This is a genomic window from Parahoeflea alexandrii, from assembly GCF_027214025.1.
Taxonomy (GTDB): Bacteria; Pseudomonadota; Alphaproteobacteria; order Rhizobiales; family Rhizobiaceae; genus Hoeflea; species Hoeflea alexandrii_A.
This window is the reverse complement of sequence record NZ_JAPWHB010000010.1, coordinates 1-56,068: the sequence shown is the minus strand read 5'-3', so window position 1 is coordinate 56,068 and position 56,068 is coordinate 1. Positions and strand designations below refer to the sequence as shown.

The 56,068-nt window shown below is 58.6% G+C and carries 60 protein-coding genes and 1 pseudogene (1 of these 61 cut by a window edge); 34 read left to right on the top strand and 27 right to left on the bottom strand.

Annotated features, from left to right (window positions below; all coding sequences use genetic code 11):
- Positions 1-421 carry the 5' portion of a multiubiquitin domain-containing protein gene (locus tag O4H62_RS24565; RefSeq protein WP_269391514.1) on the bottom strand. 434 nt of this gene lie to the left of the window's left edge, so 421 of the gene's 855 nt are visible here — the first part of the coding sequence; the start codon lies at positions 419-421; its stop codon lies beyond the left edge, outside the window.
- Between the two features lie 176 nt (positions 422-597).
- On the opposite strand from O4H62_RS24565, the gene O4H62_RS24560 reads away from it, so the two are divergent.
- From O4H62_RS24560 to O4H62_RS24545, 4 genes are read left to right on the top strand one after another with little or no spacing between them, the layout of a single operon-like run.
- Positions 598-792, top strand: coding sequence for a ribbon-helix-helix protein, CopG family (locus tag O4H62_RS24560; protein ID WP_269391559.1), 195 nt, complete (start codon positions 598-600; stop codon positions 790-792).
- Positions 793-795: 3 nt separating this feature from the next.
- Entirely contained in the window at positions 796-1,410 is a 615-nt protein-coding gene (locus O4H62_RS24555) for a GNAT family N-acetyltransferase (RefSeq protein WP_269391513.1), read from the top strand.
- Between the two features lie 8 nt (positions 1,411-1,418).
- Positions 1,419-1,910, top strand: coding sequence for a helix-turn-helix domain-containing protein (locus tag O4H62_RS24550; RefSeq protein ID WP_269391512.1), 492 nt, complete (start codon positions 1,419-1,421; stop codon positions 1,908-1,910).
- Positions 1,855-2,826, top strand: coding sequence for an ImmA/IrrE family metallo-endopeptidase (locus O4H62_RS24545; RefSeq protein ID WP_269391511.1), 972 nt, complete (start codon positions 1,855-1,857; stop codon positions 2,824-2,826). The genes O4H62_RS24550 and O4H62_RS24545 overlap by 56 nt, the downstream gene beginning before the upstream one ends.
- A 47-nt stretch (positions 2,827-2,873) precedes the next feature.
- On the opposite strand, the gene O4H62_RS24540 is transcribed toward O4H62_RS24545, so the two are convergent.
- On the bottom strand, positions 2,874-3,086 hold the full coding sequence (locus O4H62_RS24540) for a hypothetical protein (protein ID WP_269391510.1): 213 nt from the start codon (positions 3,084-3,086) through the stop codon (positions 2,874-2,876).
- Between the two features lie 30 nt (positions 3,087-3,116).
- Entirely contained in the window at positions 3,117-4,097 is a 981-nt protein-coding gene (locus O4H62_RS24535; protein ID WP_269391509.1) for a restriction endonuclease, read from the bottom strand.
- Positions 4,098-4,176: 79 nt separating this feature from the next.
- On the opposite strand from O4H62_RS24535, the gene O4H62_RS24530 reads away from it, so the two are divergent.
- A complete protein-coding gene (locus O4H62_RS24530; protein ID WP_269391508.1) occupies positions 4,177-4,527 on the top strand; it encodes a hypothetical protein in 351 nt (116 codons plus the stop codon).
- A gap of 248 nt (positions 4,528-4,775) precedes the next feature.
- On the opposite strand, the gene scpB is transcribed toward O4H62_RS24530, so the two are convergent.
- Both scpB and O4H62_RS24520 read right to left on the bottom strand, forming a co-directional pair.
- Positions 4,776-5,462, bottom strand: a complete 687-nt coding sequence (gene scpB, locus O4H62_RS24525; protein ID WP_269391507.1) for an SMC-Scp complex subunit ScpB — start codon at positions 5,460-5,462, stop codon at positions 4,776-4,778.
- 2 nt (positions 5,463-5,464) lie between these two features.
- Positions 5,465-6,418 carry a DUF1403 family protein gene (locus O4H62_RS24520; protein WP_269391506.1) on the bottom strand — a complete coding sequence of 318 codons (954 nt, stop codon included), beginning with the start codon at positions 6,416-6,418 and terminating at the stop codon, positions 5,465-5,467.
- Between the two features lie 125 nt (positions 6,419-6,543).
- Between O4H62_RS24520 and O4H62_RS24515 the strand changes: the two genes are divergently transcribed.
- On the top strand, positions 6,544-7,674 hold the full coding sequence (locus O4H62_RS24515) for a site-specific integrase (RefSeq protein ID WP_269391558.1): 1,131 nt from the start codon (positions 6,544-6,546) through the stop codon (positions 7,672-7,674).
- Between the two features lie 256 nt (positions 7,675-7,930).
- Entirely contained in the window at positions 7,931-9,034 is a 1,104-nt protein-coding gene (gene fic, locus O4H62_RS24510; RefSeq protein ID WP_269391557.1) for a protein adenylyltransferase Fic, read from the top strand.
- 240 nt (positions 9,035-9,274) lie between these two features.
- On the opposite strand, the gene repC is transcribed toward fic, so the two are convergent.
- From repC to repA, 3 genes are all read right to left on the bottom strand, one after another.
- Entirely contained in the window at positions 9,275-10,591 is a 1,317-nt protein-coding gene (gene repC / locus O4H62_RS24505) for a plasmid replication protein RepC (protein ID WP_269391505.1), read from the bottom strand.
- Positions 10,592-10,783: 192 nt separating this feature from the next.
- Positions 10,784-11,779: a plasmid partitioning protein RepB gene (gene repB / locus O4H62_RS24500; RefSeq protein ID WP_269391504.1), complete on the bottom strand. Its 996-nt coding sequence runs from the start codon at positions 11,777-11,779 to the stop codon at positions 10,784-10,786.
- Between the two features lie 78 nt (positions 11,780-11,857).
- A complete protein-coding gene (repA, locus tag O4H62_RS24495) occupies positions 11,858-13,066 on the bottom strand; it encodes a plasmid partitioning protein RepA (protein WP_035522563.1) in 1,209 nt (402 codons plus the stop codon).
- 512 nt (positions 13,067-13,578) lie between these two features.
- On the opposite strand from repA, the gene trbB reads away from it, so the two are divergent.
- The 11 genes from trbB (at position 13,579) to O4H62_RS24440 (ending at position 23,867) form a co-directional block, all read left to right on the top strand.
- A complete protein-coding gene (trbB, locus tag O4H62_RS24490) occupies positions 13,579-14,550 on the top strand; it encodes a P-type conjugative transfer ATPase TrbB (RefSeq protein WP_269391503.1) in 972 nt (323 codons plus the stop codon).
- On the top strand, positions 14,540-14,914 hold the full coding sequence (locus tag O4H62_RS24485; RefSeq protein WP_269391502.1) for a TrbC/VirB2 family protein: 375 nt from the start codon (positions 14,540-14,542) through the stop codon (positions 14,912-14,914). Before trbB ends, O4H62_RS24485 begins: the two co-directional genes overlap by 11 nt.
- Positions 14,907-15,206 carry a conjugal transfer protein TrbD gene (locus tag O4H62_RS24480; protein ID WP_269391501.1) on the top strand — a complete coding sequence of 100 codons (300 nt, stop codon included), beginning with the start codon at positions 14,907-14,909 and terminating at the stop codon, positions 15,204-15,206. Before O4H62_RS24485 ends, O4H62_RS24480 begins: the two co-directional genes overlap by 8 nt.
- Before the next feature lie 6 nt (positions 15,207-15,212).
- A complete protein-coding gene (locus tag O4H62_RS24475) occupies positions 15,213-17,657 on the top strand; it encodes a conjugal transfer protein TrbE (protein ID WP_269391500.1) in 2,445 nt (814 codons plus the stop codon).
- The gene (trbJ, locus tag O4H62_RS24470; protein ID WP_269391556.1) at positions 17,629-18,429 is read left to right on the top strand and encodes a P-type conjugative transfer protein TrbJ; all 801 of its coding nucleotides are present in this window, start codon (positions 17,629-17,631) and stop codon (positions 18,427-18,429) included. Before O4H62_RS24475 ends, trbJ begins: the two co-directional genes overlap by 29 nt.
- A 183-nt stretch (positions 18,430-18,612) precedes the next feature.
- Positions 18,613-19,776 (top strand): P-type conjugative transfer protein TrbL, encoded by a 1,164-nt coding sequence (gene trbL / locus O4H62_RS24465; RefSeq protein WP_269391499.1) that lies wholly within the window; start codon positions 18,613-18,615, stop codon positions 19,774-19,776.
- A gap of 8 nt (positions 19,777-19,784) precedes the next feature.
- Positions 19,785-20,447, top strand: coding sequence for a conjugal transfer protein TrbF (locus O4H62_RS24460; RefSeq protein WP_269391498.1), 663 nt, complete (start codon positions 19,785-19,787; stop codon positions 20,445-20,447).
- Positions 20,448-20,467: 20 nt separating this feature from the next.
- Positions 20,468-21,292 carry a P-type conjugative transfer protein TrbG gene (gene trbG, locus O4H62_RS24455; protein ID WP_269391497.1) on the top strand — a complete coding sequence of 275 codons (825 nt, stop codon included), beginning with the start codon at positions 20,468-20,470 and terminating at the stop codon, positions 21,290-21,292.
- 3 nt (positions 21,293-21,295) lie between these two features.
- Positions 21,296-21,781: a conjugal transfer protein TrbH gene (locus O4H62_RS24450; RefSeq protein WP_269391496.1), complete on the top strand. Its 486-nt coding sequence runs from the start codon at positions 21,296-21,298 to the stop codon at positions 21,779-21,781.
- Positions 21,778-23,082, top strand: a complete 1,305-nt coding sequence (gene trbI / locus O4H62_RS24445; protein ID WP_269391495.1) for an IncP-type conjugal transfer protein TrbI — start codon at positions 21,778-21,780, stop codon at positions 23,080-23,082. The genes O4H62_RS24450 and trbI overlap by 4 nt, the downstream gene beginning before the upstream one ends.
- An 80-nt stretch (positions 23,083-23,162) precedes the next feature.
- Positions 23,163-23,867, top strand: a complete 705-nt coding sequence (locus O4H62_RS24440) for an autoinducer binding domain-containing protein (protein ID WP_269391494.1) — start codon at positions 23,163-23,165, stop codon at positions 23,865-23,867.
- A 277-nt stretch (positions 23,868-24,144) separates the two neighbouring features.
- Here the strand turns inward: O4H62_RS24440 and O4H62_RS24435 are convergent, their stop codons facing one another.
- Complete coding sequence (locus O4H62_RS24435) at positions 24,145-24,621, bottom strand: DUF305 domain-containing protein (protein ID WP_269391493.1); 477 nt, start codon at positions 24,619-24,621, stop codon at positions 24,145-24,147.
- A gap of 146 nt (positions 24,622-24,767) precedes the next feature.
- On the opposite strand from O4H62_RS24435, the gene O4H62_RS24430 reads away from it, so the two are divergent.
- From O4H62_RS24430 to O4H62_RS24385, 10 genes are all read left to right on the top strand, one after another.
- On the top strand, positions 24,768-27,170 hold the full coding sequence (locus O4H62_RS24430; RefSeq protein ID WP_269391492.1) for a heavy metal translocating P-type ATPase: 2,403 nt from the start codon (positions 24,768-24,770) through the stop codon (positions 27,168-27,170).
- 68 nt (positions 27,171-27,238) lie between these two features.
- Positions 27,239-27,634, top strand: coding sequence for a Cu(I)-responsive transcriptional regulator (gene cueR, locus O4H62_RS24425; protein ID WP_269391491.1), 396 nt, complete (start codon positions 27,239-27,241; stop codon positions 27,632-27,634).
- Positions 27,631-28,044, top strand: a complete 414-nt coding sequence (locus O4H62_RS24420; RefSeq protein ID WP_269391490.1) for a c-type cytochrome — start codon at positions 27,631-27,633, stop codon at positions 28,042-28,044. Before cueR ends, O4H62_RS24420 begins: the two co-directional genes overlap by 4 nt.
- A gap of 102 nt (positions 28,045-28,146) precedes the next feature.
- Positions 28,147-28,551, top strand: a complete 405-nt coding sequence (locus tag O4H62_RS24415) for a hypothetical protein (protein ID WP_269391489.1) — start codon at positions 28,147-28,149, stop codon at positions 28,549-28,551.
- Between the two features lie 307 nt (positions 28,552-28,858).
- Positions 28,859-30,373, top strand: a complete 1,515-nt coding sequence (locus O4H62_RS24410; protein ID WP_269391488.1) for a TolC family protein — start codon at positions 28,859-28,861, stop codon at positions 30,371-30,373.
- A 21-nt stretch (positions 30,374-30,394) separates the two neighbouring features.
- Entirely contained in the window at positions 30,395-31,762 is a 1,368-nt protein-coding gene (locus O4H62_RS24405) for a multicopper oxidase family protein (protein WP_269391487.1), read from the top strand.
- Between the two features lie 39 nt (positions 31,763-31,801).
- Positions 31,802-32,284: a cupredoxin domain-containing protein gene (locus O4H62_RS24400; RefSeq protein ID WP_269391486.1), complete on the top strand. Its 483-nt coding sequence runs from the start codon at positions 31,802-31,804 to the stop codon at positions 32,282-32,284.
- A gap of 39 nt (positions 32,285-32,323) precedes the next feature.
- Positions 32,324-32,608, top strand: coding sequence for a copper-binding protein (locus O4H62_RS24395; RefSeq protein ID WP_269391485.1), 285 nt, complete (start codon positions 32,324-32,326; stop codon positions 32,606-32,608).
- A gap of 100 nt (positions 32,609-32,708) precedes the next feature.
- Positions 32,709-34,109, top strand: a complete 1,401-nt coding sequence (locus O4H62_RS24390) for a multicopper oxidase family protein (RefSeq protein WP_269391484.1) — start codon at positions 32,709-32,711, stop codon at positions 34,107-34,109.
- 58 nt (positions 34,110-34,167) lie between these two features.
- Positions 34,168-35,676 (top strand): multicopper oxidase family protein, encoded by a 1,509-nt coding sequence (locus O4H62_RS24385; protein ID WP_269391483.1) that lies wholly within the window; start codon positions 34,168-34,170, stop codon positions 35,674-35,676.
- Between the two features lie 354 nt (positions 35,677-36,030).
- Here the strand turns inward: O4H62_RS24385 and O4H62_RS24380 are convergent, their stop codons facing one another.
- The 9 genes and pseudogenes from O4H62_RS24380 to traA form a co-directional block, all read right to left on the bottom strand.
- A complete protein-coding gene (locus tag O4H62_RS24380; RefSeq protein WP_269391482.1) occupies positions 36,031-36,486 on the bottom strand; it encodes a hypothetical protein in 456 nt (151 codons plus the stop codon).
- An 823-nt stretch (positions 36,487-37,309) separates the two neighbouring features.
- Positions 37,310-37,717, bottom strand: a complete 408-nt coding sequence (locus O4H62_RS24375; protein WP_269391481.1) for a nucleotidyltransferase domain-containing protein — start codon at positions 37,715-37,717, stop codon at positions 37,310-37,312.
- Positions 37,718-37,929: 212 nt separating this feature from the next.
- Positions 37,930-38,140 (bottom strand): annotated as a pseudogene (locus tag O4H62_RS24370) (helix-turn-helix domain-containing protein); the annotation flags it as partial.
- Between the two features lie 111 nt (positions 38,141-38,251).
- Entirely contained in the window at positions 38,252-38,581 is a 330-nt protein-coding gene (locus O4H62_RS24365) for a transcriptional repressor TraM (protein ID WP_269391480.1), read from the bottom strand.
- Positions 38,582-38,882: 301 nt separating this feature from the next.
- Positions 38,883-39,554: an acyl-homoserine-lactone synthase gene (locus O4H62_RS24360; protein WP_269391479.1), complete on the bottom strand. Its 672-nt coding sequence runs from the start codon at positions 39,552-39,554 to the stop codon at positions 38,883-38,885.
- 86 nt (positions 39,555-39,640) lie between these two features.
- Complete coding sequence (locus O4H62_RS24355; RefSeq protein ID WP_269391478.1) at positions 39,641-40,378, bottom strand: LuxR family transcriptional regulator; 738 nt, start codon at positions 40,376-40,378, stop codon at positions 39,641-39,643.
- A gap of 132 nt (positions 40,379-40,510) precedes the next feature.
- On the bottom strand, positions 40,511-41,650 hold the full coding sequence (locus O4H62_RS24350; protein ID WP_269391477.1) for a conjugal transfer protein TraB: 1,140 nt from the start codon (positions 41,648-41,650) through the stop codon (positions 40,511-40,513).
- 4 nt (positions 41,651-41,654) lie between these two features.
- Positions 41,655-42,158, bottom strand: a complete 504-nt coding sequence (gene traF, locus O4H62_RS24345; RefSeq protein ID WP_331284486.1) for a conjugative transfer signal peptidase TraF — start codon at positions 42,156-42,158, stop codon at positions 41,655-41,657.
- Between the two features lie 23 nt (positions 42,159-42,181).
- Entirely contained in the window at positions 42,182-45,550 is a 3,369-nt protein-coding gene (gene traA / locus O4H62_RS24340; protein ID WP_269391475.1) for a Ti-type conjugative transfer relaxase TraA, read from the bottom strand.
- A gap of 256 nt (positions 45,551-45,806) precedes the next feature.
- Here traA and O4H62_RS24335 point away from each other — a divergent pair, with 256 nt between their 5' ends.
- The 4 genes from O4H62_RS24335 to O4H62_RS24320 all read left to right on the top strand — a co-directional run bounded on the left by O4H62_RS24335 (position 45,807) and on the right by O4H62_RS24320 (position 48,544).
- A complete protein-coding gene (locus O4H62_RS24335) occupies positions 45,807-46,070 on the top strand; it encodes a TraC family protein (protein WP_269391474.1) in 264 nt (87 codons plus the stop codon).
- A 4-nt stretch (positions 46,071-46,074) separates the two neighbouring features.
- Complete coding sequence (gene traD / locus O4H62_RS24330) at positions 46,075-46,290, top strand: type IV conjugative transfer system coupling protein TraD (RefSeq protein ID WP_269391473.1); 216 nt, start codon at positions 46,075-46,077, stop codon at positions 46,288-46,290.
- Positions 46,277-48,187: a Ti-type conjugative transfer system protein TraG gene (gene traG, locus O4H62_RS24325; protein WP_269391472.1), complete on the top strand. Its 1,911-nt coding sequence runs from the start codon at positions 46,277-46,279 to the stop codon at positions 48,185-48,187. Before traD ends, traG begins: the two co-directional genes overlap by 14 nt.
- A 96-nt stretch (positions 48,188-48,283) precedes the next feature.
- A complete protein-coding gene (locus O4H62_RS24320) occupies positions 48,284-48,544 on the top strand; it encodes a WGR domain-containing protein (protein ID WP_267656501.1) in 261 nt (86 codons plus the stop codon).
- Positions 48,545-48,576: 32 nt separating this feature from the next.
- Here O4H62_RS24320 and O4H62_RS24315 read toward each other — a convergent pair whose 3' ends face one another.
- The 5 genes from O4H62_RS24315 to O4H62_RS24295 all read right to left on the bottom strand — a co-directional run bounded on the left by O4H62_RS24315 (position 48,577) and on the right by O4H62_RS24295 (position 51,682).
- On the bottom strand, positions 48,577-48,963 hold the full coding sequence (locus O4H62_RS24315; RefSeq protein ID WP_269391471.1) for a type II toxin-antitoxin system VapC family toxin: 387 nt from the start codon (positions 48,961-48,963) through the stop codon (positions 48,577-48,579).
- Positions 48,960-49,205 carry a type II toxin-antitoxin system Phd/YefM family antitoxin gene (locus tag O4H62_RS24310; RefSeq protein ID WP_269391470.1) on the bottom strand — a complete coding sequence of 82 codons (246 nt, stop codon included), beginning with the start codon at positions 49,203-49,205 and terminating at the stop codon, positions 48,960-48,962. Before O4H62_RS24310 ends, O4H62_RS24315 begins: the two co-directional genes overlap by 4 nt.
- Before the next feature lie 107 nt (positions 49,206-49,312).
- Positions 49,313-49,630 (bottom strand): DUF736 domain-containing protein, encoded by a 318-nt coding sequence (locus O4H62_RS24305; protein WP_269391469.1) that lies wholly within the window; start codon positions 49,628-49,630, stop codon positions 49,313-49,315.
- Positions 49,631-50,278: 648 nt separating this feature from the next.
- Positions 50,279-51,220, bottom strand: coding sequence for an ArdC family protein (locus O4H62_RS24300; RefSeq protein ID WP_269391468.1), 942 nt, complete (start codon positions 51,218-51,220; stop codon positions 50,279-50,281).
- Between the two features lie 276 nt (positions 51,221-51,496).
- Positions 51,497-51,682: a hypothetical protein gene (locus tag O4H62_RS24295; protein ID WP_269391467.1), complete on the bottom strand. Its 186-nt coding sequence runs from the start codon at positions 51,680-51,682 to the stop codon at positions 51,497-51,499.
- Positions 51,683-52,042: 360 nt separating this feature from the next.
- On the opposite strand from O4H62_RS24295, the gene O4H62_RS24290 reads away from it, so the two are divergent.
- Both O4H62_RS24290 and O4H62_RS24285 read left to right on the top strand, forming a co-directional pair.
- Positions 52,043-52,297 carry a type II toxin-antitoxin system Phd/YefM family antitoxin gene (locus O4H62_RS24290; RefSeq protein ID WP_269391466.1) on the top strand — a complete coding sequence of 85 codons (255 nt, stop codon included), beginning with the start codon at positions 52,043-52,045 and terminating at the stop codon, positions 52,295-52,297.
- Positions 52,294-52,716 carry a type II toxin-antitoxin system VapC family toxin gene (locus O4H62_RS24285; protein ID WP_269391465.1) on the top strand — a complete coding sequence of 141 codons (423 nt, stop codon included), beginning with the start codon at positions 52,294-52,296 and terminating at the stop codon, positions 52,714-52,716. Before O4H62_RS24290 ends, O4H62_RS24285 begins: the two co-directional genes overlap by 4 nt.
- Before the next feature lie 45 nt (positions 52,717-52,761).
- Here the strand turns inward: O4H62_RS24285 and O4H62_RS24280 are convergent, their stop codons facing one another.
- The 4 genes from O4H62_RS24280 to O4H62_RS24265 all read right to left on the bottom strand — a co-directional run.
- On the bottom strand, positions 52,762-53,349 hold the full coding sequence (locus tag O4H62_RS24280; RefSeq protein ID WP_269391464.1) for a hypothetical protein: 588 nt from the start codon (positions 53,347-53,349) through the stop codon (positions 52,762-52,764).
- A 359-nt stretch (positions 53,350-53,708) separates the two neighbouring features.
- Positions 53,709-54,056, bottom strand: a complete 348-nt coding sequence (locus O4H62_RS24275; RefSeq protein ID WP_269391463.1) for a hypothetical protein — start codon at positions 54,054-54,056, stop codon at positions 53,709-53,711.
- Positions 54,057-54,324: 268 nt separating this feature from the next.
- Entirely contained in the window at positions 54,325-54,798 is a 474-nt protein-coding gene (locus O4H62_RS24270) for a hypothetical protein (RefSeq protein ID WP_269391462.1), read from the bottom strand.
- 88 nt (positions 54,799-54,886) lie between these two features.
- Positions 54,887-56,068: plasmid partitioning protein (locus O4H62_RS24265; protein ID WP_269391461.1), on the bottom strand; the 1,182-nt coding region annotated here is incomplete at its 5' end.

The window sequence follows — 56,068 nt, the reverse complement described above, 5'->3', positions numbered from 1 at the left end:
CACCCTGAAGATCAACCTTCTCCTTGTTGCTGATTAGCTTGTCGTCACCGACGCGCTGGGAGAGCCAAACGCCGTAAGAGTTCGGATCGACACCGGCGAGCCGCTTCAGCTGCAGCCCGGTGATGAAGGGAAGTCCCCATTCGAACTTGCGGCCGTCCAGCACGAAGCGGAAGGAACGATCGCTCTTGAAGGTGATGAACTGCTCGCGGCCTTCACGATGCAGATCGACGCTTTCGTCCGGCCGGATTTCTTCGAGCTGACCGTCCTCAAGTTCCTGGAACAGGAGGTGCTCGTCAGTGGGGAAGAGCTTTGCCTTCTGAAGAACCTGGGCGCCGGTGACGATCGGATCTTCGAAGGTGAAGGGGTTACCGTCGATCTTGATGTCGAAGGTGCGACGGCGCTCTGCGATATTGTCAGTCATTTTGGATTTCTCCGCTTGCCGACAGAGCGCCTGTCGCTCCATCTGTATCCACATATAATAGCTATTTTTTAGCTAATCAATAGCCAATTTGTAAATTCTTTTACGTTGACTATTTAGCTAAAAAATGTATGTTCGCTGAGTCCCATTGCATAGGAGGCCGCCCATTGAAAAAAACTATGACCCTCAATCTCACTGACGCTGAAATGCAGGCCCTGCAGAATCTCTGCGACAAAAAGGACCTGTCTAAGACGGCAGTGCTTCGCCAGGCGCTCAGGCTTTATCAGCTTGTTGACGTGCGCCTAGAACAAGGTGGAAAGCTCTTCTTCGAGGATGATACCAAGAAGGAGAAGGCTGAACTTATGGTGCTGTAAATCGTGACCTCCTATCCAGTTTTTCTGACCGATAAACGTACCGGAGACCCGGTAGCCGCGGAACTCATTGAAACTATTAGCGAAGCTGACCTTCGCTCGGTGGAAGCCGAGTGGAAGCCAGTAACCAACGCGAAAATCAGAGAGCTCATGGCGCAGGGCCGGAGGCCCGCCGATTGGCCAGAAGGCTGGCATTGGAAATGGAGAGAGAAGGTAGGCGCAATCACCGGCTTACTCGCTTTTCAAACGTTTGCACTTCGCTGCGAAGGCAAGCTCCAGGGGTTGATGCAGCTCAACACCGCACGCGGTCGCTGCCGGGTACCACAACAGGCAGGTAAGGATCTGGTCTATATCGATTATGTCGAGACAGCGCCTTGGAACCGTAAAGCGATAGTTGCCACGCCCCGTTTCAGTGGCGTCGGCACCATCATGATCCGAGCTGCAATTGAAATCAGTCGAGACCACGAGTTGCGCGGTCGCATCGGCCTCCACTCTCTGCCGAGTGCGGAGGCCTTCTATGCGACTGCGTGCGGTATGACCGATCTTGGCCTCGACGGAACCTATGAAGGATTAAGATACTTTGAGATGACATCAGCCCAGGCTGATGCATTCTCAGGATAGGAACCGCCATGAAACTCGAAATCACGAGGGAATGGTTCGAACGCAGAGCCAAGTTGGAGGGCGATCTTGAGATTTCCGCCGGACGGCTCGCCAGGGACCCAACCCCAGAACAATTAAATGTAGAACCCGCAATCGATGAAACCGCTGATCCGATGCGCATGGCGTTTGGCTCGCTCGTAGAAACGATGCGCCGGCGTCGAGGCCTGTCGATCGAGAAACTCGCTGAAAGCACTGATCTCGAGGTGAGCGATATCATGCGAATTGAGCGTGACGCTCATTTTCGGCCGGAGCCGCGGGCAGTTTATCGATTGGCGGAAACCTTCGATCTGCCCGGCAAAGTGCTCCAGCAGCTCTCTGGCAATACTGTCGCGCGCCCGGGTTTGCACGAACAGGCGCTCAGGTTTGCCGCGCGTTCGGGTGAAGCACCGCAGAAATTATCGCGTGATGAACAGCGTGTTCTTGAGGAGTTCATTGCATATCTGGAAAAACAACAAGGCTGACTTAGTGCGCAATATCATCCTCAGCCGTGGCACGGCTTCCGACATTGAAAACCAGGTCAACAAAGTTCTTCGGGGACTTGGCAACCCGGAGCCCCCGTTGCAACTCGGGGACGTTCGCGAACTCTTGAAGCTCGATCGCCGGTACTATTCGACCACGGATGATGATTTTCTTCGAGAGACCATTAGCAAGCTTACAGTGGCCGGGGCGCAAATAATGAAGCGCCCTGGCCTCATACTGGATGCAGTTCGGAAGTTCGATCTGCGAGCTCTGTATCTTCCGGATCGAAAGAGAATTCTTCTCGACAGCGCGCAACCTGACGCAAAGCAGCGTTGGAATGAGGCCCATGAGGTTGGCCATAGCATTTTGCCTTGGCACGAAGATCTGATGCTCGGTGATCAAGAGCAAACCTTGACCCCTGGGTGTCATCACCAGATCGAGGCCGAGGCAAATTACGCGGCTGGCCAACTACTCTTTCTCCAATCTCGGTTTCGAGCGGCTGCCAACGATTCAGCTCCCGGATTGGGCGCCGTCTGCGCCCTCAAAGGGGCCTTTGGCAACACATACACGACGACGTTTTGGAGATTCATCGAGGACTCACATCGAGACGTGCCGATGATCGGTGTGATCGGCATTCATCCGCACTATCCGAAACGAGGCCAATCAAACTTCCGTCACATCATAGAATCCCCAGCATACCGCGCGATGTTTGAGAGCCTCCCTGTCGAACATCTGATGAAAGCTATGCGGACGTATTGCAAATTTCAGAAACGTGGCCCTCTCGGCGCAGGCGAAGTCAACCTTGTTGACAAGCGCGGCGAGACGCATGTTTTTCTCTTCGAAACATTCAGCAATACGTACGATTGCCTCACTTTGGCGACTTACCAACGGCCCTACGCGAGGGTTGTCGGAATCTAAGTTGTGGGCTTGTAGTAATCGATTTCTCCTAACATTGCTTGAGCTGCTTATCCAGAAAAGAACATGGCGCCGTCCGAGGCCTGGCCTTCAGGCTCCTCAATAGCGCCCTGAAGACGGAAGAGTGTTTGGATCGGAAGTAGATCGACTTCAATTTTCAGGCGGAAATCGGCCACAACCGAGACATGAAAATCGACGGCAAACGACTCTTCGCCCCTCGCAATCTTTCCATCAAGTATTTTTCTCTCGAGAGTCATATCCACCCTACGCCATCCCGACAGCCGCTGTCCTTATCACGCGAAAAGTATCTCGGTCAGGTTCTCCGGCGGCGACCAGAGCCCAGCTTTGGCTTTGACGTAGGTTTGGCAAAAGGTAACGATTTTCTCCTGATCTCCAAATATCAGCTTCTGCTTGTCGATGGTCGTGAGCTGCTCGAACGCGTTCGACGTGAAGCCGTATGTCGACAGGAAGAGGCCGCCATCTTTCTTTTCCTCCACGATAACCTTCAAGAGCTTTTCGACGGCCGCCGATCCGACCTTCGTGGATGAACGCCAATGCTTGATTTCCACGTAGTACTCGGCGAGCTTGCCCTTCACCGTGCACGTCAGAATGACGTCTTTTCCGCCATCCTTTGAGCCCGGCGTCAGCGTCACGACGAACCCCAACCCTTCGAAAACCTCTGCGACGACCTGCTCGACCATGCGCCATTCGAGATGATCCAAGGCGTCCGGGCTCTTCCCGATCAACCGCGCGAGCCCACTGCTGAGATCGCGCAGCATGATCCGGACCTCAGCCTCCACATCGAGCTTCTCTCCGCGAAGGCGACTGATCCAGCGGCGCAGCCCACCAAGGTCGAGCAACTCGATTTGAAGCGGCAAGCTTTTCTCGACGGCGGCATGCGCCTCCCCCGAAAATTCGCCGTTGCTAACCAGCACGACGCGGCTGAGACCCTGCAACAACGCAGCGCCGATCAACTTATGCACGTCCGCCATCGCCACGAGCCGGACGGCCTTTCTGTAAAACTTGGCCTGAACTCCGATGGTTTCGACGGCGGCAGAACCGGTCTCATCCGCCCCACGCGAGGCGCGGAAATCAATTCCTTGGTCGTTCATCCCACCGGTGTGCTCAACATCGTAGCCTTCGATTCCGAACAGCGGCTTCAATACGCGGCCCAAAACCAGCTCCAATTCCCTCGGATCGAGGCTCTCATCCGCCCGAAGCTTGGTGAGCTCAAGATCGAGCGCGTCGCATTCCTCTGCACTTAGTTTACTCAAGAACGCGCCATCCTTCTAATTCTTCCTATGCTCCTGTACCTATCATGGAACATAATTGGAAATACACGGGGAGCAAAACTTGAGGATTGAGAAGGCAGATCTCGAAAATTATGGTGTCTATCTCAAAGATAAATCGCGTCCACCGAGCCGGGGCGGCAATAAGCGCGCTTGGTACCAGCACGTCATGGTGATCTCCGGGGAGAAGTATTCGTTTCTCGCGGCATGGTCAGGCAAATTTGTATTCAAGGGCGAGACGGTAAGTTTCGATTGGGAGTGGGATGAAACACATAAATATCGCAATGCCGACGCCGCCAGTGTTCTTGCCTGGACCGCTGACGGAAAACAAAGACGACGCGGCGAACGTGGTAGCAAGATCTGGCGAACCGCTGACACACGCCCACCTGGGCGCCGGAGCGAGTGGGGTGACTAACGCCGTCGTCAGTCAGTCCCTTTCTGAACAGTTACTTCCGGCAGGGTTCCGGTCTCTCGCATAGTTGCTGTCTATCCTACCTTCTGAGTGTAGGCTGTTGGCCTTCGCCACGGATACGGCGTGAGCAGCCGGGCCGCAAGGTGTTTCGGCTCATTCGGGTGGCGATCACGCGTCCTTGGCGCTGAAGTCGAGAAGGTCGCGATGTAGTTGGGTGAAGTGGTTTTCCGCGACAAGGCATCTCCCTAGTTTCAATCAATCTCATGGAGCTCTGAATCAGGATCCGTGACAGGGCTCTCTTCAATCCGCCGGCTGAGCAACCCAGCATCCTCGAGCGCCTCCATATCCGGCAGGTCACGCAGCGTCTCCATCCCGAAGGCCGACAGGAAATGCCTGGTCGTCACATAGGTATACGGCGCGCCCGGCGTTGGGCTGCGCGGTCCAGAGGAAATGAACCCCGCCGCCCGCAGCGATCCGATCAGATCGCGACTGACCTCCTTGCCAAAGATCTTCGACAGCTCGCTCCTCGTCACCGGCTGGAAATACGCAATCGCCATCAGCACCATCGACTCGAGCTCGGACAGCACTGCGGCTGCCGAGCGCGTCGGCGCCGCCGAGGCCCGAATAGCTGGCGCGTAAGCGGACCGGCTTCGGTGCTGCCAGCCACCGGCGACCGACACCAGCTCGTAGGGCCGGGACCGTAGTTCCTCGTGCAGATCATCAATCAGCAGGTCGACGCTGCAATCCTTACCGACGACGCGCGCCAAAATCTCGCGGGTGACAGGTTCGGCTGAAGCAAAAATCACCGCCTCAACCCGCATCATCCATTCCCGCCAACGCAATTCCGCCGGCAGATCTCCCAGCTCCCGATCCAGGAGAACGTCTTCACCGGCGTTCGCCTTTTTTCGGGATGGTCTTGCTGCGGTCGATCCGGTCATCGTCACAATCCATAGATCCGGAAGGAAGGTCGGCCGGACAGTTCGCGCACGGCGCCAAATCTCTCCAGCCGCTCGAACAGGCGGGTTGCAGCCCAACGGGACAGGTCCGAGCCGGGCGCGGAAGCCGCAATCGCATCCTCATTGAGCAATGCCTGAATCACCGGCTCGGCCCCTTTGGTGCGCAGCTTCGGCGCAACAGCAACAAGCTGATCGGCTCGACGGGCGATCTCGCCGGCTGACCGCAGGGCGCCCACTGTGCCGTCAACCAGAGCCAAACAAAGCGCCCCCGCGAATGCGGGTTCGCCCGGGCGGACGCGCCCTCTCCCTCCAAGGGTGCGGAAGGCCGGCCCAAACCGTTCGGCCATCAGCAGCGGCAGCGGAAACGGCCATTTGAGTTTTTCGGCCATCAAAACGTCGGCAAGCGCCCAGGCGAGCGGCTCGGCATCCGGACGCGAGGCACAGATCGCTGTCACCAGCTCCGCCGCGGCAAAAGGTGCCGGCCGGCTGGATTGAAGCGCCTCGTCAACATGATCCACGGCAGCTGCGAGCGGCTCATCCCAGGCAAGGCCCAAATGATCGGCCAGTTCGGCCACCGCTTTTGAGGAAAACCCGGGTTTTCGTGCCGAAACCCTTTTGAAGGCCAAAAGCACCTTTCCGGCCGGCCCAGAATCATCACCTGCGGCAGTGAGCAAAAGCGCGTCACGCAACGCGTGTTCGTCCTCGGTACGGCCCATCAACCGGACGGCGGCCGCGGCGCATTTCAGCGCCTGACGAGAGCGCCAGCAGCCGGCCCAGGCGGGTTCGGAGCGAACAAGATCATCAAGCGTTTTCAAAGCGATGCCGGCTGCAAAGGCTGCTTCAACGTCGCCCGTCTCGCGACCACGCGCCAGAGCCCATCCGGGAATCTGCGGCAGGGGCGAGGGATATTCCAAAGAGGAGATGATGCGCGAATCCATGCGGAAGAAGCTACATCATGTGTGCAGTTTGTGATAGATCTAATGCATCAAACCGCACGTCCTGTCATTGATTATTTATGAATGATAAGATTGCATTATCGTTCATAATGCTCTTTATAGAGGGAATGGCCCATATCGTCGAGCAAAACACCAAAAATGACGCCCAGGAGTGCTCAGCACCGTCTGACAGCACGGCGGTTTCCGGTGATGTTTCGGCGGGTTCCGAACAAGCACGGGGTTCTTCCCTTGTTAGGACCGATGCCGGCGTGCCAGCTCATCTCCAGGACCTGACTGATCGCGCGCGTGGCTATGTCGAGGCCGCGAGTTCCGCAAATACACGGCGTGCATACGCTTCGGACTGGAAGCATTTTGCTGCCTGGTGTCGCCGCCAGAACCTCTCTCCCCTCCCCCCAGACCCGCAGGTCGTCGGCCTTTATATCACCGCTTGCGCATCAGGTGGCGCAACCAGCAACAAAAAGCCGAGTTCCGTCTCGACAATCGAGCGGCGGCTTTCCTCGCTGTCCTGGAACTATGCCCAGCGCGGTCAGCCGCTTGATCGCAAGGATCGGGCGATTTCAACGGTAATGGCTGGAATCCGCAACACCCATGCCGCGCCACCCCGACAGAAGGAAGCGCTGCTGCCAGAAGATCTGATTGCTATGCTTGAAACGCTTGATCGTGGTTCACTGCGTGGCTTGCGCGACCGGGCGATGCTGTTGATCGGGTTTGCCGGCGGTTTGCGACGATCAGAGATCACAGGCCTTGACCTTGGTCGGGATCAAACGGAGGACGGGCGCGGCTGGATAGAGATGCTCGACAAAGGCCTGTTGGTAACGCTGCGCGGAAAGACCGGTTGGCGCGAGGTGGAGATCGGCTGCGGCTCCTCCGACGCTACGTGCCCGGTCTCTGCCACAGAGACCTGGATCAAATTTGCGAAACTAGCCAAAGGCCCCCTATTCCGCCGTGTGAAGGGGAAGGGCAAAGATGTCGGGCCGGAGCGCCTGAACGATCAAGAGGTAGCACGCCTCGTTAAAAAGTCAGCGCTGGCAGCCGGCGTGCGTGGTGACCTCAGCGAAGACGGGCGCGCCGGAAAATTCTCAGGCCATTCCCTGCGCGCGGGACTTGCGTCTTCCGCCGAAGTCGATGAGCGTTACGTCCAAAAGCAACTCGGCCACACATCGGCCGAAATGACCCGTCGGTATCAGAGACGGCGCGATCGGTTCCGCATCAACCTGACTAAGGCTGCGGGGCTGTAGAAGCCTCCTCCCAGGTTAATCCCCCCGAGGGAAGCGAGAGAACGGAGCTCTGTCCATCCTGAACGGAAAATCCGACATTTTTGATTGGATGTCCGCTCTGGCGTCCAGCGTATGCTGATTACCTCGGCATCTGGACAACCGGCTTGTCGCCCTTAGCTTATGTCGATAGATTAGAATTCCATCGACACGAATTTGCCATATGTCGACACCGACGACATATCCCCCCGACATGTCGATCGAAGAAGGATTGATCGACATGTCGTTTCGCCCGGATCGCCCCTACAATGACCTCCCTCCCCTGCCCCCGCGCGAGGATGTTGAGACGAAGGCCGTCCTGAAGGCCTGCATCGAGGCTCGTGCAGCACTGGCCGAGCTTCGTATATCCGGCCAGCTCATTCCGAACCAAGCAGTTTTGATCAACTCGATTCCACTGCTTGAGGCGCAGGCGAGCTCGGAGATCGAAAACATCGTCACTACCACCGACAGGCTATTCCGCTTCGCCAACGAAGCCGGCAATCACGCCGATCCTGCGACGAAGGAAGCATTACGCTATCGCACAGCCCTCAGCGAAGGTTTTCAGACGCTCAAGCAGCGACCTGTGTCGACGTCGACGGCGATCACTGTCTGTCAAACCATCAAGGGCTTTGAACTGGATATCCGGGCGACACCGGGAACGGCATTAATGAACGAGGCAACGGGCTCAGTAATTTACACGCCGCCCGAGGGCCAGGCACTTTTGCGCGACAAGCTCGCTAATTGGGAGCGCTATATTCACGAAGCCGAGGACATCGACCCGCTGATCCGACTCGCCGTGATGCACTACCAGTTTGAGGCGATCCACCCGTTTACCGACGGCAATGGCCGGACAGGCCGAGTGCTGAATCTGCTCTTCCTCGTCGACAAAGGCCTGCTGGACATCCCAATACTCTATCTCAGCCGCTACATCATCGGGAACAAACGCGCCTACTATGATCGGCTCCTGGCCGTCACGACCGACGAGGCATGGGAGGACTGGATCCTCTACATGCTGGAGGCTGTGCGCGAAACGGCAAACTGGTCGACAGCGCGAATTCGCGCCATCCGCGACCTGCTGGATCAAACCGCGGAGCATATCCGACGCGATCTGCCCAAAATCTATTCGCGCGAGTTGGCAGAGGTAATCTTCGTGAACCCTTATTGCCGAATCGGCGACCTTGTGACGGCCGGCATCGCAAAGCGACAGGCAGCGTCGGTCTATCTCAAGGCCCTCACCGAACTGGGCCTGCTGCAGGAAATGAAGGCGGGCCGGGAAAATCTCTATATCAATCCGGCGCTACTTGCGCTCCTGAGCGAGCAACGCCCGGCTCGGCACAACCAATGAAACGCCCAAACGCCAGGCAGCACCTGAGATGACACTGGACGCGGGGAATTTCATGCGTCCAATCCAGATCTCACCTATCGCGAAATCTCCGGTCAGCTTGGGTGGTTTCGTGAGTTGACACAGCGGGTAGCTCGGAATAGTCGCCCTCTTTTGTCAAGAACCTTATCGACCGAGCGCGCCGTTCCCGCCTGATCGATGCTGAAACCACAGCCAATGCAGCAATAGCCAAAGCGCTCATCATCACGATCTGGGCTTGTTTAGGGATTTCAGAAGCGCTTCTGAGACCTCATACTGTCCTTCCCCGCCCTTGTTGCCGTTTGGCGGCTCCCTATCGGTCGTGGCTGCCGCCTTGTCTGCATCCAGCTTGGACCGAAGTAGGGCCATCACCATCGGCCAGGTCGAGAAATGGCCCTCTCTCGCCTTGTCGGTGAGGCTGCGCAGATATCCCCCAGCGCTGTTGATCTGATCAGACCGCTGCAGGATTGCGGCCAGCGTGATCGCCGCCTGAACCTCGCCCATGGCTTCGCAAGCTTCTCGCCACGCACTCGGACTGACCCCCAGCATCGGCCGGGCCACCTCCACGGCCGCCAAAAAATCGCTCCAGTGGCGTATTCGACCACCCTGAGCCAAGTCCATCAGGTTCGGGCAAGCGTCAAGCACGATCCCCAAGGGCAGCTCCCGCTTCGGTAAACTCCGCAGGTTGTCGTTTTCATCAGCGCTGCCGCCCGCTTCATTCCCTTTTCGAGAGCCGTGTTCAGATTCAAATATGGAGTCTGGTTTTGAATTCTGTATGTGGCATCCAGATTGGGACTCATTGGCGTCCATATTCTGTGTTTTCGTGAATAATTCCAGCATGTCATGCACCTCCGTCCACAACTCCTGGAGCTCATCGCAAAGGCTTTCGACGACTTGGCGCGGTGCCGTGCGAGGAAGCCGTGCAATAATCTCCTGGTAGATCTGACCAATACGGCCCCAGTTGCCTGGAACGCCCTCCTCGATGCCGGCATCGATCATCTTAACAACATCCCGACGAAGCAGTGTCAGGCGTTCCTTGGAGACCTTGAAGGCTTTCTTCTCTGCCTGAACCGCTTCCGCGAGTTGCTCGAACTCCTCGGCGCGGGCCACTATCGGCGAGAGGTCGAAGCCATAGGCCTGTTCGACCTCTCCTCCCCGGCCCTTGCGCGCGAAACGCTTTCCATTCGGGCTGTCTCTGCGAATGATCAGTCCGCAATCGACGAGGACGGCCAGGTGCCGGCGCAGCGTCGTGGGCGGCATGCCATTCGCGCGTGCCATGAGTTGTTCATTCGACGGCCAAACGATCAGCGTCCCGTCGCCCGACAGCTCGCTGTCCCGATGGAATGACAGGAGCGCGTTGAGAATGGCCAGGGACCGGTCTGTGGCGCCCAGAAGATCGCGAGCTTCACGGATCGAGCGGAAGGCCTTCCACTTCTCGACCGTTGCCCCTTGGGGTATGGATTTCGCGGCGACTTGGCTCGCCATTTGGCCAAGCGTCATCGGCCGCCGCCCAAAGGGCGTCGTGGAGATATGCGTCTGCATTTTCTTTCACCTATTGCTAGGCAATAGAAAACTGCTCGCCGAAACGGCGCTCACGACTCAAAAGAGCCTTGACTGTGATTCCGGGAAGTGCGATTCTCTAGCTACCACACTAAGAGAGGGCTTCCGGAAGCGATTTCGGTGGCCTTTTTCTTTGCCAATTTCTGCCATGGCCGCCCGTTTACGGCCGTTGATTCACTCACCGCCCTCCTCTTTGTTTTGCTGAAATTCTTCGTAAAGGCGCTTTAATTGTCCCGAGAGGAACGCGCCAAACTGAGATGCATCCTTGGATTTCAAGGCAAGAGTGAAGGTCCGGCCGCTATCCTTTGTCGTCACTTTGACGGCAGCTTCGGACAGACTCCACACCTTTTCCGCCGCCTGCTTCGGCTTGGCCTTCTTTGTTCGAGAAGACTTGAGGCCATCGATAAGGACCGTGAATTGTTGACTCCCCTCTGCCTCAACGAAAGCCTCACTCTGAACCAGCTCCAGCGCCGTTTCAGCATTTGCCGGCATTTGAACGAGTTTCTTCAGTTCTTCCCAACGGTCCCGGCCAACACCCTTCGCGGCGCCGAGCGCCTCGAGGACGGCTTCTGGCACGACATCAGCGACGGAGAGCATTCGAGAAAGCAAAGTGTCGTCAATCGTCAAAGCTATCTTGATGGTAGCCTTGTCGATTCCGGACTCGAGCAAGCGCCGTGCATAAAGCGCCTTCTCGATGAAGCTCAGATCGTCCCTGGCTGAGTTCTCCTGACCCTGAGCGATGACGTGGGCAATATCTTCAAGGGGCTTGATGACGGCTCGAACTTCCTGCCCAAGCTTTCGGGCCACCCTAACTCGCCGGTGGCCGAATACTACAATGTAGCGGCCGCTTGTCTGGGGATGTGGCCGAACCAGAACAGGAGAAAGCTGTCCGGCATTTTTGATGGCCTGTAGGAGTTCACCGTCCTTTTCTTCGTCCTCGCCAATTCTATCCGCATAAGGGGAGGGGTCGAGTTTATCTGGATCCAGCGATACCACAATGTCGCCTTCCAGAACGCGCATCGAGCTTTCAGCAAGATCGTCAAGGGACTGCATCATAGATCGTGAAGCACCGCGGCGCGCATATTCCACACGCGATTCCGCCACTCCGTCATGCTCGACGGGCTTTGTGGGACGATCTCCGATATTCGCAAGCAGGTGCTTTCTAGCCATGATATTCACCTAAAATGGGAGATATCGTATTGTTCTCTAACCGCTTTTTCGCAATCTGCACGGCTGTCAAAATGGCCTTCATTTGCGCCTCCATGCCGAGTGGATGAGAGAAGTTATTTCTCCGTTCACTGCATTAAGGGACTCAATGGCCCGGTCATAGGTCGAGCGAACGAACAGCGCTCGCTCGACCTCATAGACCGTCTGCTTGGTTATGCCCGCATCGGAGATTGCGGTTGACTTGACCATCTGGTTGTTCAGCATTCTCTTACCAAACATTGCCTGCATGAAGCCCACCATCTGAGCTTGGGGCCCGTCTGTCGCCTCGTAGCGAGTCACGAGGTATCTAAACCAATCAAGTCGAACCTTGGCACCAACTCCTTTAATCGATTGCAGAATGCCCCCGAGCATAAGCAGGAATTGGCTCATGCTCATGATGTCGAGCATTTGCGGATGCACAGTGATGAGAACGCCCGTCGAAGCCGTAAGTGCCGTCAGTGTGAGATATCCCAATTGAGGCGGACAATCGATAACGACGATATCATAGCGGTCATCAACCTCTTTTAGCGCATTGGAGATGCGCGTGAAAAAAAGCCGACCCTCAGGTGAGCTCCGATCAGATGCGGCAAGTGGCGTTTCGTATTCGTACTCTTGGAGCTCCAAGTTCGCCGGGACGATATCCAATCCGGGAAAATTGGTAGTACGAATGACTTCTTTAATCGAACAGCGTTCGTTGTCGTATCGCAAAGCGTCGAAAAGGGAAGGATTCTTATCGAGCTCGGGTTGAACGCCATGAAGAGCAGTGAGCGATGCTTGCGGATCGAGATCAATAGCAAGAACACGGTGCCCCGTAAGAGCCAGGTACTGTGCCAGATGGGCTGTGGTGGTAGTCTTACCAGATCCACCCTTGAAATTGACCACAGAGATGACCTGCAAATGGTCACCCTCACGTCGACGTGGGACATAGTCCTTCACGCCGCTACGTCCGTGCTTATCGAGATACTCGCGCAACTCCAGCATTTGTTCTGCAGTATAGGAGCGCCTCCCCGACGATGAGACCGTTGGAACAGGACCTTTCCCATCCAAATGCAATTTTTTCACGTGGTTCTGGGTAACGCCAATGAAGTCTGCAACCTCGGCCAACGAGAACAAACGCAGACCCTTTTGCGCGTCAGGCGGGTACTGCTCGAGACGGAGCATATTCAGACGATCGGAGATCAATTCACCCTGCTGGATGATCTCCTCGTCGAAATCCATCGCATTTTGCTCATCGACTGTTGACACCAACATCTCACTTCCATCGAAATAACGCTTTTTCCCAAGCAACATGCGGGAAAGCGTTATTACTATGGGCGATTCCGGTTCCGGCGCAAGCGGTTTTTGGTTAACGGTCTCTTAACACGAGCCAAACCATCGGCCTCCAGATTCTCTGGAAAAGCAGAATTTTTCCAGTGTTTTCCAATACTTATTTGACGCCACCAATGCCTTTTTGGATATTTGCTGTCCCGGCACATCTGCCGGGGCGACTTCGCATGCCGTCGTTCGAAAACTATGTAGAGCGCAAGTTCCAGCCCAATTCCGCCGATTATCACCCCGACTCAGTGATCTGAGTCGAACTCAAGCCCCGCTCAGCGGATACCGCGCGAACACTCATCTAACCACCCCGGCAGATCTGCCGGGGTGACCGGTTCCTCTCATTCGATCAAAACCGCAACTCACCCGCAAGTAGCAACGGTGGATGCGATGCAAACAAAATCTGACCGCGCCGAGCGGCACCTAAGATCGTCAATTGGAGAGGATCGATGAGCAGGAGTGCCTCCCATTCCCGGTTGGTCCGCAAACTACGTGAAGCGTTGGGTGATGTGATCTGCGCGGCACTTGAGGACGACGATGTCGTTGAAATCATGCTCAACCCGAACGGACGGCTGTTTGTCGAGCGGCTCGGAGAGGGGATGGCAAGGATTGGCGAGCTGCAGGTGGGCGCGGCCGAGATCATCATCGGCAGCGTTGCACACGCCCTGCAGACAGAGGCGGATGACGAACGGCCTATTATTTCAGGTGAACTGCCGATCGGCGGGCATCGGTTCGAGGGACTACTTCCCCCGGTAGTGAACGCGCCCAGCTTCACCATCCGCCGGCGCGCATCCCGTCTGATCCCGCTTGCGGACTATGTCAGCAGCGGCGTGATGACCGGGCTTCAGGCCAGCCTCATTCGACGCGCCATTCGGGAACGGCTGAACGTTGTCGTCTCCGGCGGAACGGGATCGGGCAAGACGACATTGGCCAACGCAGTCATCGCCGAAATCGTCCAGTCTGCTCCATCGCATCGGTTGCTCATTCTGGAAGACACGGCCGAGATCCAATGCGCGGCCGAGAACGCAGTTTGCCTGCACACAACCGACAGTACCGACATGGCGCGGCTTCTAAAAAGCACGATGCGTTTGCGCCCCGACCGCATCATAGTCGGCGAAGTCCGGGACGGCGCCGCGTTGACCCTTCTCAAGGCATGGAACACAGGCCACCCGGGCGGGATCACCACCATACACGCCAACACCGCGCATTCCGCGCTGCGGCGCCTCGAGCAGCTGACCGCCGAGGTTAGCCAGCAGCCGATGAGGGAAGTGATCGGCGAAGCTGTTGATCTCGTCGTCTCCATCGAACGAACGGCGACCGGCCGGCGTGTGCGCGACGTGATGCGCGTCAACGGTTTCGACGGGGCGACTTACGAAACAGATCACAATTCCCAGATCGACGAGGACAGCCATGCCGCATAATTTCCGCCGAAACGCCTCTATGGGAGCCATAGTTGCCGTGCTTTGCATTGCAGTCGCTTCTCCAGCTCTCGCAAGTTCTGGCGGCGGTCTGCCATGGGAGGGGCCGCTCCAGCAGATCCAGGAATCGATTACCGGCCCGGTTGCCGGCTTCATCGCGCTCGCCGCTGTCGCAGTCGCCGGCGGCATGCTGATCTTCGGCGGCGAACTCAACGATTTCGCGCGGCGGCTGATGTATGTCGTCCTTGTCGCCGGTATCCTGCTTGGCGCGACCCAGATCGTCGGACTGTTCGGCGCATCGGGTGCATCGATCGGCCTCCCAGATCAGGCAGCCCCGGGCGGGCGAGGGGAGGGAACTGATGGCTGAAGCCGGCGCACCCCTTTTCCGCTCGCCCATCCATCGCGCATTGTCGCGGCCGAACCATCTGATGGGCGCCGACCGCGAACTCGTGCTTCTGACCGGGCTTGCCACGGTCATTCTCATCTTCGTGGTGCTGACCTGGTTCTCTGTGTTGCTCGGCATTGCTATCTGGATCGCCGTGGTCGGTGTCCTTCGTATCATGTCCAAGGCCGATCCGATGATGCGGCAGGTCTATCTGCGCCACATCGGCTATCGACCGACTTATCGGCCTACGTCATCGCCATGGCGGAGGTACTGACCTCCCATGGTGGCGCTCAATCAATTCCGAAACTCAAAACCGTCGTTTTCCGACCTGTTGCCCTATGCAGGCCTGGTCGCCGACGGGATCATTCTGTTGAAGGACGGCTCGCTGATGGCTGGCTGGTATTTCGCGGGACCGGATTCGGAGAGCTCGACCAATGTGGAGCGCAACGAGGTGTCGCGCCAGATCAATGCCATCCTTTCGCGGCTCGGGACCGGCTGGATGATTCAGGTCGAGGCGGTCCGCGTTCCGACGACGGCCTATCCGGCGCGAGAAGCCGGCCACTTCCCAGATCCAGTCACACGGGCGATCGACGAAGAGCGTCGCGCACATTTCGAGGCAGAGCGCGGCCACTACGAGAGCCAGCACGCCCTTGTTCTGACCTATAGACCACCGGAACCGCGCCGGTCGGCCATGGCCCGATACGTCTATTCCGACGAGGCAAGCCGATCGGAGACCTATGCGAACCGCGTCCTCAATTCGTTCCAGACCTCGATCCGCGAGGTCGAACAGTATCTCGGCAACGTGCTTTCGATCCGACGCATGGTGACACGCACGGTTGCCAATCCAGAGACAGGAAGCGAGGCGCGCTATGACGAGCTCTTTCAGTTCATCCGCTTCTGCGTCATCGGGGAGAACTACCCCGTCCGTCTGCCGGCGATCCCAATGTATCTTGACTGGCTGGTCACAGCTGAGTTCCACCACGGACTTTCGCCGATGGTCGATGGCACCTATCTGGCAGTCGTTGGCATTGACGGCTTCCCGGCCGAGAGCTGGCCGGGGATCCTCAATTCGCTCGACCTGATGCCGCTCACCTATCGCTGGTCGAGCCGGTTCATGTTTCTCGACGATCAGGAAGCGAAGCAAAAACTGGAGCGCACGCGCAAGAAATGGCAGCAGAAAGTCCGACCATTCTTCGACCAGCTTTTCCAGACCCAGAGCCGATCGGTCGACCAGGACGCCATGACGATGGTGGCCGAAACCGAGGATGCAATTGCAGCTGCCTCGTCGCAGCTTGTCGCCTATGGCTATTACACGCCGGTCATCGTCATGTTCGACACCGACGAAGCTCGTCTGCGCGATCAGGCGGAGGCTGTCCGACGGCTGATCCAGGCAGAAGGCTTCGGCGCCCGTATCGAGACGCTCAATGCCACCGAGGCCTATCTCGGCAGCCTGCCCGGCAATACCTATGCCAATGTCCGCGAGCCGCTCATCAATACAAGCAATCTCGCCGACCTCATTCCGATCAATTCCGTATGGGCAGGCAGTGCGACCGCCCCATGCCCGTTCTATCCTCCCAATGCCCCGCCGCTGATGCAAGTCGCCAGCGGCTCTTCTCCCTTCCGGTTGAACCTGCATGTCGAAGATGTCGGCCATACGCTGATCTTCGGGCCGACGGGTTCGGGAAAGTCGACCTTGCTGGCGCTGATCGCGGCACAGTTCCGCCGGTACGAAGCGGCGCAAATCTTCGCCTTTGATAAAGGCAAGTCGCTCTACCCGCTGACCAAGGCCGCCGGCGGCGATCACTATCAGATCGGGGCAGGGGAGGGTGCGCTCGCATTCTGTCCGCTGGCCGAGCTTTCAACCGACGGGGACCGGGCATGGGCGGCCGAATGGGTCGAAACGCTTGTTTCCATGCAGGGAGTGAGCATCACACCCGACCACCGCAACGCGATCGCCCGTCAGATCGCCCTGATGGCCGAGGCGCGCGGCAGATCGCTCTCGGACTTCGTGAGTGGCGTTCAAATGCGCGAGATCAAGACCGCGCTTCACCATTACACGGTCGACGGTCCGATGGGACAGCTCCTCGATGCCGAGCAAGACGGGTTGACGCTTGGGATGTTCCAGACCTTCGAGGTCGAGGAACTCATGAATATGGGCGAGCGCAATCTCGTCCCCGTCCTTCTCTATCTCTTCCGCAGGATCGAGAAGCGCCTGACCGGAAACCCAAGCCTGATAATCCTCGACGAGGCCTGGCTGATGCTCGGTCACGCAACGTTCCGTGACAAGATCAGGGAATGGCTCAAGGTCCTGCGAAAGGCCAACTGCGCCGTTGTTCTCGCCACACAGTCGATCTCGGATGCCGAGCAGTCCGGTATTATCGACGTGCTCAAGGAAAGTTGCCCGACCAAGATATGCCTGCCGAATGGCGCCGCGCGTGAATCCGGAACCCGCGAATTCTACGAACGGATCGGTTTCAACGAGCGGCAGATCGAGATCGTCGCAACCGCCATTCCGAAGCGGGAATACTACGTCGCGTCTCCAGAAGGGCGGCGTCTGTTCGACATGACACTTGGACCCGTCGCGCTCGCCTTTGTCGGCGCGTCGGGCAGGCAAGATCTCAAGCACATCAATGAACTCAGCCAACAGCATGGACCGGACTGGCCCATGCACTGGTTGCGGACAAGGGGAGTGGACAATGCGAAACACGTTCTCTCGATCAACTAGAATTGCAGTCGCTGCGCTGACGGCGGCCGCGTGGTTGCCGGTCGTTCATGCCGATGCCGGCACCGTGACGGGCGGGGCGACCGAATGGACGCAGATCCTGAACAATACCGAGCTTGTCAGTCTCGTCGGGCAGTCGACCGAGCAGATCGGCAATCAGATGACGCAGATCACGCAGTTGGCGGAGCAGATCCAGAACCAGCTGAAGATCTACGAAAACATGCTCCAGAACACGCTGACCCTTCCGAACCAGGTCTGGGGTCAGGTGGAAAGCGATCTCAACAGGCTTCGCAACCTCGTCAATCAGGGGCAGGGAATCGCTTTTTCAATGGGCAATGCTGACGATATGCTTCGGCAGCGTTTCCAAAGTTTTGCTGATTTCAAGTCGGGTCTCGCCAGCGGCGAGACGTTTTCCGCAAATTATCAGGCCTGGTCGGACACCAATCGCGACACGATTGCCGCAACGCTCAAGGCTGCCGGACTGACCGCGGACCAGTTCAGCTCCGAGGAATCAACGATGAGCCAGTTGCGGTCGATGTCGCAAAGCGCGGTCGGTCAGATGCAAGCGCTTCAACTTGGCCATCAGATTGCGGCCCAGCAGGTCGCCCAGGCCCAGAAGCTGCGGGGCCTCGTCTCCCAGCAAGTGACGATGATGGGCACCTGGTATCAGTCCGAACAAGCGGCCAAAGATCTCGCCCAGAACCGTCGCGAGGAATTCTTCAAGTCGACCACGCCCTCCACCTCGGACGGGCAGGAAATGGAGCCGCGCTGGTGAACAGGTCCATCATTTTCATTGCCATCGTCCTCAGCGTCATCGGAATCAGCGGAATCCTCGTTTGGCAGATCGTTCTGCCCTCAGACCCCACTTCGCACGTCAGCACATCAGCGCCGGCGCCACAGAAATTCGACACGACGGGCGGGCAGGAGATGCGTCCGCGCTGGAAGACAGGTGAGGGCGATGAGGCGGAAAACTAAGGTCTTCTTTACCGCTGCGCTCGCGCTCGCCCTGTTTGCAGGGCCCGCGTTTGCTCAGGAAGGCGCGTTGCTGACCGATCTTGAGAACGAAATCGCAAGTGCTGCCCAGGGATGGCAGAGCACAATCCTGAACGCGGCGCGGTCGCTGTTCTGGATTCTCGCCGGAATCGAGGTCGGGATTGCCGCCGTCTGGTTGGCGATCGCCGCCGCCTCGCTCGACACATGGTTCGCAGAGCTTGTCCGCCGCATCATGTTCATCGGGCTCTTTGTTTTCATTCTGGAGCAAGGTCCGGACTTCGCAAAGGCCGGGGTCGACAGCCTGTATCAGATCGGCGCCGGCGGCGGCTCGGCATCGCCCGCCAATGTCTTCAATGCCGGTCTGCAGGTGGCAAGCGCCATGTCAGCCAAGGCCCAGTTCGGCCTGTTCGAGGATAATGCGCTGGCGATCGCCGCTGTCTTCGCAATGGTGGTCGTGGTGATCGCATTCAGCCTGGTCGCGGCGATCTTCGTCGCCGTCATGGCGGAAATGTATGTCGGGTTACTCGCCGGCATGATCATGCTCGGGCTCGGCGGCTCGAGCTACACGAAAGATTTTTCGGTCCGCTATCTCGTCTATGCTTTCTCCGTTGGCATGAAACTGATGGCGCTGGTGATGATCGCGAGGATCGGCTCGGAAGTTCTGATCGGCCTCGCCAATACGCCGTCAAACAGCGACGAGTTCCTCTCCACACTGGCGATCGCCGGCATCTCCGTCGTGGTGTTTGTCATCGCCATGTACGTGCCGAACATTGTGCAGGGGATGGTGCAGGGCGTTTCCGTAACGGGCGGCATGGAAGCCATACGCCATGGCGGGCAGGCCGCTAGCTTTGCTGCCGGAGGTGCTGCCCTCGCCACGGGCGGGGCGAGGGCAGGGGCCGCGGCCTATTCCAATGCCCGCGCCGGAGGCAGCTCGTTCGGTGCGGCCGCACTCAAGGGCATGGCAAGCGGTGTCGGCGCGGCCGGAGGTGCCGTTGCATCTGCTTCGCGTGACAAGGCGATCGGGGTGCCCGGCACATGGGGCGCTTCTACGCTTGGTCTTGCCAACGCCAAGCTCGATCAAGGTCAGGGTCGTCCTGGCCCACGCCCAAACCGTGACGAGAAAGCGTGACAGAGACCATGGCCAAAACACATCCCCCCGAAAACCCCTATCTCGCCGCGCGTCAGGAATGGAACGAGCGTTACGGCTCCTATGTGAAGGCGGCGGCTGCGTGGCGGATCGTCGGTATCACCGGCATGCTCATGGCGGTGATCGGGTTCTCCTACGCGCTTTACCAGAGCACTCAGGTCAAGCTCGTTCCCTACATCGTGGAAGTCGACAAGCTCGGGACCGCCGCGACCATCGGGTTTCCGCAGCAGATCGAATATGCCGACGCCAGGGTGGTGCGTGCGACGCTTGGAAGTTTCGTATCGAACTTTCGCTCCGTCACACCCGACGCGATAGTGCAGAAGCAATACATCGACCGAACCTATGCGCTGCTGAGATCATCGGACCCGGCGACCGAGAAGGTGAATGCCTGGTTCCGCAACAACTCGCCCTTTGACAGGGCAAGATCGAAGACGGTTGCCATCGAGGTCACCAACATCGTGCCGCTTTCCAACCAGAGCTACCAGATCGATTGGACGGAATATGAGCGGGACCGCAAGGGCAAGGAGATCACTACCAGGCGGTTCCGTGGCGTCGCCACCGTGGCATTGACCCCGCCACAGGACGAGGCGGTCATTCGGCTGAACCCTATTGGCCTTTACCTCAAGGATTTTGACTGGACAGCGCAGTTGTGAGCGCGCGTGAGGATAGAAACATGAAGAAAAGCATGCCCCCCGCCATCGCGCTTTGCGCCGGCGTCATCGTCTCGGCTACAAGCCTGCCGCTCTCCGCTGAGCAGTTGAGCAGCAATGAAACCCGCGGGACACAGCTTTCCGAGCAATGGCAGCACAGCCGGGGCGTTGTGACGCGCGGGCCGGACGGCAAGGTGGTATTTCTCTACGGTGAGGTCCAGCCCTCGGTCGTCTGCTCGCCGTTACAGGTCTGCGACATCGAGCTTCAGGCCGGCGAGATCGTTCGGGACGTCCTTGTCGGCGACACGGTACGGTGGAAGGTCGATCCGGCGACATCCGGCGCGCCGAACGGTCAGGCAGTGCATCTGATCGTCAAACCTGCCGAGGCCGGGCTAATGACGTCGATGGTCGTGACCACCTCGCGGCGGACCTATCACATCCAGCTCAAGTCCCATCCGACCCAATACATGGCTCGCATCGGCTTCGACTATCCCGAGGACATCAATGCCCGCTTCGCCGAGATCAATGCACGGATCGAGGCGAGCGTCGTGCCGGGAGCCGGTGTGCAGGCCGATCAGCTCGACTTCTCCTTCCATGTCAGCGGGTCCGCGCGCTGGCGGCCGACGCGGATCTATAGCGACGGCATGAAGACCTTCATCCAGTTTCCGTCTTCGCTCTCGGGTCAGGATGCACCGGTGCTGTTCGTCGTCTCCGGCGGCGAAAACCGGATCGTCAACTACCGGATGAAGGGAACAATGATGGTGGTCGACTACAATATCGATCGAGCGATCCTCGTTTCGGGCGTCGGGCGCCAACAGCAGAAGATCACAATCCGGCGGGGAAGGTAGGGGATGTCGAAACTCCTCTCTCATCTTCGTTTTTCCGCCACCTTGCTTTGCCTCCTTCTGCTTGCGGCTTGCCAGACAATGGGTGGCCCGGGACTGATTCAAAGCGAAGTCACCGCCGAACTCTCAACCGAAGCCGCCGGTTCGATCGCCGCAGACATGGTCGGCCGGCTCGCGGAGCATATCGGACCCGGAAGCACGACCATTGCACTCCGTGGCAATGAAATCGTGTTCGGGTCGGCGCTCGTGGCGTCTTTGCGGGAAAAAGGCTATGCTGTTGTGACCGACCAGGCGGCCAATCAAGCGGCTGTCGAACCGCTGGCCTATAGCATCGATCCGTTCGAGGACGGTGTGCTTGTGCGTATCTCGACCTTGAAGGTCGAGCTCACCCGGATGTACACACTCGGTACGACCGGTACGACCGGAGCGGCCGGAGCGGTGCCCGCAAGTCCCTTGTCCGTCATGCAACGGAGATCGGCGGGCGGGTCATGACACAATCGCTGAAGCTTGGTGGCGCCGGTGCCGAGAGTGGGCCAAGAATCCGAAGACTGAATCGTGTACCTATCATCGTTGCGATCATCCTCGTCGTGGTCTTTCTGGCGGCGATCTTCTTTGGCCTCTCCTCGAGGGGATTGCATTTCGGGGACCGGCAGAGCGACACGTCGTCGTCGCAACCAGCCTCCAATGATGCCGAAAGGCTCAAACAGGGCGTGCCCGACGGGATCATCGGCGAACCGAAGGTCATTCCGGTGCAACCGACGCCAGCCGTCCAAAGGGAAGAACCCACTCGTAACCCGTTCACTCCACCCGACCAGAACCCTCAGAAGACACCAACGCCGCAAGCCCCAGCCATCGAGCCGGAAGCCGTATGGCGCGCCCGGCTTGAGCGCGAGCAGGAAGAACAGATGCTCCGCGAATATCATCGCCAGCAGATGGCAAGCATTCAGGCTGAGGAAGCCGCTGCCAACTCGCCGACAGCCGTCAATCTCAAGGGCCTCAATAACGAGAATGCTATGCCGGTCGCAGCATCGCAACAGTCCGTTTCACCTGCAGGAACGTCAGGCAGTGCGATGGATCTATATGGCGCTGCGTTGCAGGCCGGTATTGGTGGACAGAATACCGATCCAAACGGGCAGGATCGGAAGGCGCAATTTTTCAACCAGGATATCGCTGACCTCGGCTACCTGCCGAATTCGGTTGTTCCGCAAATGTCGCCCTTTGAACTCAAACGGGGATCGGTCATTCCGGCGATGCTCGTCACCGGTATCAACTCCGATCTTCCCGGTCGCATCACCGCCCAGGTATCGCAAAACGTCTACGACAGCGCGACCGGCCGCCGACTGCTCATCCCGCAAGGAACAAAACTGTTCGGTCGCTACGATTCCGATGTTTCATTCGGGCAAAACCGGGTGCTCGTCGTCTGGACAGATATCATCTTTCCGAACGGATCAACGCTGCAGATCGGCGGCATGGCCGGCACCGATACCGCCGGCTATGGCGGGTTCAACGACAAGGTCAACAACCACTATCTCAAGACATTTGGCTCGGCGATCCTCGTCGCCCTGATCGGCGCAGGGACGGACATGCTGCTCCCGAAAGACACCAGCACCGCGACGACGACGGACAGCGCGGCGGATGCTGCCAGGCGGTCCTTTGCCGAAACCTTCGGACAGATCTCGCAGCAAACCGTGTCGAAAAACCTCAATGTCCAGCCCACGCTCGAAATCAGGCCAGGCTACCGCTTCAACGTCCTGGTCGATCAGGACATCGTTTTCCCAAAAGCCTATCAATGAATCTGAGGTCGGAAATCCCGACACCTCAACGTGGCAGAGCTTGTTCCCGCAGCTCATCACCATGCCGGAATTTTATTATCTTGAACGAGCTTCTTCTGCAATTGATCGATACGCTTTCATTGCCGCTTGAGGAGCGGGCAGCGCGGCGCGCCTTGCGGGATTTCGCCGAGGGCGCCGGCTTCGACTATTTCGCGTATCTGCATCTTCGCGGGCAGGAGAGCTTTGCTGTGTCGAACTATCCCAGGGAATGGCAGGAGCACTACGTCCAGAAAAACTACATTCGAGTTGATCCAGTCGTCACCAAGGCCAAGCATGGGCCACCGATTTTTCAGTGGTCGGCGGACGAAGCCAGGCGAATAGGAAGGCTCGATGTAAGGCAATTCTACAAGGATGCGGAGCGGTTTGGAATCCGTTCAGGTCTGTCGGTCTCGGTTCCTGTCGGCTTCAAGAACAGGATGGTATTCACACTCGCATCCGGGAAGCCCATGGTGTGCATCGATGAGGATCCAGATCCCGTCATTGCAGCGATGGCGGTCGCATTTGTCCATTCCCATCTCGCCTCGGCGACCCAGGATGCTGCCCTGGCTTCAGACATCCGCCTTTCACCGCGCGAGGCCGAATGTCTGCGGTGGTTCGCAGACGGCATGTCGATGCCGGACATCGCTGAAACGATCGGGATAGGATATCGGTCCGTCCGTTCCTATCTCGATGAGGCAACGCGAAAGCTTGGTGCCGCCAACAGCCGGCAAGCCGCCTCGATCGCGATCCGGCTGGGGCTGATCTAGTTGTCTGGCTCCAACGCTTCGAACCCCGGCGAGCAACGTTTGGATGATCGCAATGCAAGCACACCGGCCTAGTTCAATATATCTCGAATTGGAAAGTTTGGCGAAGACTGGGCATTCACTGCGGGATGCACGAACGGCAAGATTGGGGCCGCAAACAGACGGTCGGCTTCTGACAGATAAAAATGTTTAGCTGCCGTTTCAACGACCCATGCTGCCGAAGCCGACACGATCCAACGACCGGCCAGTTGGGATACTACATGAACTAGCCCCCCCGGTGTCATCTGCCATCAATTTCCGGTGTTGCGGGCGGGCCGCCATTCAGATCCGCGATCAGGGCTTCCATTTCGGCGATCTCGCGCTTCTGGGCCTCGATGATCTCGTCCGCCAGGTCACGCACCCGCGGGTCGCTTATATTGGCGCGCGTGCTGGTCATGATGGCGATGGAATGGTGAGGGATCATCGCCTTCATCCAGGCCACGTCGCCAACTGTGTCCTGGCTCCGTACAAGGTAAAGGCCCGCGCTGAACGCGATCACCGCTCCGACCATGATCGCAATGTTGGCTTTCCTGTTGGTGTACATTCCGAGCATGAAGGCAAGCATGACCACTGCCATTGTTGCACCCATATACAGGGCCATCCACATCCTGGTCTGGCTGAACCATACGTGGCTGATGTTCCAGGTGTTGAGGTACATCAGGCCGTACATGATGATGGTGGATGTCGCAATCATCGCCAGAAATCGTGAGTATGCCATTCAATCCTCCATGTATTTTGGTGTGGGCTTAACGACCTTCCAGTGCTGGAGGGTTCCACCGGGATCAGAAAAAGTTTGAAACCATCGCTTGACCTTCCGGTGACTGGAAGAATTAGGGTCACCTGAAGTCAGCAAGGATCGGCATCATGGACCATCATCGAAACTGCAAACACTCGCATCCGGAAGACCACGGCGAGGAGCCGAAAGTCGACACCGACGCGCTGTTCGAGGCGGCCACCGTACCGCGCAATGGCAAGGTCAAGGACCCCGTCTGCGGCATGGATGTCGCCCTCGACAAGGGCAAGCCGACGCTTGAGCACAAGGGCGAGGCGTTTCATTTCTGCTCGACCGGTTGCCACGACAAGTTCGAGCGCGATCCCTGGTTCTATCTCTCGGGCAACAAGGCCAGAAAGAAGAAGACGGCTCCGAAAAACGCCATGTATACCTGCCCGATGGATCCCGAGATCGTGCAGGAAGGTCCGGGCACCTGCCCGATCTGCGGCATGGCGCTGGAGCCGATGGATGGCGTGGCCGACGGTCCCAACCATGAGCTGGTGGATTTTACCCGCAGGCTCTGGGTCAGCGCCGGCGCTGCAATCCCGCTGCTTGTCCTGACAATGGCACCGATGCTCGGGCTTCCGATCCGCCAGTGGCTTGGCGAAACGCTTGCCCTGTATCTGGAATTTGCACTGGCAACGCCTGTGGTGGTCTGGGCGGCGCGGCCGTTCTTTCATCGCGGCTGGACCTCGATCAAGACCTGGAACCTGAACATGTGGACGCTGATCATGATCGGCGTTGGCGCGGCCTATCTCTATTCCACGATTGCGACCTTTGTTCCACACCTGTTTCCGGCCGGGCTGCAAATGGCCGGCGGCCACATGCCGGTTTATTTCGAGGCGGCCGTGGTGATCATCGCGCTGGTATTTGTGGGCCAGGTACTGGAACTGAGAGCCCGCGAACGCACCGGCGACGCGATCCGCGCACTGCTTGATCTAGCCCCGAAGACCGCCCGCCGCATCCTGCCGGATGGCGAGGAGTATGATGCGCCGCTCGAAAACATTGTTGGCGGAGACCGGCTGCGGGTGCGTCCCGGCGAAGCCATTCCGGTGGATGCAGTCGTCATTGAGGGCCACAGCTCCGTTGACGAAAGCATGCTCACGGGTGAACCGCTTGCGGTGGAGAAAGGCCAGGGCGATCATGTCACCGGCGGCACCCTAAACAAGAACGGATCGCTGATCATTCAAGCCGAGAAGGTCGGTGACGAGACCATGCTGGCGCGCATTGTTGCCATGGTGTCATCAGCCCAGAGGTCCCGCGCACCCATCCAGGGGCTCGCCGACCGGGTTGCCTCCTATTTCGTTCCAGCGGTGGTTATCGTTGCTGTTCTGGCGTTCGTCATCTGGCTGCTGGTCGGTCCCGATCCGGCATTCGTGTTTGCCATTGTCTCAGCTGTTTCGGTGCTGATCATCGCTTGCCCCTGTGCCCTGGGATTGGCAACGCCGATGTCGATCATGACGGCTACCGGCCGTGGCGCTCAAGCAGGCGTTCTGATCAAGGACGCGGAGTCGCTCGAACGCATGGCAAAGGTCGATGTGCTGGTCGTCGACAAGACCGGTACACTGACCGAAGGCAAGCCGGCCCTGACCGATGTAGTGACTTTCGGGGAAATTGCCGAGATTGACATGCTGGCGCTTGTCCGGGGCATTGAATCCGGATCGGAACACCCGTTGGCCGAGGCTATTGTCGAAGGCATCGCTGCGCGCGATATCGAGGCGAAACCGGTGTCGGACTTCGAGGCGGTCACCGGCAAAGGCGTCTCGGGCCGATCAGGGGACAGGAAACTCGCGCTTGGAAATGCGGCCATGATGGACTTTGCCGGTGTCGACTACGGCGCTGCCGATGAGCAGGCCCATGCGCTTCGCTCGGACGGCAAGACTGCGATGTATGTCGCGATCGATGGCAGACTTGCGGGCCTCATCGCTGTGGCAGACCCGATCAAGGCAAGCACAGGTGATGCCATCAGGGCGCTGCATGAGGCCGGTCTCAAAATCATCATGGCGACAGGCGACAACGAGACCACGGCCCGCGCGGTCGCCGATCAGCTGGGCATCGACGAAGTGCGTGCCGGTGTTCTTCCTGAGGACAAGAAGGCATTGGTGGATGAGCTGCACAAGGCCGGCCACAAGGTTGCCATGGCGGGTGATGGCGTCAATGATGCACCTGCGCTGGCTGCGGCGGAAGTTGGCATCGCCATGGGGACAGGGGCCGATGTGGCCGTCGAGAGTGCCGGTGTCACCCTGCTCAAGGGCGACCTCGGTGGTATCCTGCGGGCGCGCAGATTGTCCGAGGCCACGTTGCGCAACATCAAGCAGAACCTGTTCTTCGCCTTCGCCTACAACAGTGTCGGCGTGCCGATTGCCGCAGGGCTGCTTTATCCGGTCACCGGAACCCTGCTGTCACCGATGATTGCGGCAGCCGCCATGAGCCTGTCTTCGGTGTCGGTGATTTCCAATGCGCTGCGTCTCAGGTCGGTCAAGCTTGACGCTTGACCTTCCAGCAGGTGGAAGTCTTATGAGAGAACCAGAATGCAATTTGGTTTCAGGTCAGGGAGGCAGACATGAACATCAGTGAAGCGGCTGACGCAACCAGCCTTCCGGCCAAGACAATCCGCTATTATGAGGATATCGGCCTCATCAAGCCGGCCCGCGCAACCAATGGTTATCGCGATTATGACGGCAACGATGTTCACCGTCTCGCCTTCATTCAACGTTCAAGAAGCCTCGGCTTCACCATTGACGAGTGCCGCTCACTTCTCTCGTTGTATGAAGACACGGAGCGCGCCAGTTCCGATGTGAAGGCACTGGCACTGGAAAAAATCGGGGAGATCGACCGCAAGCTCAAGGAGCTCAAGTCCCTGCGCAACACGCTCAAGACCCTTGCCGATCATTGCCACGGTGATGATCGTCCGGACTGCCCGATCATCGACGAGATCGCAGGGAGAAGCCGGGTATGAACGCGCGGAACATGGTAATTGCCGTGGCAATCCTGGGAGCTGGAATCCTGCTCTACCGCGTACTCGCGCCATCTGCTCCGGTCGCGACCGGAGCCGCTCTGGCCAGTGTGCAGGTTCCGGATCTCTCGCCAGATGCTCAAAAAGGCGAAAAGCTGTTCAACCGGTCGTGCGGTTCCTGTCACGGCACCAATGCGGCCGGACAGGACGGAATTGCACCGCCATTGATCCACAAGATCTATGAACCCAATCATCATGGGGACGCGTCATTCCACCTCGCAGCCAAGAATGGGGTGCGCGCGCATCATTGGTCTTTTGGCAACATGCCGCCGGTTGAAAGAATTACCGATCCTGAGCTCGACAGCATCGTTTTCTATATACGCGAGCTCCAGCGCGCCAATGGAGTGTACTGATTTGATGTCCGGACAGGCGCAACGATACCAGCAGCATTCTCACCGGTTTGTGAAGCGGGCAGTGCTTGTCTTGCAAGATCTGTCGGGGCAATACTGTTCGCAATGAAGAAGTCTGGTCGCCATCTACCCGGTCGCTGGAATGTGTTTCTGATACTGATGCTCGTATTTGCGAGTATCGTGCCAGGAGCCACGCATGCCGCGGCAATGGCTGGATCGGCAGCGGCCAGCAGCGGAATGCATCACATCGGCAACGGCGCATCCGCTGACCATTCGATGATGAACCATCGTCAGGGTAAGGATTTTCACTCAGCTGCCGTTCAGGATCAGGAGCAGACCGATCATTCGAGCATGCAGGATCAGTGCTGTCCGATGTCGTGTTCCTCTGCTCTCTGCTCGGTTGAACCGCTCAGCGAATCTGCCTTCATTCCCGACAATTTCGAGACCATACCCTTGCTGGGCCTTGTCGTCTCGGCCATGGCATTGCCGGAACGTCCTCCGCGCGCCTGAAGTGTAGCTGCGCCCGTTATCGGGCACCGTGGCCGGTTTCGATCGGCCAACCGCACTTCTATCGCAGTAGGACAATCATGTTTCGTACTCTCTTTGCGGCTGCAATGCCGCTGGTGCTCGCCGCTTGCACGGCTGCGGGCAGGCCTGCCGATATCATGCCGGGCAGTTCTCCGGCGGATTCCGTCTCAGGTATTCGCAACACCCACCATCACACAGTTCTTGAGGGATACTCCCATCGTGTGCCTGTGGATCCCAAACCCTGGCGTCAGCAAAATGATAGCCAGGCTCCCGGCGCGGGAGAAAGCTCATGAGGATCTCGCGAACAACCAGATCCATAGTGATCACGTCGTCGGCAGCCTTGGTCCTTGCCGGGTGCGTCAGCGATCAGGAGCTTGCCGGATACTCGGCGAAAGAAGCCGGTTTTGGCGTCGTCGCAGCATCCGTTTCCATCGGCACCCGAGGCAAAGAGGCGGTTTGGCTTCAAAACAAGGATCAGGCAAAAGCGGTTTCCGAACGCGTACACGGCTTGGTGCACAAGAAATCCATCAATGCTGACACCGCTGTTCAGGTAGCACTTCTGAACAACAAGGGCCTGCAGGCAGCCTATGCCGATATCGGCATGAACGCTGCAGAAGCCTGGCAGCAAAGCCTGCCTGAAAACCCAACGGTTTCGATCGGCCTGTTGGGGATTGGAGCGCCGGAACTTGGCGCATATCGTGCCATCGAAGGAATGATTGCGGCCAACATCCTGTCGCTCGCAACGCGACGGACACGTGTCGATATCGCAGATACGCGCTTCCGGCAGGCCCAGATGCGGGCGGTCGATGCAACCCTCAAGGTCGCAAATGACACACGCCGGGCCTGGGTCAATGCCGTTTCGGCGTTCGAAACAGTCGCTTATCTCAATCAGGCCAAGGTTGCAGCCGATGCGGCGTCCGAGCTTGCTCAGAAACTCGGCGAAAGCGGAGCGCTTCCAAAGGGCGGTCAGGCAAGAGAACATGCCTTTTATGCCGAACTGACCGGGCAGATGGCCGAAGCCCGGCTGGCGTCGCGGCTGGCCAAGGAAGAGCTCACGCGGATCATGGGGCTTTGGGGAAGCGAGGTCGATTACTACGTCCCCGACAAGCTGCCGCGGTTACCTCGCGGGCTCGTCAGGAAAAACCGGATCGAGCAGGAAGCGCTTGAAAACCGGGTCGATCTTCGCGTTGCAAAACTGGAACTGGAAGCCGTTGCTAAGAGCTATGGCCTCACTGAAGCCACGCGCTTTGTCACGGATCTGGAAATCATCTCGGGCTTTGAAGCCGAACGTGAGATCGAGACCGAATACGAGATTACCGGTGGCAATCTTGAGGAGAGCAGGACCCGGAAAACAGTGGTCACGCCGCAGCTTGAACTGGAGTTCGTGATCCCGATCTTCGATAGCGGCAAACCCCGTCTCCGCAAGGCCGAACTCGCCTACATGCAGGCAGCCAATCAGCTTGCCGAAAAGGCGGTCAACATCCGGTCCGAGGCGCGGTCGGCGCATACCGCCTACAGTTCGACCCATGAGATCGCCCGGCACTACCTCAACTCCGTGGTGCCCTTGCGCACCACGATCGAGGCGGAGTCGCTGCTGACCTATAACGGCATGATCTCCAACACGTTCGAACTCCTCGCCGATACCCGCGCCAAGATCGGAACCCTGATGTTGGCAATCAACGCCAAACGCGAGTTCTGGCTGGCAGATGTCAATCTGACCGCTGCGATCTATGGCGGCGGTACCGGTGCAAGCAGCGCGGCTGCGGCACCAACCGTTGGCGATGCTGGCGGCGGCGGCCACTAACTTTCCGGAAAGGAAAAGACCATGATGAACAGACGTCAATTGCTAGGTGCAAGTGCTGCCGGAGCGGCCCTTGTCTCCTCGACCGCCTGGTCGAGAACAACCAATATGGGGCTGCCTGATGCGGCTCTGATGGAAAGCCCGCTGACCCAGGCCCCGCTGATGCCATCTACCGGACCGAACTATAACCCGGTTGTCACACTCAACGGCTGGACCTTGCCATTCCGTATGAACAACGGAGTGAAAGAGTTCCACCTTGTCGCCGAACCGGTGGAGCGTGAACTGGCAGACGGCATGACCGCCTATCTGTGGGGTTACAACGGCCAATCCACCGGCCCGACCATCGAAGCCGTGGAAGGCGACCGGGTTCGGATCTATGTCACCAACAAGTTGCCCGAGCATACCTCGGTGCATTGGCACGGGCTGATCCTGCCATCGGGAATGGACGGCGTGGGGGGGCTTTCCCATCCGGCGATCCCACCCGGCAAGACCTACATCTACGAGTTCGATCTCGTGAAGTCGGGGACCTTCATGTACCACCCGCACGCTGACGAGATGGTGCAGATGGCTATGGGAATGATGGGCTTCTTCATCATTCACCCGAAAGACCCGGCGTTCATGCCGGTTGATCGCGATTTCCTGATCATGCTCAACGCCTTCGACATCGATCCCGGCTCCTACGTGCCGAAGATCATGACCATGGCGGACTTCAATCTTTGGACATGGAACAGCCGCATCTTCCCCGACATCGATCCGCTTGTCGTGTCGAGGAACGATCGCGTCCGGGTGCGCGTCGGCAACCTGACCATGACCAACCACCCGATCCACATGCATGGCTATGATTTCGAGGTGACTTGCACCGATGGGGGCTGGGTGCGGCCTGAAGCCCGATGGCCGGAAGTGTCGATCGATATACCGGTGGGGGCAATGCGGGCCTATGAATTTGACGCCGTGCACCTGGGCGACTGGGCCATCCACTGCCACAAATCCCACCATACGATGAATGCCATGGGTCATGACGTCCCCACATTCATAGGTGTCGACAAGTCCAAGGTCACCAGGAAGATCCGGGTGGTGCAGCCCGAATACATGCCGATGGGCACAGCGGGCATGGCAGACATGGGCGAAATGTCGATGGAACTGCCCGACAACACTGTGCCGATGATGGCCGGCTGGGGCCCCTATGGCCCGCTTGAAATGGGCGGCATGTTCTCCGTCGTCAAGGTCCGTGAAGGGATCTCGGCTGGAGATTACAGCGATCCAGGCTGGTACGAAAACCCGCCCGGAACCCAGGCCTATGAATGGACCGGCGAGCTGCCGGAATTCGCCAAGGCAGCAGACGCAACAACAACAATCACGCCAACGCCGGTGAAATCCGGCAGCAACGGCTAACCTCTTCGACCCGAAGTGTTCACGAAAGGAACAACACCCATGAAAACTCTTCTGATTGCATCCGCATCCTTCCTCGCGATGACAGCATTGGCTGTTGCCGCTGGAACCCATTCCGGCGGTCATGACGACATGATGGCCATCGGCAAGCCCGGCAAGGCGTCCGAGGTCAGCCGCACAATTGAAGTGATCATGAAGGAAACCGACGACGGCGAAATGATCTTCGAGCCCAAGGAGATCAACGTCGAGAAAGGCGAGACCATTCGCTTCATGGTGATGAACAAGGGCGAACTCGAGCATGAGTTCGTCCTTGATGATCATGAAGGTGTGATGGAGCACAAGGGGCTGATGGAACGCATGCCCGAAATGGAACATGACGATCCCAATTCCGTGCGCCTCGATCCGGGCATGGATGGCGAAGTCATCTGGAGCTTTGCCAATGCGGGCCCGTTCGAATTCGCTTGCCTGATTCCCGGTCACTACGATTCAGGCATGAAGGGCATGCTCACCGTCACCGGCCACTGATCAAACCGACCGATTCCGACACAAACCGAGGTAAGACATATGCGAAAATTCACGACACTCATGTTCGTAGCCATGATTGCTGCTACCGGCAGTTCGGCAGCTCTTGCCACCGAGTACACCAAGGGCAAGGTCAAAAAGGTCGACATGAAGGCCGGCAAGGTCACCATCATTCATGAAGAACTGGCCAATCTCGACATGCCCGCCATGACCATGGTGTTCCGCACAGTTGATCCGGCCATGCTGGAGAAGATGAATCCTGGTGACGACATCGAGTTCATCGCCGACCGGGTGAAAGGCAAACTGACTGTCACAGAGCTGAAATAACCGCCGAAAGGCAAGTGGCGGGAAATCGAAGCTTCTCGCCACTTGCACCTGTTGTTTATCGCCAAGACCACTCCCGGATTGCCGGGCTGAAAGGCCTCCGATGAAACTTTCCCGTCGCCGTTTGCTCGCCGGTTTCTCTTCCGGTCTCGTCGCCTGCCAGTTGCCTGAACTGTCACTGGCAAAATCACCGGATGGGTTCTTCGACCTCATTGCCGCGCCTTCGAAGCAGCGGCTTTACCTGCCCGATGCGCCCACGTCGGATCTTTGGACCTACAACGGATCTGCACCGGGGCCGGAAATCAGGGTGAAAAAGGGTGGGCGCGTCCAGGTACGCTTTACCAACAAGCTGGAAGAGCCGACATCGGTCCACTGGCATGGAATTCGCATCGACAACTCGATGGATGGCGTTTCCGGGCTGACTCAGAAACCGGTCGAGCCCGGCGATTCATTTTTGTATGACTTTGTTGCGCCCGATGCAGGCACCTTCTGGTACCACGCCCATAACAAAAGCTGGAACCAGGTCGCGCGCGGCCTTTATGGACCACTTATTGTTGATGAGGTTGAGCCCGTTTTCGAGCGTTCAAACGACATTACGCTTGTTCTTGATGATTGGCGGCTGGCCGGCGAAGGTGTGCTGGACGTTGCGAGCCTTGGATCGATGATGGAATGGGCGCATGGTGGGCGGCTGGGCAACTGGCTGACCGTGAACGGCCAGAGCCGTCCGGTGACTGACATTGTCCGCGGCCAGACCTATCGCCTCCGGCTCATCAATGCGGCCAATGCACGTGTCTTCGAAATTGATCCAAACCGTTTCGGCGCAACCCTCATCGGCTTTGATGGCCAATCATTCACCGAGCCTGCCAAGTTTGATTATGCGCCACTCATGCTGGGGCCAGCCCAGCGCGTGGATCTGATGGTCGTGGCCGAAAGCGATTTTACCATTGCAGAAGTCTCCGGGGACACCCCTTACCCTATCGCGGGATTCTCGGTCAGTGATGCCGAGACCACGGAAGCGCCGAGATCCGACATCAAGCTGCAGCCCAATGTTCTGCCGGCCCCTGACCTCGCCAGTGCCCGGCGCATCCGCCTGCAAATGACAGGCGGTGCGATGGGAGGCATGATTGACATCATCTACAAGGGAAAAAAGCTTCAGGGAGATGATTTCCGCACCGCAAGACAGGCCTGGGCCTTTAACGGAGTGGCCAATCTCGCCGAGGAACCGTTTTTCGAGGCCCGGCAGGGCGAAACCATTCTTATTGAAACCGTAAACCGGACCGCCTGGGTTCATGCCATGCATGTCCATGGTCATCATTTCCAGATTCTCAACAGATCCGGATCTGATGTCGATGAGGGCAAACCATGGCGGGATACGTTTCTGATCGGGCCAGATCAGACGACCGAGATCGCTTTCGTGGCCGACAATCCCGGCAAATGGCTGTTCCATTGCCACATGCTTGAACATGCGGCAGCCGGCATGAACACCTGGTTTGAGGTGCTCTGATGGGCAAGCGAACTTATGACCTCAGAGCCAGAGCGGGTCTCCCGAAAGGAATGTATCGATGATAAAACGACGGAACCTGCTCGCCGGTGGCGCGGCACTTGCAGCCAGTGGCGCTCTCTACGCTTGGGCAGATAACCGCTTCACGTCTCAAACGACCGATGTCGCAAACCGCCCTGTATTGCAGTTTCCGCCGCTGATCGACTCGGTCGATACCGGCAAATTCCTGGTCACCGCCCAGTCAGGCACAACATCCTTCTTTCCGGGCCATCCAGCAGAAACGATTGGCTTCAATCAAGCCTATCTCGGACCCGTGGTTCGGATCAGGAACGGAGCACTGCGGCCGAGTGTGGAAAACGCACTGCCATGGCCGGTCAGCGCGCACTGGCATGGCCTGGTGGTGCCAGGCAATCACGATGGAGGACCACATCTTCCCGTCAAACCGGGAGAGGTATGGGCACCGGACATGGAAATTGGACAGGGACCCTGCACCGCGTTCTTCCATACCCACATCCATGGTCGAACCGCGCGCGATGTGTACGCCGGTCTGGCTGGTGTGCTGCATGTTGCAGACGGGCTTGACGGCGAACGAGGCTTGCCGGAAATCTATGGTGTCGATGACCTGACGCTGCTGCTTCAGGATCGCCGGTTCTCCGGGGACGGCCAGCCTGTCTACGCCAACTCGATGATGGACATCATGCATGGCATGACCGGCGACACGATAGTGGTCAATGGTCAGGTAGGTTCAGTTGCCGCTGTGCCGAAGGCAGTCGTGCGGCTACGCTTGATCAACGGTTCGAATGCGCGGATCTATTCACTGTTCTCCAGCGACGACCGGCCCATTCACCTGATCGCAACGGATGGTGGATATCTGCCAGCCCCTGTGCAGCTTGAGACGCTCCGTCTCGGACCGGGAGAACGGGCCGAGATTCTGGTCGACTTCTCGAATGGTCATGGCATGTCGCTGATGAGTGAGGGTGACCCCAATTCGGGTATGGGCGGTATGATGGGAAGGGCACGCGGCCTGCTCGATGATATAACCGGGGGCAGGCGGTTCGAAGTGCTTCCGTTCCGGGTCGACGGGCGGCTTGCCGCCAAGGTCACACGCATCCCCGATGCGCTCGGAGGAGATCGACCTGATCTCACAGCCGCCAGGGTCTCAAAGCTGCGCAACTTCTCTCTCGATATGGGTATGGGAGGCGGAATGATGGGATCAGGCGGAATGGGTCGCGGCATGATGGGCGGCATGGCCATCAACGGGCAGCCATTCGACATGAGTGCCATCAACGAACGCGTGCGCCTCGGCGACACGGAGAAATGGGTGGTCGGCACCAGCATGCTCGCACATCCATTTCATGTTCATGGTGTCTCCTTTCAGGTGATCAGCGAGAACGGACGAGAACCGCGGCCGGAGAGCCAGGGATGGAAGGACACGGTCGTTGTCGACAGCCAAACCGAGCTGCTTGTCCAGTTCACTCAGCCAGCGTCGGAGGAAACGCCGTTCATGTATCATTGCCATATTCTTGAGCATGAAGATGCCGGAATGATGGGGCAATTCACAGTGAGTTAAATGCGTTCGCCGGGCTCGCGCCAACCTGGAGACTGGAAATTCCTTAATCAGAAAGCATTGGAATGTGACGGCGACGCGTGCGGTTTGTCGCAATTGATGAATACCTTCGTCAAAGCGCGCATCGTCCGGTATGATTTTCTGTCTATGGCTTGCTGCTGCCCGCAGCCTAATGGCAGAGGGGAATGGAGCCTTTCTACCGCACGTCCGACCGGTCAAGTCATCGACGGAACAGATTGCAGCCTCACTTCATGAGGTACTTGGCCAGTGCGGCAATGGCCAGGATTACCAGAATGGCAATCAGCAGCATCCAGACACCGCCAAGCCCCATAATCCCGCCTCCCATTGTGTCGTTCATCATTTCCGGTCCTCCATGGCTTTGGCCCCCGCGGCCTGCCGTTGTGTAAGCCAGACCACGGCAAGCGGGATGAAAATCCACTGAAGAAGCGGGCTCAGTCCTGTTCCGAACGGCGGCACCAGTGGCATGAGGTCGGAGTAGGTCCAGCGCTCCGATATGTTGGTGTAGTAAAATTCAAAACCAACAGTCAGACCTATGCCCACCCCGACGAACAAGAGCGTTTGCCAGGCTTTGGGTGCTTCAAACCAAAAGCGGGATCGTGCGGCAGCACTGGTAATCCAGAATGCAGTCAAGGCGAATCCGATATCCCCGAATGTTGCCGAAGAACAGAGCTTGATGCCGTCCCAATGGTTCATCTCGATCATGCCCGCATAGGTGGGCGCCTGCCAGAACTCCCAGACGAAGTGCAGCAGGAAGGAAAATACGATCACCGAAAATTCGGGCAGGCGTGTCATGTTGTCTGGTCTCGTTTCAAGAAGCGCAGAGTGTCCGCCTCCACTCCTAACACCCTAATGGTTACTGTAGGGGGAAGGTCAAGCTACCTTCGTGATTTGCTCAAAGGGGACAGCGATCATGCTCTGTGCTACCGGACAAGCATAACTATTGCCGAACAAAAAAGCTGATCCGATCCACCTGATGCCTCCATACGCAGGAATCTGAAGTCTTTTGGCCGGTCCTTGATGACACGTAGAGGCTCGTTGCGAAAACAGATCGGTGACCGCATTGATGCCAACACGGACATGGTAGCGCAGAACGAAGAATGCCAAGCCTGCCTAGCTAGGCACTGGCTTGTCAGAACAGATTCAATGATCAGAAATGGTATGAGCTATCAGTAGCCAAGTCAGCTGTTCAGGTTATTAGTAGTGTCGGCTTTCAAGAAGAGCTGCCGCGGCCCCCAATGACCGAAACGAGGGCGCATATCTGACCGGCGGCTTAGAGGCCGGTGAGCGAACCCGCTGCGCGGGAGGGTGCCCGTGGCGGCTGAGGTGCTTGACCGTCGACCGCAGGCGGATTGAACGGCGGCCACAGGCAGAACATCGAGGGTTTCGTCAACAAGAAGCCTTGTGCACCACTTCTTCTCGTTCCAATTCAAGCCGAGAATTTTCCTGCTTAAGCCGCCAACGTCTGGCGACATAGAAAACGAGCGCCTTGCGAGTTTCGATTGTTATATGCATCTTGTCTTCGAAGCCGTACTCCAGCCGAACAGCCTGAGCTTGTGCATGGGATAGATCCGAACGCGGACGTATCCACATGCGCACAAAGCTGTGCCAATCCGTGTCAAAGGGTATCGATGAAGAAGGGGCGCCCCTGCGCGAGTTGCGAGTTCACCTCCTCATAGGTGTGAACGATGAAGTTTACGGGCGCAGTCACATGATGGGTGATCGCCAGTTCCTGCACAAAGCGTTCGCCCGCTTTCTCCCAGGCTTCATACTGATCGGCAAAATGACTGTAATTAACGATCACCAGGAGATCGTAATCCGACAGATAGCCACTTTTCCGATCCTCGACCCAGTCTCCGCGGGCGTAGGAGCCGAATAGGATGAGCTTGAGAATCCGTCCTCGCTTGTGTTTGTCGGACAGCTTGGTTTTCTGGACTTCTTCGAATTCATCGAACAAAATTGCGGCGACGCGCTGCAGTTCGCGCTGCTTGCGCTCTGGCAGGTGTGTCAGCCTGTCGATGTTCATCGAAATATCCTTCAAATCTAAAGTCATAGAGTCGCAGCCCTCGGGCGAATGCCGCTGGCTGTCTAGTCTTATCAGGATCATACGGTCGTGCGAAAGGCGCATGATCTCCTCCGGCTCAACGAGATCTTCGGTGCCGATTGAGTCATCCGGTTTGCGTCAGCAGTCCTGCTGGTGGAGATCCACGCCTTGCCCGGCAGCTAGAACTTGTCGGACAGCAGGCCCTCGATCTGTGCCTCCGCAAATCGCCCCTGCGAGCGCCAGACTGTTGTCTTCGACTTACCCGAAGCTGCCATGATGGCGTGGGTGCCGAGCCCCTCGGCGGTTAGCAGGATAATCCGCGCCCGCTAGACATGCTTCTGGGCCGCGTCCCGATCAGAGATCGAGTGCCTCAAGCCTATGGTGGTCCGAAGCCGAAACAACCATGGAAATCCCGCGCGCATGACGCAGATTCGCATTGATGAAAACAGATGGGAATCCCAATTCGGACTCTTCCGTTTGGTTCAATCCACAAACGTTCAATCTTGAGGAAGGCAGCTACTGACGGATCATGTCTTCCGGGAGTGGCGGTGTATAACCCAGCTTGTTGATGACGGTCGCAGCGATCGGATGATGGGCCTTCATCATGACCAGCGCGAGGTGATATTCATACCGGCGTTGGTCAACCAGAAAATCCTCGCCACTCCCTTGTTCAGGGGTCCCGAGCAGTTCATAGAGCTCTTGGGCCTTTGCCAATCGACACCGTTGTTCGCGAATGATGTCGATCGCAAGTCGCTCAAGCTCGTCTTGCTCAAGTTCCGCGAGAATCGTCTCAATGGCATGCTTTGGGCAATCGGGTTTGAGTTCCAGGCTGCGTATATCCGGCAATATTGCACCACCCCTTCGGCTTGGTCCGCGGTGCGCCCCCGCGAACGAACAAGATCTTGACCCCAAGCCGGGGGTTAGAAAACCGCCACAGACAGTCCCTGCGACCTTTAGCACCGAGGCACCTGGACATACGTCACAAGCCCCCGGCCAATGGCCAGAGGATCCTGGGTGTCGGGTCGGCCGACACCAAACCGCTGTGGTGGGGTTTCTACGCCCCGAGGCGGCGCGTACCGCCTCGGGGAAAAGCATATTTCATCAGGATGATGAACGCCAGACGCCAGCCCGGATGTTTACATTGAAATTATTCGACATTCGCAACAAGTGCGGTTGCCGACGCTGGAGCGATTGCACCATCAGCGAGAACAGATGAACGAAAATCCCCCGCTGCTCCAAGCCGCGACCGCATGTCGGCGCCTGTGTCGAACAGACCGGCATAGATCATGACCTTCCCGATCCGCACTGGCGTGCCCACTTGTTCGAAGCGGCAATCGATCGACCTGAAAATCCGCGCCATTCGGGCGTCGAAGACCGATACGATGTGTTCGATGCCGGCCCGCTGGGCGACTTCAACCATCCCGCACAAAAGCTCGACAGTGGTTCGGTTGACCATGTGGTTTGCTTCTGCCCGATCCCTCGCCTCGAAGATTTGCGGATTGACCGCAAAACGTGAGCTCTCCCAGATCAATGGACTTTCGACCGTGCCACCAGGCATCAGCACGGAAAACACGTCTCTGAGCATGTTGGGACCGGTCGTGGGGAGCAGACGCACAGCGCCACGAAGCTGTCCTGACCTTTCATCGAGCGACAGAAGGTAGAGAGGGTCTTCGGCATCGAACCGGTCGATCTCCCGTCCGTTTTCGACTTTGACGTCCCAGCCAAGGCGACCAGAAAAGACTTCGGCCCGCATGCGGAACATTTCGTCGAACAGCTCGGGATACTTGTCCTGATCGGCACTTTCGACTGCAAATATCATGATGGTGGTCTCCGTTCATTCATTGATGACGGAGACACCAGTTATCGGCTGGGTTTCGAGAAGAACATCCGGTCCAACAGCTGGGTTTACAAGGGATCAAAGAGCAGCCCCGCTCTATGAGCGATTGAAACGGCATGGGTATTGCTGGTGGCATGGAGCTTGTGGCGGGCGCTCTCCAGATAGCAGCGCACGGTGTGCTGCGACAGGCCGAGAATGACAGCGCATTCCCAGGCCGTCTTGCCCTCGGCGATCCATTGCAGGCATTCCAGTTCACGCGGAGAAAGAACTGCAGGCTCGCTCGCATGTCCCTCGATGCCAAGCACACGATCGTGGATGTGCGTCGCAAGAACCTGGAAGTCACGCATATAGAGAAGTTTCGCGCTCGCCCAGTCGCGGGCGGAAAGATCTGACGTCACGGAGAACAAGGCACGGTCGCCGCAGCGACCGTGCACTGGAACTGTCAGTCCGCGGAGCCCGATACCGAATTCGCCGGCTTCACCAAAAAAGGTCTTCAGCCGCCCCGTCGGATTTCCAAACTCGTCCCAATCAAGGGGAAGCATACGGCGAAAGCCAAGACGAACAACTGGATCGACATCGACATACTGCCGGTTCTTGTAGTGTGCGACCCACTCGGGAGAATAGGTTACGGCGAGATAGGGATCGATCTCATTTTGACCAGAAACGCCGACACCAAAATACGCAATGGTATTCAATGCGTATCGGGAGGCCACGTCTTTCAGGAACTCGATTGTCGAGTTTCGGTCAGCAACATCTGAAATTCTTGAGAGTGCGTCCATCAAATCGGAATCTGCGACATTCTCCAACGTCTTACCTTTCCTGGAACCTGAGATTCGGGCGCAATATTTCCATTATGAGTCGCATATGCAATGCATAGTTGTCGAACCAGACAAATTCTAGATCGTCAGCTTCCGGGCGTTGTTTGATGGGGAATCCTGTCAGGTATTAAAGGCGATAACGAGCGGCAGGCCGAACAGCGCCGCCCAGGCCCGGGCGGCCGCCTTCTGGATAGCGACGATGTTGGTATCGCCGGTCCACCAGCCATTACCAGTTGCCACGATTACGCTCGGTTTGTAGATCATCGACTGCAGGATCGGCCAGACCAGGAGCTGCTCATAGCAGATCAGCGGAGCGATGAGCGTCCCGGCAAATCTGCCTGTAGGTTTGCCGAAAACATGGGCCGTGGCGCCACCCGATGCCCAGGGTTGCCACATTGAAACCGGCACGGGCATGCGTTCGCGGTAGAGGATTTGTGCGCCCTTCCCCGACACTTCCATCATGACGTTGTCGTAGCCCTCGGCACTGATAAGGATTGCACCCCCGTTCACAGTCACATCAAGATCCTGAAGTGCGCGGACCCAGAGGTGTTCGGTTGTCGGCGTCCAGATCCCGAATGCACTTTCGGGAAGGACGATGTTTTTCACGCCGGCTTTCGCCGCGTCCTGAACCAATGCCAGCGTGGCGAGATGCTGCGCATAATCCGCGTGCTGACCGGGAGAGGCATAGTTGAAGTGCGTGTCGATGCCGATCCAGCCTTCCGGTGGATGCGGTTCGCTCCAGTCTAAGGACGACAAGGCGAAAACTGCACCGATAACAAGAGCAACGATCGGCCACGCCCGCGTCGTCATAGCCGATAAGGTGTGAGCCATGGCAATCAATCCAAACCAGCCCAGACCTGGAAACAAGACGCCTGCGGCCGTGATTGGGTTCGCCCACCCGATGATGCCAAAGGGCGGAACGCTCATCAGGATCCATGCAAGCGCGTAGCGCAACGGTCGGTGCCATCCTGATTTCCGAGTCCAGAGAACGGCATGGACAAGTACGAACAGAGACGAGGCCGCGAGCCACAGGGCAAGCCCGATCCACATATCACTCGCGTAGAAGATTGAGACGCCAACAGGCAGCCCGCGCGACGCTGCAAGGAAATAGGCCAGCGCCACCAACCCAGCGACGAGCCGGTTCGGCGCAAACGCCCAGAACGTTGGAAACAGGACGGCGGCGGGCAAGGCCAGCACCTCGCCGCTCCAGGCAATTGCACCGATAGTGGCGCTGCCTGCACCAAGGCCGATGCTGATCAAGCCGTCACGGAACGAAGGTAAGGATGGGCGTCGCCAGCCCGAGAACACCATCGGCCGGGATCGGCCCGAAATATCGTGAGTCATAGGAACCTTTGAATGGTGAGTGGAGAAACAGAAAACCCGGCGGCATTGCACCACCGGCGTAGGGCGTTATCGGCCTGCCCGAACCATCATTTGGCTGGACCGCGGATCGCGGCAAATTCACCCCGCCGATTACGACAGACGCGCCGATTTCAATCGACTGTCCGGGGAGTGCAACAACGGTCTTGATCAACGGACTAAGCCAGCCCGGGCAAAAGCCGCGGCGCAGATACCCGCGCTCACGGGCCCGTCGAAACTCGTGCGTTAACGGCGGACAGATGAAGATGCGATCCCCGACGCGAATGGCGCGGCTCAGCATCTCTATGCGCCAGATCCCGAGCGGATAGCTCGGCGTCAGATTGATCCGCAGCCCCATCCCATAGGCTGCGACAAACAGGGCTACCGGAAGGAAAAGAAGCGCTGTCACTACGGCAATGCGTCGCCTCCGTGTCATTGCTTGAGCCCTTGGCTCTTACTCTGCGTTTGCCGCAACGCCTCCGATTCCTTCAGTGCCTGCTGGGTCCGTTGCTGGGCGATGAGCTGCTGGCCAGCGCGCATGAACGGCCAGGCGGCAGCAAGCTTCTGCTTCTCGGCCGGCGACATACCCTTGGCCGCTTTGTCGAAGGTCGAACCCGAGGGGTCCCTAGCACCGTTGCCGAGCAAGGTCCGTTCTCCGAACCGTTCGGATACCGCCTTGTTGAGGGTATCAAGTTCGGCCTTCACCATGCGGTCGGCGAGGGCAAATCCAAGTGCTGCGGCTAAGTCGTTTCGGTCGATGGCGTCGCGCACCTTTTCCATGGCGCGCGCGGCGGCCGGCGACAGGGATGGAATATCGATCGAGGTGCGCTTGCGGTGCCCTTCCTCCTCGGCAGCGTACTTCTTCATCGCGTTCTGTCGCATGTTCAGATAGCTCTCGAGATCGCGACGGAGCGCAGGAATGTTGACCTCCGCTACGCGCCGGTCTTGCCGATCCGCCCGGCTTGCCAGAAGTCCTTCGCGACCGCGCAACGCACCGAAGCTTGCCGCATTCAGTTCGATTTCGCCAAGACGCTGGCGGGCAACGCTTGCGTCTTCCAGAACGGTCTCCATACGCATCGCCTTGAAGGCGGTTTCTGGATCCGCATAGACAAGACGAATACGGTCAGAGAGATTGTCCCACTGCTTTTGCAGGGCCGGATCGGACTGCAGCTTTTCGGCGACCGCGTCAGTGACCGACATTGTAAAACTGGAGACGCCTTTGACCATTGGCTCGGCCTTTCTGGCTGTTTGACTGGATTGGTGAAGCGGAAAATCGACAAGACCGAGCCGCGCGCCGGCGGTGCGAAGCCGGACGCTGAGATCGACGAGTCTCTGTTTCTGCCGAATGGTCCATTGGACGCGATCGCGCATCAGCGTCCGGGCAACGCGAACGAGATGCAGGCCGCGATTATTGGCGAAGCGCAGCGCCTGGGCATAGAACCGGCCGCCCGCATAATCGAGCGTGACCTCCTTGGCGTTCTTCCGCGAAAGGAGCCTCTCAAGCCCGCCAGCCATCTTGAAGGATCGGCTTCCATAATAGAGCGCCATGTCCTCCCGGTGCCGCGTCATCGCGACATAGGTCAGATGCCGGTCCAGCGAGAGCGAGGCGAGCACCTTGACGCGGTCGACGGTTGCACCTTGCGATTTGTGGATCGTCGTCGCGTAGCCATGATCAAGATTGCGATAGAAACGCTGATCGACGTCCACGTGGTGCGCGTCCTCCCCCTCGCCGACGGCCACCGTGATCCTGCCGGGCGCTGCCTCGACGATTTTGCCGATCATGCCGTTCTTGACGCCAAGCGAACCTTCGTTCTTAAGGAACACGATCTGGTCGCCAACGGCGAACTGCCGGGGTCCATCCTCGGTCTTGAAGGCGTGGCCTTCTTCGATCAGACCGCGCTCAACGAGCTTTTCACGCGCCATGATGTTGAGCTGGCGTACATCGCGGCGCAGATGCGCGAGTATCAAGGTTGATTTGTCCGGATCGTAGTCGCGGTTCCAGTCAGCGATCAGGGTTTCGATGGCATCAAGCTTGAGCGGCCGCCCGATTACCCGGCCTTTCGCGCCATAAGATGACAGCGCTTCGGCAACGCGCCCGCGCGCCAGATGGAGCGAGGCGGCGCGCATCCAGTCTTCTTTCTGGCGATAGATGGTTTCGAGCTCGGCATAGCCGGTGCGTTCGACGATGGCACGGAAGGCAGCGCCCGCCTCGATCGGTTGAAGCTGCTCGGCATCACCGACCAGGACGAGTTTGGCGCCGGCCTTGGTGACGGCTTCGACGAAGGTCGCCATGTGCCGGGATGACACCATGCCTGCTTCATCGAGAACGAATATCGTCCTATCATCGAGAAGCCGGCGTCCCTGTTTCCAATTGAGCTCCCACGACGCCAACGTGCGGGAGGGAATGCCGGCCTCTTTCTCCAAACCCTCCGCCGCCTTACCTGCAAGCGCACCACCAACGACGTTGTATCCGGCCAATTCCCAAGCCTCGCGGGCTGACTTCATCATCGTGGTCTTGCCGGCTCCTGCCCGGCCCACTATCGCTGCAATCCGCGCCGGCCCAGCAACATGTTCGATAGCCGTCCGTTGTTCTTCCGACAGCCGGTCATGCCGGGCAAAGACGGTTTCCAGGACTTTCGCCGCAACCGCGAACCCGTCCCTTCCCGAAAGCCAGTTTGCGCGGGAGATCATTTCGGCCTCGAGCCTGATCATCCCCCGGGTCGTCAGCCGTGCCGCGACCCGTGCACCAGTCGCAAAATCGATTGTCTCGTCAGTGAGTTTCAGGCAGTCCGGGCTTTCCGTAATCCGAGTGAGAAGCCGCTGGAAGCGCTCCGGATCGTCGACATAGCGATGCAAGATCTTGGCGATGTCGCGCTGATCGAAGACGCTTCGTTCGGATGTGATGATATCGAAAACGAGTTCAGGCCTGTGTTCGATCCGGGCGGCGTTCTTTTTCCGTTGGGCCTCATGCAATGCCAGCCGTTCGAGATCGATCCTGGTTCCCGCATCGCCCGCTTTGCGCTGTAGCGCCTTGGCCGCAACGCCGATATGGGTTGTCGGCTCGATGTCGATGCCACGTTCAGCGTAGGACCGGCCATCGACACGGATTTCGAGGCCCGCCATGGCCAGATGCTGGTTTTGGAGATCGAGCCATCTCTGCCGCTGTTCGAGGAATTCCGCCTTCTCGCCGGACCAAAGTTTGTATTGGATTTTCCCGGTTTTGGTTCGAACCGGATTTCCATCCGGGCCGAGCACCGCGACCTTCTTGGAACCGAACCCGTCCTGGGTGAGCGGGCGCAATGTCGTCATCAGATGGATATGCGGATTGCGCGCGCCAATCCGGTTCTGATCCTGATCAGAACCAAAGGATTTGGCGCCATCAGGAATGCCATCACTATGGAAGACCCAATCGGCCACTTGCCCGCGAGCGAGCACTTGCTCTGAGACGAACTGCCTGAAGAGCGCGATGTTCTGGTCGCGAGTAAGCTCGACGGGCAAAGCGACAATGAATTCCTTGGCGAGCTGGGCGTCGTTGCGTTTTTCGAATGCCTCGACCTTGTTCCAGAAGGCTTCCGCTGCCCCAGCAACCGAACGATCGGCGATCGTGTCCCGCGCCCATTTCGGAGCATCGGGGGGGAGCAAGAATTCTTCGTGGGCGAGGTTCTTCTTGTTGGAATAGTCGACTGTGCGCGCTTCCGCCTCGTGGCTCATCTTCGCGCAATGGCGATAGGCCGCAGACAAAACCGCGCTGCGACCATTCCCGCGCGAAATAATCTGGGGTGTAAAATGCGTGATCGCCACGGTTCATCAGGCTCCTGCGAGACAAGTTCATCCTTGTTCCGCAGGCCGCCGCCCCGGCCCGACTGGGGCCGCAGCGAGCCACGTCGCCCCAGCGACGTATTACTGCGCCCTTGGACGCATTCCTTCGGAACGCAGGGATGATCTCTCAAAGCGTCGGATCTGCCGACCCGGCATTTCTGCCGGGATGCGCTTCACGCGCTCCCGGGCGATTCTCCTCATGCCTTCGGGGCATTCGTGACAATCGGGAGCAAACGGAATGAAGAAGCCATCATCCAGAATCAAAGAAGAGATCGCCAAACTCCAGGAGCAGCTGAAGGCCGCAGAGACGCGTGAGGCCGAACGGATCGGCCGGATCGCGCTCAAGGCAGGGATTGGCAAAGTCGAAGCCGATGACGGCAAGCTGCTGACGGCGTTTGAGGACCTAGCCAAACGGTTTCGTGAGCGCGGCAGCGAGATCCGGAAAGTCCCTCCCGCGCAAACCCCGTCTGGCGCGGCTTCGCGCGCGAGTAGCGAGGCTTGAGCGCATGCGACAGGCAAGCCAATCGGACAAGCGCAGGAAAGACACGCGCGAGAAAATTCAGCTCGGCGGCCTGATTGCCAAGGCAGGCTTGCGCTACGAGAAGCGCGCGCTCCTGCTTGGCCTTCTGATCGACGGCGGGGGGCGGATCAAAGGCGACGAGAATGAGCGAGAACGGCTGACGGCGATCGGAGCGGAGGCGTTTTCAGATGACACCGAGTAAGCTCATTCTTCTGCTCGCGCCTGTCGGCATGATGATCGCCGTCTGCATCGGGTTAAAAGGTTCCGAAGCCTGGTTGGCGCAATTTGGAAATTCGGTTGAGACGCAACAGACGTTTGGGCGGATCGGCATCGCCATACCCTATGGCCTAGCCGCGGGTCTCGGCATCGTTTTCCTGTTTGCAGCGCGCGGAGCAATGGCGATCAGGTTCGCCGGCTACGGTGTTCTGACCGGTGCAATTGCCGTGATCGCCGTTGCCGCGACGCGGGAATTTACACGCCTCAGCGGTTTTGCAGATACGGTTCCGGCGGGACATAGCCTGCTCGAATATGCCGATCCTGCAACCGGCATCGGCGCAATGCTCTGCTTCATCGCCGGCATGTTTGCATTCCGCGTCGCTCTCAGTGGTGATGCGGCGTTCGCGACAATGAAGCCGCGGCGGACGACGGGAAAGCGCGCAATCCACGGATCGGCCGACTGGATGTCCGTCACCGCCGCCAAGAATATGTTCGGCGAGGGTGGAGGCATTGTCCTTGGCGAGGCATATCGCGTCGACCAGGACAGTGTGGCGAGCCGACCATTCCGGACTGATGTCAAAGATACGTGGGGCAATGGCGGAAAATCATCGCTGCTCTGCTTCGACGCCTCGTTCGGGTCAACGCACGGACTGGTCTTTGCCGGATCGGGCGGGTTCAAGACCACTTCGGTAACGATCCCTACGGCGCTCAAATGGGGTGGAGGGCTCGTTGCGCTCGATCCGTCAAACGAGGCGGCACCCATGGTGATCGATCAGCGGCGGCGTGCTGGGCACGATGTTTTCGTGCTCAGCCCCAAGGACGCTTCGGTCGGGTTCAATGTGCTCGACTGGATCGGTAGGTTCGGCGGTACCAAGGAGGAGGATGTCGTCGCCGTAGCAAGCTGGGTTGTGACCGATACCGGACGTCAGACTTCAATGCGCGACGACTTCTTCCGCGCCTCCGCCCTGCAACTCATCACCGCGCTGATCGCCGACGTCTGCCTGTCAGGGCATACGGAAAAGGAAAACCAGACGTTGCGCCAGATGCGCATGAACTTGTCCGAACCTGAGCCCAAATTGCGCGAGCGATTGCAGAGGATCCACGACAATTCAGAATCCGCATTCGTTCGAGAGAACGTCGCCGCCTTCGTCAACATGACGCCGGAAACCTTCTCCGGTGTTTACGCCAACGCGATCAAGGAAACACACTGGCTGAGCTACCCGAACTATGCTGCACTCGTTTCAGGTTCGAGTTTCTCGACCAATGGCATTGCCGGCGGCAAGACCGACATCTTCGTCAACCTCGACCTTAAAACACTGGAGGCCCATCCGGGGTTGGCCCGCACCATCATCGGCGCGCTTCTCAATGCCATCTACAACCGAAATGGCGAGATCGGCGGCCGCACCCTGTTCCTGCTCGATGAGGTGGCTCGGCTCGGTTACCTGCGCATTCTCGAGACCGCGCGCGATGCCGGCCGCAAATACGGCATCAGCCTGCTTCTGCTTTTTCAGTCGATCGGCCAGATGCGCGAAACCTATGGTGGGCGGGACGCCGCATCGAAATGGTTCGAGAGCGCCTCATGGGTATCCTTCGCCGCAATCAACGATCCCGAGACCGCGGACTACATCTCGCGACGCTGCGGCAATACCACGGTGGAGGTCGACCAGTTGAGCCGCACATTGCAGATGTCGGGGTCGTCGCGAACGCGCTCCAAGCAGTTGGCGGCACGGCCTCTGATATTACCGGAAGAAGTGCTGCGCATGCGCGGCGACGAGCAGATCGTTTTCACGTCGGGTAATCCGCCGCTCAGATGCGGACGCGCCATCTGGTTTCGGCGCAATGACATGAAAGGCGTCGTTGGCAAGAACCGGTTCCATCGGTGATCGCGAGGAATGTGTATCAACGTTGTGAATCGATTGTCCTGCTTTGATTCACACAACTCATTGGACTTCGGTTGCGGTGTCGAAGAGACTCTTCGCATGCAGACATTCACTCCCGACCAGGTTCATCTTCGTCGCATCGACCCGGCCCAGAATATGCGCCGCTTCTACAGCCTGAGCCTTCAGCCCACGCTGTTCGGCGGCGCGTCGCTCATTCGCGACTGGGGAAGGATTGGAAGACGCGGTCAGACGATGATGGAAACATTCGATACGAACGCCGATGCAGGGTCCGCGCTGCACCGTCTTGAGCGTAGCAAAAGGCGCCGCGGATATCGCGATGCGGCAGTACAGCGGCGCTGATAGCTTTGACGCCCCCCCGATGTTGCGAACAATCAAAAGCACCGGACCGGCGCCGGATATCTCGCGATCTTCTCGTCCACGGTCATCAGGACAATTTCCTCGGCAACGGCCTGCGAAATCAGAATGCGATCGAAAGGATCCTTGTGTATGGGAGGAAGCACCAAAAGGCCGATCGCATGTTCACCGGTGATCGCCAGTTCATGATAGCCATTGTCCACCAACCCACGCCTCAGTAACCGTGGATCGACCGCGAAATCCGGGCGTCCCAGGCCTGTCTTGATAGCGACTTCCCAAAGACTCGCCGCGCTAAAGATCAAATCGTTGTCGGGGTTCTCGATTTCGGCACGCGCTTGTGCGGGCAACTGCTCTGGATTGCTTGCGGCCCACAAAAGAAGATGGGTATCGAGAAGGAACCTCACGCATCGCCTCTAAACATTGCTTCAATGTCTTCGTCACCCATGCAATCAAAGTCATCAGGCACGGTGAACTGACCGGCCATGAAGCCGGTGCGCTTTGTTGCGCCGGGCATCGGTGCATCCAGCGCCATGACCTTCACAAGCGGTTTGCCCGCTTTGGCGATGATAAAGGGTTCGCCCTTCGCGGCCTTCTCTATCAGACGCGACAGGTGTGTCTTGGCCTCGTGGATATTGACGGTGTGCATAGCGGTGCTCCTGCTTAGTCCATTCAACTTAGTTCATTTGCAGCCGAAGTTCAATACACCCCATCGCGCGGAAGGCCCCGTCTTGCGACGAGGCCCTCCTCCGGCGGTTAGTCGCGGTTGCCGTTCGGGCGGGACCAGATCAGTTGCAGCCCTTCCTGACCGTCCACCTCGATCAGGGTTGCGTAGATCGGAGCAGGGAAGCTCGGATCGTCCAGCTTGACCGAGATGTAATCCCGCTCGGTTCCCTTCGCCTGCTTCTGCCACCCGGCGCCCAGTTCAACTGCACCGGAGAAGATGCGGAACTGTGGGCCGTTCTCGGAAGGGGTTTCGACGCGCTCGAGGCGGGCCTTGACGTTTAGGGCGAGGGTCTTGATCTGACCGGTGAAGCCGTTCTTGGTGGTGGTGAAAGTGCCGATGTTTGCCATTGTCTTCATCCTTTCGATGTTTCGGGCCGCGCCTATCGCGGCCTCGATGGCTGTCAGGAGACCGGGAGCGATCGGCGCGCACCCCAAAGGGGACGGAATGAAATGGAGGATGGCGGGGAGACACTTTCTTGACCCGCGAGGAATTCGAATGAAGTTCGAAGGGGAAGAAAGTTTCGAAGCGCCGTTGCGTCAGGCCGAGCGAGGCGAAGGCGTTTTCCGGTCAGACATGCCTCAATCGAGACCGCATTGAGCGGCGCGTTGGTGACATTTGAACGGGAGTGAAGACCGGCAACCGTCGTATCGCAACCCCCGATCCAGAATATGATCGGACAGAACAACCCAATGCCCTTGCCAGCGTCGAGGCAACCGCGTGTGGCTGTCTAGCCTTTCTCACAAAATTCGACACGGCTCCCGTTCTTCGACTATGCGTCGAGGTATGTCTGTATGTTGGGGCGATTGTAAGAGAAAGAGCAGATACATCGACGCAAGGGCCGCGATGACCAAAGCCTTTTGATCTCTTATTCACAACCTCGATATAGCCGATGAGGAAGCGGTATCATTGCTGTGGTAGACACGAGCTCTGCAAAGCCGGGATACAGCCCGGCGGAGAGCTGATCGCACTCCGCCAGGGTCATTCGGAAGGCAAACTCACGCCGCCTCCCGCTCTTCAGTAAGCCGAGCCGGCTGAAGACCATGAAGATAGGTCACGGCGCGTTGCGCATGCGCTGCCGCCTGAAAAATCGCCCGTTTGTCGCCCTTGAGGACCTTCAGCCAGGAGTGGAGGTAGCTGGCGTGATCCGGCCGGGGCGCCAGCTCAGGCACGACACCAAGATCGGCGCACAGGAAGCAACTTCCGAGCTCGGCAATGAGTTCTTCGCGAGCGCGGTCGGAGCGATCCTTGTGATAACGCGAAAGATCGCGTCCGACCCGGTGCGCTGGCGCCGTCCAGTGGGTTGCCTCGTGGCTGAGCACAGCGACGTAGGATTCCGCATCCCGGAAGCTTTCGAAGGGCGGCATCTGGATATGGTCGCTTGCGGGAGCGAAGAAGGCTTTTGCGCCGCCGTGGCGGATCACAGCGCCGGTATGCTCGAAGAAGCGGTCCGCGTGCTCGATGCGCGATATCGGATCGGTGATCTTGTCCGGCCGGTGATAATAGTGCTCAGGCAATCCATCGATCTGATCGCAATTGAAGACGGTGTAGGTCTTGAGGAATGGGATATCCCGCTCGACCTCGTCGCCACGGGAATCCGTTTCGGTCTTCGTGAAGCGGCTGGCATAGACGACGGTTGCGCCGGTCTCGCCCTTGCGGACCTGTGCCCCGATCTGACCGGCCTGCCGGTAGGTCATCCACAGTGGCGCTTCGAAGCCTCGGGCGAGGCTTTCGGACCAGAGCAGGAGGACATTGATGCCCGTGTAGGGCTCGCCGGTGTGCCGGAGTGGTCGCGTGATCCGGCCTTCGAGCCCGCCCGCGCTCCAGGGTTTCACCCAGGGCCGGACACCTTTTTCCAGTTCAGTGACAATCGTCTCGGTGATCCGCGCATAGATATCGACGCGCGGGCTTTTCTCTTGCTCTTTCTCTTTCTTTTTCATTCTCAGACCTCCTGATTTCAGGACCGCGCCGATCGCGGTCCGTCACGAGGTCCGAAAACGGCGGGGCTCAAGGCCGGAGCGGCACCCGAGCCGAGGCCTCGGTGCGCTCAGCGCGGCGGGGTGGCGAAGGGCCGGAACGAAGAGGAGGACGGCAAAGCCGTTGCCGGTGCTGCCGGCTCCGCCCGGATCTTTCCCGGGACGGACCACGGCCGGTGTGCCGGTAAAGCGGAAAGGCGGCGCAGTGCGCCGCCTTCGAGACAGGAAATAGTTGAGCTGTCAGTGGACAGAATGACCGCCGGTGTAAGGGTCGTATTCGAAGAGGATGACTATCTCGGCGTCGTCGACCTCGTCGGCGGGCAGGACGCCATATTCGTCGTCGGACTTGAAGAGGATGACCGGAATCATGAGGGTGCGGGCAAGGTTCCAGGCGTGTTTCTGGGCGAGGGAAAGATCGTGCTGCATGTTCGGCTCCATCGTTGGAGCGGGCCAATTCCCGCTCTGATGGCTCCGTTAGTGTGCGGCCAAGCGGACGCGATCACCGCGCAGGCAAAAGCCAAGCGGCCGCAGCTAGCTAGCGGACCCTTTACGGGTTGATCGTGGAAGTCCGCGCCGCGCCAGGAATGCCATCCCTCAAAAGAGCGGGATTGGGTTGCGTTCTAGATAGAGCCCGGCCGTGCACGATCGGTTCGCCAAGGCGACGTGGATCGGTTGGGTCCGTAACACCGGATGTCCGTTAGCCGGCGAGCGGCAATATCTTCACCGTTCCGTTGCAATTCGCGCGCTGCATGCTATATGTAGATACATACCTACAAGAGGTGCGTTATGACCATTACGACTGTCTCGAGCCGCGATCTGAACCAGGATGTAAGCCGTGCAAAGAAGGCTGCCAGGGCTGGCCCGGTTGTCATTACCGACCGGGGCAAGCCCTCCCATGTCCTGATGACCTATGCAGAGTTCGAACGGTTGACCGGTCAGCAACATAACCTCGTCGATGCACTTTCCATGCCCGGACTATCAGAAATCGAATTTGCGCCGTCCCGTGTTGAAATCATGCCGCGGGAAACTGATCTCAGTTGACCTTTCTTCTCGATACCAATGTCATCTCTGAATTGCGGAAGGCCGGAGACGGTCGTGCCGACACTAATGTGACCGCCTGGGTCGCTGCACAGGACGCGACCACCTTTCTTATCTCGGCGATTACGATCCTCGAACTAGAACGCGGTGTGCTGAGCGTCCAACGACGCGACCCAAAACAAGGTGGCAGGCTGCGCAAATGGCTTGACGACCATGTCCGGCCGCAATTTGCCGGCCGCATTCTTCCCATCGATGACGCAATCGCGACACGATGCGCCCAACTTCACATCCCCGACCGTCGCAACGAAGCCGACGCTTTGATTGCGGCGACCGCTTTGGTGCACAATCTTTCCGTGGTGACCCGCAATGTGAAGGATTTCCACGAGACCGGCGTGGTCGTCATTGACCCGTGGCAGGGTTAGCCATCGAATTGATAGTGGGCGGAGCCGAAGCTCCGCCCGAACGGCTCATCCAAGAGCCGCCATCTGCAGCTCAGTCGCCTTCCGATCGACGGTCTGACCGGGGTTTTCGACCTGACGCGTGAAAGGTTTCCAAGATTCGCCAATCACCTGTTCGTAAGCGCTGACAACGCCTTCGGCTGCGCATCTGAGAGCGTGCGCCTGCAGGCCCATATCGGCCGCGAACTCGCGTTTGCGCTGGGCCGCACCATTGAACCCGACCGGACCGTCAAGATCTTCGTCGCGAGAGTCATTGGAGCCCTTCGCCGTAGCGTCCCTGGCCTCGGTAACTGCGCGCGAGTAGAACTGGCCTGCGCCATGAGCGGAGCCGACAAAAGAACCGACAATACGTTGAAGGTGGATTTGCATGGCCCGGTCCCCCAAGCCCTCATTGAGGCTTTCGGCCGTGTCGACGATGATCTTGTGGTGGAGATCGCGGATGCCGTCGCTGTCGATGACGGGAAGGCCAAAGCTTTCGGAGATGAGGAATGCCTGAGCGCTGTCGGGGCAGGCGAGCCGGACCATTTCGAGGGAAGCGCCCTTGCGGAGCTGGACGACCTTGCCGGACTGACGGGAGGGACGAGCGTTGCTGGTCATGTGAAATTCCTTTCCTTCACGGTTTGACCGAAGGCTCAAGCCGGCCCCTGCCGGCCCTCCCTTCGGGCGCGGGAAAAAGAAACCGGCGGAAAGAAGGAGGCTTCAGGGTCCGCGCGGAACATGACGAGCAAACCCGTCCTGCGGGTCAGCAGGGCTATTAGCTCTCGCGCCGTCCCGCGGGGCTGGTTTGGCGAGGACGGTGCGTGCGGCCGCTCCGCGGCGCGCAAGCGGCCTTGAAGGCTCCGGCCGCCGGTTTACGACCGCGACCAGAACCGAAGGGAGGCCGGCAGGGGCGGCATATCACCGGCGCCTTATGTGAAGGAAATGATGATGACCCAAGCCCGGGTCCTTTGCCCCAATCACAGTATGGGCTGAGTATCGGCTTTTGTGCCTGACTGGTCGTCGGCGGGCTTGACACTGACAGCTGCGATCGCTCGTTCCTGACGGATGAGTTTTCGCGTCAACGCATCGATTTCGCCACGCCGTTCGAAGTTGAGCGCGTCGATATGGACCCGAAACAGGGCTTCGTCTGACCGGGTCCAACGCGATCCTCCACGCGGGTGCGATCTCGCCTTCGCCTTGGCTGTCATCGTCATGCGTTCCGCACGGGCCGAAATCTGGCGTTCGATCCGATCGAGATTGCCTCGTGTCTGGCGGTGTGCGGCCTCCATGCGACAGAGCAGGTGTGACGAGGTGATCATCGACATGGCGCTGCCCTTCGCGGCTGTGCCGAGGGCCAATCCGGAAACGGTGTGGTTCCCGCAGAGTAATCGGGAGGAATGATGGTTGGTATCATCAAGTCCGCGAGATCCTTACCGGCAACGGCCCAATCGACGATTATGCCTGAAGCCGGAACCTGACGGAGAGGATGATCGAGGTGTGCCTCCAGCGCCGCAATGACATCTGAGCGGGGATTTACACCTATCGTATCGACCATAAAGTGGACGGCGACCAGATGGGTGGAAAGCGGTTTCATCATGCCACCCAGCCCTCGACATGATCCGCCGCCACCTCCTCAGTGGTCACTTCGTGCAACATGGCATTGGGATAGCCGTGGCGGGACAACCATTCATCGGCGGCCGGCCGGTTGTCGGCAACGTGAACCAGTTCGCCCGCATCGCCGGGGTGGCTGAAAACGAGAACAGAGCCGGCAGATGGAGATCTGAGCACGGTAAAGGTGAGATCACTATCGACCGAGAAGGATTTGAAAACCCGAAGCACGATGACGGCCAAGCTGGCGAAATCTCCCTCGTGAAGGGTGAAACTCGCAGGAACGCCGGTGGTACCGATGCTGACTTCCGCCTGTTTCCTGACGAGCCGGCCTTTATTGTTGCGCCGCTCCCACGCCTGAAGCTTGCGGCGATGTCGTTCGGGTGGGCGTGGCGTGCCGTCGGAATAGCCTATGATCGCACCCAGAGGTGCGTGGTCGTAGATCTGTTGTGCGGACATGGGATGTCCTCCTGATTGATGGATGGGAAACGAAAGCGCCGCCGGACGATGCCGGCGACGTGGTGTGCGTTCGGAAGGAAGAAGACCGCTATTCGGCGGCTTCACGGAAACCTTCGGAGACGGCTTTCGGGTCGGTGTCGCCCCCTTCCGGCTCGTCGACAGAGCCTTCAGTATCGCCGACGTTCTCATCCTCGACGATCTCGTTGCGGGCCTTCCAATCGGCGAGTTCGTTCGCGTCCGGCGCGAAGAGCGCCGACCCGTGGACGAAGCGTTCCTCCTGGAAATGCTCCACAAGGGCGGCACGGGTGTCGCGGACCTTGTCGCGTGGCAGAACCGAGCTATCTGCGCACGCCGCCTCAAGTGCCTGCCGCGAGAGGCACTGCAGGAAGTCTTCGGTTCCCATATTGGGCAAGAAGCTGTCAGCCCCGACGACGTTGCCCGCGATCCGCGAGACGATGCCGCTGTTGGAGATGTTGCGGCGGCACGACAGCACCTCGATCAGAACCGAGCGCACCGCAATCCTCAGCGTGTCCTTGTCGAAGGCAAGATTGCCGGTTTCATCGACCAGGGTTGCGGCATGGGGCGCGATCTGGCTTCGGAATGAACCCGTATTGCCGGACCCGGTATCAACGCGGACGTTCTGACCGGCAAAGGCGATGACGAGTAACGCCATCAGCGTATCGTCCTCGATCGGTGCGCGGCCAAGCGCTTCATGAAGCGCGTCGGTTCGGAAATCACCGATCATATCCTGGCCTTTCTGGGTGACGTCGGGCCGTTTCGCCGGCAGAGTGGCGCCGCCATCTTCAGTTTTGCCCTTGGCGGTTTTCGCCTCGGGCAACCGATAGACAACCGACTGCACCTTGCCGTCGCGGTCGAGGTACATTGCCGTGTGATCGGATTTCGTCGGCTTGCCGTAGACGCGCTCGGCCTTCTTGGGCAGCTCGGGCCCATTCCATCCATTGAGTTCGGTGATGGTGCCGTTCTTGGGCAGGTTGTTGGTCATCCACTCCTGCTGCGCGCCGAGAAAGGCCTCGGCATCGGTCGTGTAACGGCTGTCCTCGTCAGCCGGGGCGAAGAGGTCCTCGACCCATGCAATGCCATAGGCTTGCGCCAACTCATCGTCGAAGCTGGCATCGCGCGCATACATGCGGGTTTTCGAAAGACCTTGGGCCACGGACCACCAGGCGGTCGTTTCGTTTTTCTTGGGCTTGTGCGCCTTCCAGACCTCTTTCTGCTCAGCGATGGAGGCAGCAGCGATTATCCTGAGTTG

What these genes read in the sequence shown, in the direction of transcription:
- O4H62_RS24560 (WP_269391559.1), top strand. Translation starts at nt 598, where the DNA reads ATGACCCTCAATCTCACTGACGCTGAAATGCAGGCCCTGCAGAATCTC.
- O4H62_RS24550 (WP_269391512.1), top strand. Translation starts at nt 1,419, where the DNA reads ATGAAACTCGAAATCACGAGGGAATGGTTCGAACGCAGAGCCAAGTTG.
- O4H62_RS24545 (WP_269391511.1), top strand. Translation starts at nt 1,855, where the DNA reads ATGAACAGCGTGTTCTTGAGGAGTTCATTGCATATCTGGAAAAACAAC.
- scpB (WP_269391507.1), bottom strand. Translation starts at nt 5,462, where the DNA reads ATGACCGGATCGACCGCAGCAAGACCATCCCGAAAAAAGGCGAACGCC.
- O4H62_RS24520 (WP_269391506.1), bottom strand. Translation starts at nt 6,418, where the DNA reads ATGGATTCGCGCATCATCTCCTCTTTGGAATATCCCTCGCCCCTGCCG.
- O4H62_RS24515 (WP_269391558.1), top strand. Translation starts at nt 6,544, where the DNA reads ATGGCCCATATCGTCGAGCAAAACACCAAAAATGACGCCCAGGAGTGC.
- fic (WP_269391557.1), top strand. Translation starts at nt 7,931, where the DNA reads ATGTCGTTTCGCCCGGATCGCCCCTACAATGACCTCCCTCCCCTGCCC.
- repC (WP_269391505.1), bottom strand. Translation starts at nt 10,591, where the DNA reads ATGCAGACGCATATCTCCACGACGCCCTTTGGGCGGCGGCCGATGACG.
- repB (WP_269391504.1), bottom strand. Translation starts at nt 11,779, where the DNA reads ATGGCTAGAAAGCACCTGCTTGCGAATATCGGAGATCGTCCCACAAAG.
- repA (WP_035522563.1), bottom strand. Translation starts at nt 13,066, where the DNA reads ATGTTGGTGTCAACAGTCGATGAGCAAAATGCGATGGATTTCGACGAG.
- trbB (WP_269391503.1), top strand. Translation starts at nt 13,579, where the DNA reads ATGAGCAGGAGTGCCTCCCATTCCCGGTTGGTCCGCAAACTACGTGAA.
- O4H62_RS24485 (WP_269391502.1), top strand. Translation starts at nt 14,540, where the DNA reads ATGCCGCATAATTTCCGCCGAAACGCCTCTATGGGAGCCATAGTTGCC.
- O4H62_RS24480 (WP_269391501.1), top strand. Translation starts at nt 14,907, where the DNA reads ATGGCTGAAGCCGGCGCACCCCTTTTCCGCTCGCCCATCCATCGCGCA.
- O4H62_RS24475 (WP_269391500.1), top strand. Translation starts at nt 15,213, where the DNA reads ATGGTGGCGCTCAATCAATTCCGAAACTCAAAACCGTCGTTTTCCGAC.
- trbJ (WP_269391556.1), top strand. Translation starts at nt 17,629, where the DNA reads ATGCGAAACACGTTCTCTCGATCAACTAGAATTGCAGTCGCTGCGCTG.
- trbL (WP_269391499.1), top strand. Translation starts at nt 18,613, where the DNA reads ATGAGGCGGAAAACTAAGGTCTTCTTTACCGCTGCGCTCGCGCTCGCC.
- O4H62_RS24460 (WP_269391498.1), top strand. Translation starts at nt 19,785, where the DNA reads ATGGCCAAAACACATCCCCCCGAAAACCCCTATCTCGCCGCGCGTCAG.
- trbG (WP_269391497.1), top strand. Translation starts at nt 20,468, where the DNA reads ATGAAGAAAAGCATGCCCCCCGCCATCGCGCTTTGCGCCGGCGTCATC.
- O4H62_RS24450 (WP_269391496.1), top strand. Translation starts at nt 21,296, where the DNA reads ATGTCGAAACTCCTCTCTCATCTTCGTTTTTCCGCCACCTTGCTTTGC.
- trbI (WP_269391495.1), top strand. Translation starts at nt 21,778, where the DNA reads ATGACACAATCGCTGAAGCTTGGTGGCGCCGGTGCCGAGAGTGGGCCA.
- O4H62_RS24435 (WP_269391493.1), bottom strand. Translation starts at nt 24,621, where the DNA reads ATGGCATACTCACGATTTCTGGCGATGATTGCGACATCCACCATCATC.
- O4H62_RS24430 (WP_269391492.1), top strand. Translation starts at nt 24,768, where the DNA reads ATGGACCATCATCGAAACTGCAAACACTCGCATCCGGAAGACCACGGC.
- cueR (WP_269391491.1), top strand. Translation starts at nt 27,239, where the DNA reads ATGAACATCAGTGAAGCGGCTGACGCAACCAGCCTTCCGGCCAAGACA.
- O4H62_RS24420 (WP_269391490.1), top strand. Translation starts at nt 27,631, where the DNA reads ATGAACGCGCGGAACATGGTAATTGCCGTGGCAATCCTGGGAGCTGGA.
- O4H62_RS24415 (WP_269391489.1), top strand. Translation starts at nt 28,147, where the DNA reads ATGAAGAAGTCTGGTCGCCATCTACCCGGTCGCTGGAATGTGTTTCTG.
- O4H62_RS24410 (WP_269391488.1), top strand. Translation starts at nt 28,859, where the DNA reads ATGAGGATCTCGCGAACAACCAGATCCATAGTGATCACGTCGTCGGCA.
- O4H62_RS24405 (WP_269391487.1), top strand. Translation starts at nt 30,395, where the DNA reads ATGATGAACAGACGTCAATTGCTAGGTGCAAGTGCTGCCGGAGCGGCC.
- O4H62_RS24400 (WP_269391486.1), top strand. Translation starts at nt 31,802, where the DNA reads ATGAAAACTCTTCTGATTGCATCCGCATCCTTCCTCGCGATGACAGCA.
- O4H62_RS24395 (WP_269391485.1), top strand. Translation starts at nt 32,324, where the DNA reads ATGCGAAAATTCACGACACTCATGTTCGTAGCCATGATTGCTGCTACC.
- O4H62_RS24390 (WP_269391484.1), top strand. Translation starts at nt 32,709, where the DNA reads ATGAAACTTTCCCGTCGCCGTTTGCTCGCCGGTTTCTCTTCCGGTCTC.
- O4H62_RS24385 (WP_269391483.1), top strand. Translation starts at nt 34,168, where the DNA reads ATGATAAAACGACGGAACCTGCTCGCCGGTGGCGCGGCACTTGCAGCC.
- O4H62_RS24380 (WP_269391482.1), bottom strand. Translation starts at nt 36,486, where the DNA reads ATGACACGCCTGCCCGAATTTTCGGTGATCGTATTTTCCTTCCTGCTG.
- O4H62_RS24375 (WP_269391481.1), bottom strand. Translation starts at nt 37,717, where the DNA reads ATGAACATCGACAGGCTGACACACCTGCCAGAGCGCAAGCAGCGCGAA.
- O4H62_RS24360 (WP_269391479.1), bottom strand. Translation starts at nt 39,554, where the DNA reads ATGATATTTGCAGTCGAAAGTGCCGATCAGGACAAGTATCCCGAGCTG.
- O4H62_RS24335 (WP_269391474.1), top strand. Translation starts at nt 45,807, where the DNA reads ATGAAGAAGCCATCATCCAGAATCAAAGAAGAGATCGCCAAACTCCAG.
- traD (WP_269391473.1), top strand. Translation starts at nt 46,075, where the DNA reads ATGCGACAGGCAAGCCAATCGGACAAGCGCAGGAAAGACACGCGCGAG.
- traG (WP_269391472.1), top strand. Translation starts at nt 46,277, where the DNA reads ATGACACCGAGTAAGCTCATTCTTCTGCTCGCGCCTGTCGGCATGATG.
- O4H62_RS24320 (WP_267656501.1), top strand. Translation starts at nt 48,284, where the DNA reads ATGCAGACATTCACTCCCGACCAGGTTCATCTTCGTCGCATCGACCCG.
- O4H62_RS24310 (WP_269391470.1), bottom strand. Translation starts at nt 49,205, where the DNA reads ATGCACACCGTCAATATCCACGAGGCCAAGACACACCTGTCGCGTCTG.
- O4H62_RS24305 (WP_269391469.1), bottom strand. Translation starts at nt 49,630, where the DNA reads ATGGCAAACATCGGCACTTTCACCACCACCAAGAACGGCTTCACCGGT.
- O4H62_RS24300 (WP_269391468.1), bottom strand. Translation starts at nt 51,220, where the DNA reads ATGAAAAAGAAAGAGAAAGAGCAAGAGAAAAGCCCGCGCGTCGATATC.
- O4H62_RS24295 (WP_269391467.1), bottom strand. Translation starts at nt 51,682, where the DNA reads ATGCAGCACGATCTTTCCCTCGCCCAGAAACACGCCTGGAACCTTGCC.
- O4H62_RS24290 (WP_269391466.1), top strand. Translation starts at nt 52,043, where the DNA reads ATGACCATTACGACTGTCTCGAGCCGCGATCTGAACCAGGATGTAAGC.
- O4H62_RS24280 (WP_269391464.1), bottom strand. Translation starts at nt 53,349, where the DNA reads ATGACCAGCAACGCTCGTCCCTCCCGTCAGTCCGGCAAGGTCGTCCAG.
- O4H62_RS24275 (WP_269391463.1), bottom strand. Translation starts at nt 54,056, where the DNA reads ATGTCGATGATCACCTCGTCACACCTGCTCTGTCGCATGGAGGCCGCA.
- O4H62_RS24270 (WP_269391462.1), bottom strand. Translation starts at nt 54,798, where the DNA reads ATGTCCGCACAACAGATCTACGACCACGCACCTCTGGGTGCGATCATA.